We start from the raw sequence: 57,671 nt of genomic DNA, 5'->3' as shown, positions 1-57,671 counted from the left end.
GAAGTAATACGGATATTGGCATCAGTCGTATCGACTTCACCGTCCCAGTTTTGAATTGGGTTGCCAGCAACTTGAATTAAATCGTCATCTTGGATCATACGACCAACAATAAAGCGACCTGACATAATAGTGCGGTCTAGTTGGTACTGGCCTGATAACGACACTTGGTGTGCTTGATTGTCAGGTGTGGCTGAGTAGACATCGTAGTCTGTAGGTAAGCTGAGGTTTTCAGTATTATTTTTGTACTGACTGCCAAAGTAGCTTAATTCCGTTAACCAGTTTTGCCCGGTTAACGCTGCGCCAGCAGTAAACGAGTCCGTGGTGGAATCAACACGCTGACCAAAGTTAACTGGACTTGGGCTGACTAAGCTGCTGCTCTTGTAACCGGTTTTATCTTCACGGTCGAAACGCACATACCCTTGATAAAAGTCTTGATTAAAATCAGCACCAATACCGACTTTTTCACGTTGCTGAGATAACTCAAATACGTAAGTGTCGCCAGGCAACATCATGCCGTCATCGTAATAAAGATTACTTTGCGCATCACCTGATTGGTAAGTGGTAATCAGTGAATAATCGGCATCGACATTAAATAAGCCTTTTTGACCCACACTGATGTTCGCTGTGCTGTTTTCAAAACCTAATTGATGGGCCTGAATACTGGCTTGGTAGCCATTTTCATCTTGGTATTCAACATCGCCACTAAGGGCAGTGACAAAGCCATCTTGATCGGTACCTAATGCATTAGCAGCATGGACATCATCGCTATCGATGTATCCAGCTGAAATATCGATGTTGCCGCTGTAACCTGAAGTATTAGTACAACGCTTACACTCATACTTTTCTTGGTTTAGGTTTTCAGTATTGGCATTACCAACTGCAAAGTTAGCGGCCATGGTTGGCGCAGAAGCTAACAATAAAGAAGCGGTAATTACATTCAATTTAAAATTCATGATATGGCTCCTAATTAACGCTGCAGCAAGCTGCCAGCTGGGTGGTTAGAACCATGGATTTGGCTGTGGCAGTTCAAACAGCTTTTTCCGCCGCCAAAGGCATCCATTCCAGGTTGTAAAACAACGCGACTCGCGTGACCGTCATCAGCGTGACATTGTTGACATAGTTGCGGTGCACGGTTGTTGAGCATGCCTTCGTTAACGCTGCCATGTGGGTTATGACAAGTGACACAGTTTTCAGTGACCGGTGCGTGCTCCCATAACATTGGGCCGCGTTTTTCAGCGTGACAGCTGTAACAGGTGTCATTAACAGTCGGTTTATTGAGTGCACTTTCTGACATTGAGCCATGTGGCGAGTGACAATCGATACAGGTCATTTGATCCCATTTCATTGGGTGAGCTGAGCGTTTGTTCATGTCGGCTTTTTCACGGGTGTGACAGCTAGTACAAGTATCATTAACGGTAAGTTTGTCTAATGCAGGATCTTTAGCGGCATGCACTACGTGGCAATCTGCACAAGCAATCTCTTCGAGATTATGAGTGCTGCTATGCCAAGCCATTTGTTCAGGGTCGTTATGGCAACCTTGGCAAACGGTGTTTTGGGTCGGTGCATCAAGTTTGCTGTCTTTACCAAACTGGATCATTGGCTCTTTACCACCACGGTTGTGGTTGCCTTGTGGACCATGACAGGCCTCACATTGAAGACCCGCCATTGGAGAGTCCTTGCTGGTTAAGTCGCCATGTGCGCCTTTGAAAATGTCAGTAACGCCTTCAGTGCGTTGGTGACACATTAAGCAGCTGTCTGCTCCTTTAGGGGAATACTTACCTTCAGCAAACTTCTCCACTAATTTTTGAGAAACTTGTTCACCTGTCATGTCATCCCATGGCGCTGCTGCGGCATTAAATGAGCACAAATAAAGGATTACACTGATAGAAGCTAGGATGTTTCGACACCAGTTCATCATGTCACCTGACCTTATTAAATCGAATTTATAAAAATGGACTAATCAATAAGGGGTATTTTAAAGAATTGTAAATTTCAAATCTAAGAATTGCGTTTATCATAAAGCGACATTTGTGATCAGGATCTATATCAGGGGTAACAAAAAAAATTAAAATACTTTCTGCAATGACATTGGTATAAATAAAAAGTTCCCCTTATGATTAAATATAAATGCAGACCGGCAATTCATACAAAAATAGTATGTGAGTATTGCGAAAGAATTAACTTTCCGTTACCGGCTGAATATGCACATTTTAAATATTTGTCTGATGAAGAATTAATAAGTTTTAATACCATAACTAACTTATTAAATTTTATTGAAAAGAATACTAATAATCCTTTTTTCTTTGTCGACTTCGTCCAGTTTTTCAATCAACGCATCGAAGAATTCACTCGAATCGACCTGTCTAGTAATGTGAGCAATGCCAGTAAACTGATTGCGTTTACCCAGTTCTACAATCAAGTGTCAGATCTTAATTGGACCAACACAGAGACAGCCGATTCTGTTGGTTTGATTGCAAAACGTTCACAGCAATCATTAGCTTCGAAGTACGACGATCTCTTTATATATGCATCTATGATGTATGTTTTAAAATTTAGTGAATCAAATAAATCCGATATAATCATAGAGTTACCTTTCGGTCGTTCTTTCTATGGCTATAATGTCGATCTACTGGAAAACGTGAAGTTTAACTGCCAGTCCTTTTCTGTTTTCGTTAAAAAAGATGAACGAGATAAGGTGCTTGTCAACGCATTAATACCGCGAAAAATCTCTAATTTAGAACGTGTTAATGCGGCAGCTAATAGTATTTCACCTGCAGATTTAAGCTTGGTAGCATTAGCAAATATGCTTGGTATGTCGTCTAGGAGTTTACAGCGAGAAGTTAAAATTGAAGGTTTTTGCGTAAAAGACATAATTAAAAAAACCAAAGCGAATGCTATTATTTATATTTTAAATAAAAATAATGGCAATATAAAAGTGACCGCTTATGAGTGTGGTTTTAATAATCTTTCAGTATTTAGTCGTCAATTTTCTAACACTGTTGGTTGTTGTCCTACAGAATATGTCAAACGTCAAAATATTATTTAAACTTAAACTATGAAAAGGTAAGATTAAATAAATGTATCAATTGTTACACTTGCGAATGATTATTAATTGGATTTATTGTTAATTAGAAGTAAGTCACATTAGTCATTAATTAAGTTGCTTCCTCTATCACTTTAGAGGTGTTTTGCTGAGCCTTGTCACAGTATCTAGATTCATTTCTGAACCCAAACCTCGTTATTTGAAAAGCAAATTGTGTTTTGTGAAGCATTAAAACCGTGAAAAAATCGTAATCTCAATAAACGTTTTTAGCTGATTATGCTATCTTTGGGCGATATTTGTTATTCAACGCCGAATAAGACCCTTTATGCTTAGTATTGCTCAAATTATCGCTCAAGAACTGAATGTTCGTGAGCAACAAGTCTCAGCGACTATCGCGTTACTTGATGATGGTTCTACCGTTCCTTTTGTTGCTCGTTACCGTAAAGAGGCAACGGGTGGTTTAGATGATGCCCAGTTACGTACCTTAGATAGCCGTTTAGGTTATTTACGTGAACTAGCAGAAAGAAGGCAAGTTATCCTTTCAAGCATTAATACCCAAGGAAAATTAACGCCAGAATTAAAGCAGGCGATAAATACTGCTGATAGCAAAACTCGTCTTGAAGATTTATACCTTCCTTATAAGCCTAAGCGTCGCACTAAAGGTCAGATTGCTATTGAAGCAGGCTTATTGCCACTTGCTGATTTTTTATTAGCTCATCGCCAAACTAACCTTGATGCGAAAGCAGCTGAATTTATCAATCCAGAAGCCGGCTTTGCTGATAACAAAGCAGTGCTCGATGGTGCGCGCTTTATTCTAATGGAACGTTTTGCTGAAGATGCGGATTTATTACAGAAAGTACGTCAGCATTTGCGTCAGCAAGCTGTGCTTGAAAGCCGAATGGTTAAGGGTAAAGAAAAGGAAGGTGCGAAGTTTCGTGATTACTTTGAGCATACTGAAACCATCACTAAAGTCCCATCTCACCGCGCTTTAGCCATGCTTCGTGGTCGCAACGAAGGCGTGTTGAGCCTGTCGATGAATGCAGATCCCAAAGCAGAAGTGGCGCAAAGCAGCTATTGCGTGGTGATTATTGCTGAGCATTTCAATTTAAAACTGTCTGACTCTGACGTTGATCAATGGCTAAAAACAGTGGTCACTGCAACTTGGCGGGTAAAAATTGCCCTGCAAATGGAAACTGAGTTCATCAGTGCGATGCGTGAACGTGCAGAAGCTGAAGCGATTAATGTATTTGCTCGTAATCTAGGTGATTTATTAATGGCGGCGCCAGCGGGTGCTAAAGCCACAATGGGCTTAGATCCTGGGTTACGTACCGGGGTTAAAGTCGCGATTGTGGATAACACGGGTAAGTTTGTCACTCACACCACCATCTTCCCTCATGCGCCGCAAAACGTTTGGGACAAGTCGATCCGTACTTTATCTAACCTAGTCAAAATGCATAAAGTTGAGTTGATTGCGATTGGTAACGGCACAGCATCACGTGAAACTGACAAATTAGCGGCTGAAGTGATTAGCTTTATGAAAGAGACCCACCCGAGCCTGACTAAGATTATGGTCAGCGAAGCCGGCGCCTCTGTTTACTCTGCTTCTGAGCTAGCATCCGATGAGTTCCCGAATCTGGATGTATCGATTCGTGGCGCGGTATCGATTGCACGTCGTTTGCAAGATCCGTTAGCGGAATTAGTTAAAATTGAACCAAAATCCATTGGTGTCGGCCAATATCAGCATGATGTAAGTCAAAGCCAGTTATCTAGTTCACTTGAAGCCGTTGTCGAAGACTGTGTGAACGGTGTTGGTGTCGATTTAAATATGGCTTCAGCGCCATTACTGGCTCAGGTTGCCGGTTTAAATAAAACCTTGGCTAAGAATGTCGTTACTTATCGTGATGAAAACGGCCAGTTTGAGACCCGTAAGCAATTATTGAAAGTCGCGCGTTTAGGCCCTAAAGCTTATGAGCAGGCTGCCGGTTTTTTACGTATTCCTCAGGCAAAAAATCCATTAGATGGCTCTTCTGTTCACCCAGAAGCCTATAAATTAGTGGAATCGATTGCTAAAGCGAAACAGCAAACGGTTACGCAGTTAATGGGCAATACGGCATTACTATCAGAGCTTAATGCAGCAGAGTTTGTCACTGAAGAGTTTGGTTTACCGACTATTACTGATATTTTGGCCGAGCTTGATAAACCTGGGCGAGATCCTCGTGGTGAGTTTAAAACTGCCAGCTTTAAAGATGGTGTTGAAGAGTTAAAAGATCTCAAACTTGAAATGATCCTCGAAGGGGTTGTCACTAACGTGACTAACTTTGGCGCCTTTGTAGATGTGGGTGTGCATCAAGATGGTTTAGTGCATATTTCATCATTAACAGATAAGTTTGTTAGCGATCCGCATACTATCGTTAAAGCGGGTGACGTGGTTAAAGTCAAAGTGATGGAAGTTGATACTGAACGTCGCCGCATTGCATTAAGTATGCGCTTAGATGAGCCAGTACAAGCTAAAGCATCATCGAATAAGCCACAGGCTTCAGGTAAAGGGAGTGCTGGCAAAGGCAAACAAGCATCTTCTAAAGGTCAGTCAGCTAAAGGCGGCCAAGGTAAGCAAAACAAAGCCCCTGCCAATGCGGCAATGGGCGATGCATTTGCTAATGCGTTTGCAAAACTCAAAAAGTAATATTGTTCTCGCTATTATTAAATAGCTAAACAGTGACATTAAAGCCTTAATGGCATCGAGATAACTCGTTGTTTTAAGGCTTTTTTATTGCTTGTTGGTATGATGAGAAACGGCGTTGATGGTTATTCTTCTATGTAAGTCAGACAAATTTCATCAAAGTTTGTTTTTGGTGAGATGACTTCTTCATTTTTGAGCATTTCTTTATGGTCTTGCTTACTGATTAACTCATTATCGATAGTAAATACTTGGCGATGACTCAGCTGACTTTTCACTAAAAACTGGCAATGCTCTTGGTGAAATGCCTCGTCAAATAATCCATTATCTTTGATACGCTGTAGACCTACTTTTATTCGGTTGGCCAATTGAGGATATGCAGGCGATACATAAAATAGTGTGACTAATGGAATATGTAATAAGGTGTTTTTTTCGACAATTAAATCGGGATAAATTTTTCCATAGGTTTCAACTTCATCATAGGCTTCATTAATTCCACGGCCGAAACTGATAAAGCGTTCTTTATCAAGCATATGAAAAAGCCCATCGTAACTCGAACCAATAACCACATCCATTCCTGCTTTTTCCATTGCAAAGCGTGTTGACCAAAACATCCCTGATCCTGTCGGTATCAATTTGAATTGCTCGAATGTGTTGATGTCAGAAAATAGTGATTGGTTTTGCTGTTTGATGATGAAGACGCGAAATCCTTGAACACCTTTTCGTAATGGCACATCAATGGCAATAAGTTTTTCACTCCATTGTGCTTTAGGCGCTTCGGCGATGACATTGATTAACTCGCCAGTCATTAATTCAGGTAAGACTCTACCTGATGTCATTGGATAATCTGAGGTGGTTATCTCCCAGTCTCCAAAATCATCTTCTGTATGAATTAAAGAAAGCTGCATAAGCTTATAGCTATATTCGTAGCGGGTATCATGGACAGAGTCAGGTTGATTTAATATAACCACATCTTTTGCTAGTACTGGCATTACTAGTGCTGATGTTGCTAGGAGCAGGACGCTGAAAAACAAACAAATATTCACAGCAAAGGTATATCTTGATGATGTCATCTTTGCCTCTTTTGTTTGGGAATGGAATGATTAGCTAATCCAATATAATTAATTACTTATCAATACTCAATAATTATAGGGTTGTGAATCAAAACCTAGCTTGTGCAGGCCATAAGTCATCATATTTGCAGTAAATAACGGTCATGGCGGAAGATATCATTTAGTGGGGCTAATGCAATAAAAACGCTAAATCGGTATCGACTTAGCGCTTTATAGTGGATGAGGAGATCGCTCTGCGTATTTAAACAGAAGATAAAGCCCTGAGTTTAAGCGATGTGAGTCATTTCATTTAAAATAAACTGCTCAACAGCGCCTTCGGTTGCACTCATATATTCAGCTAAATGCGTGTTGCCCATGTGTGTTTGCCATAATTCACGTGACTGCCAGTTTTCATAAAACATGAAATGAGCTGGATTTTCGTTATCTTGATGCAAGTCGTAATTGATGCAGCCTGCTTCTGCGCGAGTGATCTCAATCAGTTTTAAAAGCTCTGCTTTTACTAATTCAATTTTGTCTGCTTTAGCAATGATGTTTGCCACAATAGTGAGTCTAGTCATGTTGAATAATCCTATTCTTATATTGAAATTTAAATGGCGCTATTTGCGCTGTGCTCGTTTGATGAATCTATATTAGTCCTTGTCATGAACACCTTAAACAGCGTAATGTTTGATATATTCTCAAATTAAAATTGATAATTATGCTATTAGAAGACTTGATTGTGATTTCAAAGGTAGCTGAATTTCGCAGTATTACCGCGGCTGCCGAAAACCTTGATATGCGAACGGCCACAGCCAGTGCGGCAGTTAAACGGGTAGAAAATGCCATAGGTGTTGAGTTGTTTGTACGTACTACACGGCATTTAAGGCTCTCTACTGCAGGCGAGCGTTATATTCCTCAATGTGAGAAAGCCCTGTCTATGCTGGCGCAAGCTAAGCAAAATATTAAAGATGATCTCGATATCATTGACGGCAATTTACGTATAGCACTCTCGTCTGATTTTGGGCGTAACTTGGTGATACCTTGGCTAGATGAATTTATGGATAGTCATCCACAGGTGAATCTTCGCACCAGTATCAGTGACAGTAATATTGACTTCTATCGTGATGCTGTGGATATGGCACTGCGTTATGGCTCGCCAACAGAGGCCAACGTATACGGGTTTAAAATCTGTAATGTGCCGAAACTTTTGTGTGCCAGCCCTGAGTACATCGCCAAGTTTGGTCAACCTCAACACCCTGATGATCTTACTGAACATAATGGTCTGTTATATCAACTGTACGATATTGTGCATGATGAATGGTGTTTTACTGATAGCCATAATCACCAATATAAAGTGAAAATGAACAGTAACCGTGCAGGTAATGATGGTGAACTGGCAAGGCGGTGGTGTTTGGCTGGCAAGGGCTTGGCGGTAAAGTCATTCCTTGATGTTTCAGCAGATCTTTTGTCCAGTAAGCTTGTGCGTGTAATGCCTGATTTTACACCTAGCCCAACAGAACTATGGCTGATTTGCCCAAGTCGACAGTCGATTACGCCTGCTGTAAGGCTATTGAGAGATAGCTTCAGAGAGAAAACCCTGCATATTCTTAAGCAGTTAGTTGATGAAGGCATCCTTGAACAGCGAAGTCTTGATAAAAACAGCTTTTAATCAAACTATAAGAAAAACACAGCAATAAACATCGTCATCTATGACGTGGCCAGTTATGAAGTGATAGTTATGAAACGACAGTTATGAAATGGTCAGTTATGAAGTGCCAGTTATGAAGTGCCAGTTATGAAGTGCCAGTTATGAAGTGATAGTTATGAAGTGATAGTTATGAAGTGACAGTTATGAAGTGGTCAGTTATGAATTGGTCAGTTATGAAGTGATAGTTATGAAACGACAGTTATGAAATGACAGTTAATAAAAGTACTTTGAGGATAAAACAGTGCTGGGCTAGTTAGCGGATAGATAGTGGTTTATTTACACTAACGCAAATAGCTGGTTGTGATCTGAAGGGGTGGTTTGTTGCTGATAAAACTTGCCGACACGCTCGCCGAGTTGCTGGTAAAAAGCGTCTGACTGCTCTTTATTAGCCTCATTTAACAATAAGCTTTGGATAGTGCGGTTGTTATCTTGTTTGGCGCTTTTATCTACTTCAACTGGAGCTGAACTGGCATTTTTTTGTTGAATGTCACGACGTTGGATTGTCGGGTTACTGTTAGCGGCAACACGCAGTAATTGCGGAAAAATGCCTTTTGGCCCTAACGCTTGTTGTTGAGACTGTTGTTGCGTTAACTGCTGTTCAGTCGACTGTTTTTGCTGCTGCTTTTGCTCGATCAACTCATGACGGGTTAAACGCTCATTTTGCTGATTGTAAGCGCGCTCTTGGTGCGCTTTAGACAATTCTTGCGGCGGCAATATCGGTTTAGCTTGCTGGTTATCCGCGCGCGCAAGATCGGTTGCAACATTACTTGTCGCAATCGGTACTTGGGGATAATTGGTCACTACCAGCATAAAGCTCACTTTGATAATATCGAATAACGTTTAAATTATAGTCAATTTACAAGTGGTTTTATAGGCTTAGTCTGTATGTTTTTCGATCCAAGGCAGTAATTCAGCTAAAAATGCTTGTGGGTGTGAAATGAACGGTGCGTGAGATGCTTTATTGTGAACAACGTCTTCTATACTTGTTGCTTGGGGTAAAAGTTTGATGATCTTTTTCGGAACTAAACTGTCACATCTGCCCCAAATCCTTAACCATGGTTGTTGGATAGTACTCAGCTGTGAACGTAAATCCACCGTACGCAGCATCCCTAACCCTTGATCAAGCACGACTTGGCTAGGTAAAGGTTTGGCTAATACCAGTTTCTTAATCGCGGCAATATCATTTTTAGCAGTGTCACTGCCCATGGCTTGAATCGCTAAAAAACGTTCAACGGTTTTGGCTAAGTTAATTTGCAGTTGCTCAGAAAACTGCGCTAACACCTTAGGTGCGATACCCGGCCATGACGCTTTGTTTTTAGGTGCTTGATTAACCCTATCTTGGTCACTATACGTTTGAGCAAAAACGTCTTGTTCACTAAATTCTTGAACAATAGCTTCTTGAGCCATGAAACAAGGTGATGAAGCCACAGTGATTAAGGCTTTAACTGACTCAGGGTAAGTTATGGCGATTTGAGTGGCGACTAAGCCGCCCAACGACCAACCAAGCCACACAGCATTTTTTGGTAATTGCTGTGCTAGTTGTGCTGCCCACGCATTGATATCTCCAGTATTTTCAGCACTATCACCAAATCCCGGCAAGTCGACATAATGCACTCTATAATGACTAAGCGCCGTTTGTAATGGATGAAAAACGGCAGAGTTAACTCCCCAACCATGTAGCAAAACAAGATCTTGGCCTTCGCCCACAGTGTGAACGTGTAACTGAGGTAAGTTGGACTGCACGGGGTTTCCTCAAGATTGAGTTTGGGTTAATTGCCATACAGGATAAGGATATTATATGGATTGGCAACTCCGACAAGCCTGCTATGCAGGCTTTCGCATTGTTAAGCATACAATTTTGCGTAATCTCCCTAATCGCTGCATGTTATGCAGCCAGGATATTGAGCAGTATGATCTGCAGAAACCGCATTCTGGCGTGTGCCAGCACTGTTTAGTGGCAGGACTTTATCAGCATGAAGTCTGCTTAGGTTGCGGTAAGGCCATGATGTTATTACAGCGCTATTGTGGCCAATGTCAGTCAACTGAGCCAATTATGGTTATTGCGCCATGCAGTTATCATCAAGGGCTAGGTGAATTGATTGCAGCGATAAAATATCAACAACAATGTGCCTCATTAGCGGCGTTAGTGCAGGTGCTGGCTATTCGAGTGATGGATTTGGTTGCGAGGGATATGATTCAATTACCACAAGTGCTCATTCCTGTGCCGCTGCACCCCAATCGCTTAAAGTCGCGCGGATTTAATCAAGCATGGTTAATTGCTAAGGCATTAAGCCAACAACTGGGCATTGTCATGGATGATGCCTTGCTAGTCAGAGATGTTGATACCCAAGCACAAGCCGGATTAGATGGCAAAGCAAGGCGATTAAATTGCGCGGGGGCATTTAGCTTAAACTTAAATGCTTCAAGCTTAAACACTTCAAGTTCAAACACTTCAAGTTTAAACACTTTAAGTTCAAACACTGTTGCTAAAAGAGTGCCTTATCAAAGAATCGCATTGATTGATGATGTCGTCACTACTGGCACCACAGTGAATGAAATAAGCCAATTGTTTGCAGCCGAATATGTCCATGTACAATGCTGGTGCTTAGCTAGAGCTGAAGCACCAGGGTTACTTAAATAATGTTTGGGCTATTGTGATGGCACAAAATACAGTGCATTGGCATAGACTTTTTCTGAGCCTAGCCAGATGTTTCGGAATAATAAATTATCCGCCAGGGCGACAATTTTACCTTTACCTTTGGTTTCAACTATCATCGCAGGGGTATTGGCAAATGCGCGTTGATATTCATTAGCAAGGTAGCCACTAATCAATAAGTCATTCTCATATTTCGCTGCGACAATAAATGGCGTTGAAGTGAGGTTGAAACTGATTTCGCGGTTTTTCATCACAGGCAGTGGATTAGGTAAACCAAAGGCGATAGGGTGAGTCGCATCAAGCTTTAACGCTACGATCGCGCCGCCGATAGATTGACGTGCTTTTAATTTAGATTGATCGCCATAATCCATACCCGATGTGATGAATAGATTATTCAGTTCACGACTGGTTTTGGGTTCAGAATTTGAGATATTACGCTTATTAAGCCAAACTAATGCCCGCTTTTGCGCCACAATGGTGCCGCCTTCTGTTACGTATTGACCTAACTTTCTTGAGGTCGCATCGCTGATCAAATGATAAGGCCCATCAGCCATAAAAATATGGCTGTATGCCGATAAATCTAGTGATACCAAACGTTCTGTATTCACCATGGTTGTGGCTATACCTAGAGTCTTATCAAGGTAATGCCACATTTGACCGGTTTCTGAAGCATTGGTGTCTGCGCCTGTGATGATCAAAGGGGTTACGGGTTTTACTTTGATGAAATCATCGCTGCCTAAGTCCATTCCTGTAGCAGCATGTGAACTGGCAGATGCGACAACATCGACTTGGTGTTGTTGCGCGAGCGTTGCCACGATTTCTGCTAACTCAATGGCAGTGAAATTTTGCTGTTTCAGTGGGATTTGCAAACTACCAGCAACAAATTTTATGGCTTGTTTGCTGGTTTGAGGTTTTTCAGCTGTGCGATTGCCAATATTGACATTAAGGCTGAATGGTTTTTGGGCATACTTAACTATTACGCCTTGTTGGAGCAATTGCTGCAGCAATGGAGCCGCCGCAGCTTGTTGCCAATCAATCACCAAAGCCACGCTGTCTTTAGGGTAGGTTGCTTTGGCTACCTTGCCGTTTGGTTTGTCTGATAAGTACTTGGCACTGGGTTTGGCTTTTTTGATCAAACTTAAGCTTAAGGCTGATTCAAAATTCCAGGTCGAAATATCGTAAAAGGTTTCATCTTTAAACTCGGTTCTTTTATCAAATAACGCCTCTAATAAGTCGTGTTGCGGCTGACTATCTGGAATAAACACACTGTCTTGAGGTGTGAAGTTAATATCATCATCTTCAATGACAGTGTTCAGGTATTTAACGCTAATTTTGTGCTGGGCTAATATGCTCACCAACTCATTGATATGCGTTGCGCCGCCATGGGCTTTGACTAATCTGCCAGACTGTTTACCTTCTCGATAACGCTTGATGTTGCTTGAGAAGAAGTCAGTTTGATACTTCATCAACTTTTTACGTAATGCGTGCGCACCTTTTAGGCTAGAAATAGAGGTCGCAAATTGGTTATCAATACTCTCAGCTAAAGTCACCACACCATTGGGTGAGTCTTGGGCTTGGCCGCGTGAGCTGGCTTGTTCAAATAGGATACCGACAGCGCCATTGATATCAGGGTAGGTTGAGCCTTTACCGTAAAAGAAGTCATCAAACATTTGACCGCTAAAATACACTTGTTTGACTTCATCTAAAGCTTGGCGATGAAACGCTGCCAGCTCATTTGATAATGCTTGATTGGCAGGTTTGGTTAATGGGTTAACGCGGTCAGGTACTCCAGGTTGGAAAAAGTACGACTGTTGATGCCACATTTCATGGAAGTCACCTACATAGTGGGGCTGCCATTTATGGAAAAAAGCCACGCGACCTTGAGATGCAGGGTGGCGCAAGAAAAGCCAATCGCGGTTTAAATCAGCTAAATAGTGATTAAAACGTCCACCTGGCCAGTCTTGATTATGTTCACGGTGATTATTATCAGTAACAATGACTTGGCCTTTATTATTGTTGGCCCAATTTGAAAAGCGGTCAAAACCATCAGGGTTTTGGGTTGGAGTAAGTAAAATGACGGTATCGTCGAGTAACTCTTTTACCCAAGGCGTATTAGCCGCAGCTAGGTAGTGACTTAATGCCAATGCGGCATGAGCGCCACTGGCTTCATCACCATGAATAGAGTACGCCAGCCACACGACCAATGGATTTTGATTAGTGCGGTTGGTTTGCATGGTGCCGTATTTAATATTACTGCGATATTCGATGATGTCGGCAAGGTTTTTCTGGTTTTTTTCAGAGGTGATCACCGCTGTGATTTGCTCGCGGCGTTCTTCACTATAACCTGCTGAATCTAAAGATACTCGGTCGCTTTCACTTGCCAGTAGTTGCAGGTAGTGATTAATCTGATCATGGCGTAAATGCCATTCACCCAATGGGTAACCTAAATACTCTGCAGGTTGAGTTAAATGAGTATTGATATCCTCAGTGAGTAAAGCTTGTTCAATACGGGTATTGTCAGCAGAAATATCACTAGCAGATGCCATAAAAGGCATGCAGATAAAAAATGTCATCAGCGTTCTAACTGAAAAACGAGCGAGCAAGGCATGTAAGCTAATCATATGAGAAACAAGATCATAAAAAGAAAACCGTAGGGTAACAATAAAGTGATTAGTCTTAAATCTCCATTAAAAACCGACACAAAGAGACTATTTTTTGTCACACTTGCTTGATGCAGGACTATAAAGCAGAGGCAACTAAGAGTATCATGTCGCTAAACCTACTAAATTACTCAAGTACTACCTTATTTAAGTCAGTTCTTAATTAAGTTAATGCTTACTCAAGTACTACCCAACGGAGCAGTTTTTATGATCAACATTACTGATACGGCTCAGGCTCATTTTGTAAAATTACTGGCCGATCAACCTGAAGGCACTCATATCCGTGTGTTTGTCATCAGTCCAGGTACCGCTCAAGCAGAGTGCGGTGTATCTTACTGTCCACCAGATGCTGTTGAAGCTGATGATACTGAATTACCGTTTACAGGTTTTAGTGCCATGGTTGACGAAAAGAGTGCACCATTTTTAGAAGAAGCGAGCATCGACTTTGTGACTGACCAACTTGGTTCACAATTAACGCTTAAAGCACCAAATGCTAAAATGCGTAAAGTGGCTTCTGACGCACCACTAAAAGAGCGTATTGAGTATGTGATTCAATCAGAAATCAACCCTCAGTTAGCAAGCCATGGTGGTAACATCATGTTAGTAGAAATTACTGAAGAAGGCGTTGCTGTACTTCAGTTTGGCGGTGGTTGTAATGGTTGTTCTCAAGTTGATATCACATTAAAAGATGGTATCGAGAAGCAGCTATTAGATATGTTCCCTGGTGAGTTAGCTGGCGTGAAAGACGTGACAGATCATCAACATGGTTCACATTCTTATCAGTAAACACTAAGGTGTGATGACTGATAATAAACGCAGCGTTAAGCTGCGTTTTTTTATGTCTATAGATCCGTTATTGACTCATTGATCTGAGCTTTATAGCCAACATTTATCCTGTATTGATGAATAAATGAGTACTTTAGGCTTAGTGTTTAACGTACTATTAACAAGCTTGTGTTATACCTTAAGTAAGCTAACGCCGAGGAGTATGGTGTGATTAATGATATTTACCCTTCTAAACTGCCAACTCGAAACACAGGTTTTACCTTAATTGAGCTTGTGGTTGTGATTATCGTATTGGCAATTTTAGCCGTTATTGCAGTCAGTAAGTTTATTGATGTTAAGCGTGACGCAGAGATAAGTCGAGCTCAGGCCATAGCAGCATCATTTGAACAGTCTGTGACTTTTTCTCACACTCGTTGGCAATTGATTGGTGGCAGTGAGCCGATGAATGATTTGCCTGACTTTGCTAATAATGACCTTGATATGAATACTTTTGGCTACCCATTAGGCACAGGAAAAGGTAACCCTATGGGCAACCCTGTGAACATAGGGCCAGGGCAAGGCGGTTGTGTCGATTTGTGGAATGCTTTGATAGAAAGCCCGCCATCAGTTGCTATTAGAAATACAACGGACGATGTTGAATTTGAGTCATATCGCCATGCTGCAGACGGTGGCAGCGGTGCGACCCAGTGTACTTATGTATTAAGGACATTAGGCGATACAGCGGGAAGAAATAGAGCTGAAATTAAGATTGTTTACGACTCTATCGAAGGCACCGTGAATGCCTTTATCGAGGACTCTTAAACTTAGGCTTGAGTCATTTTTTGATGGCTTGATAGGGCATTGATGACTAAATCACTTTGATACGATATTCAATAAAAACGGCTTGCTGATTTCAGCAAGCCGTTTTTAGTTTTATCTTAAAGCATTGATGCGAAATGACTTATTTAGACCGTTTCTTGAAAATGCGGCGGTAAAAAGTCACTGCGCTGAATAGTAAGATCGCAGTACCGATAAATGCGATAACAGTAATAAAGGCCACATATTTGAATGGCATATTTAACGCATCATGTAAGGGTCTGACAAATGTCGCGACTTTGCCTGAAAGTGGGCGATCACTGTGCAACAGAGCTGATTGTATTTTGCCTTGCTCATAATTCATGGTGATGCTGTCAGCTTGACGTAACCAAACATCGCTGTGGGTATCAAAACGGATGCTGTAATTCAGCTCTTGTGGTCCTTTAGGTTTTTCTGCACCTGGTTCAGGTTTACGCTTACGCGGCTTGTTCACCGAAACCATATTGGAATCTGGCCACATATCTTGTGCGGTTTGTAGCTGACTTTGCCAATCACTTTTTTGGCTAACAGGATATTGTATTTCAGCTGCTGGTTGCTTTAATGCATCCATCCACAAACCTTTATAAGTGATTAAAAAGCCTGTGATACATAATAAGAATAATGGTACTGAGATAAACAGCCCTAACTGAATATGACTTTTTACCAGGCTGCTTGATTTAGTGTTACTTGGTATTGAGTGTTTCAGCCTAAAGGTTTTACGTACTCGCCACCAAAGGTAAATACCCACTAAAGTGACTAACCCACCAATCATCGAAGCCCAAGCATTCAGGTATTTACCAAAATCACCTAACAGGAAATTTCTGTGTAACCAAAACATAGTGCTATAAAGCGGAATATCTCTCATTTTATAAGTTGAGAGCTCGTTCAAGTCTTGATCAAAAGCAATCGATTGACCACGAGTTGCGACTTCAATATATGGCGAGTATTCAGTTGGAAAGCGAACCGTCCCCATATCAGGGTATCGCTCAAATAAGGTCTCAGTGACATAGGCTTTTTGTTCAATGGATAGCGGCGCATATTGCTGCCCTTTATCATCCATTCTTTTCAGCATGTCCATACCGCCAAGATAAACACCTGTGACTAATACAATCAGCATTGAAATGCTGATGACAAAGCCAACCCAGTTATGAAACCATTTTAAAGCAGGGACTACATTCATATTGAAACTCTTAAGTGTAAGTTGGCCGTAACCAAATCATGACGATTATGTTTGCTGATATTGAACAAACTCGTGCTGACAACAAAAATTTCGTGAATGATAATTAATCTCATTTATTTACACAATTAAAGAAATGTAAAGACTGGCCTTATTCGAAATTATTGCTATTCAGATCACAAATTAGCTTATTTAGTCAGTTCTTAATGTTTTAACATTTGAATAACTATTCAGGTTATTTCTTGACCGTTAACTCACAGTGTACAGATTGAAACCTCAGTTTTAAATGGGTTTTAAAGCAACGCTCTTTTTGTTAAGTATTTGTTGCGTAGTGCTTTTATCTTTTTTGGATGGGGGGGGTTATAGAGGCTGAAATTGAATGCTTATTACAAGTGAAAAGTTTTATTAACATTAATCTTAGTTAATATGCAATAACTATTCATCGATGGTAATGAGATTTACTCTCATTAGTGCAGTCCTTCACACTTCTTTACATTAACTGACAAAAACTCTTCACAAACAGTGAAACGCAAATGATAATCCGTCTCATTAACGGTTATTGCCAATTTAAGGTCTACTTTGTATGAAAATTTCACCTATTGCGTTTGCGGTTGTTGTAGGTTTAGCCTCAGCATCATTAGCGGCTGAAGAAGCTGCAAATGAAACAGCATCAAGCCAAGATTTTGTTGCTAACATCGAACGTATTCAAATTACTGGAATGAACTTCAATAACTACAAAGTGGGCACCTCTTCAGGCGCAATGCGTGGTGACATTGATTTAATGGACACGCCGCAATCAGTTAACGTTATTCCTGATTTTGTCACTGATGAGCAGTTAGCAAGAAATCTGTCAGAAGTATTGGTAAATGATTCAAGTGTTACCGGTGGTAGTGAAAAGTGGAACCGCCAAGTGTTCAACATCCGTGGTTTTGAACTTGATTCTGGCAGCGGCTTCTTAATCAACGGTCAGCAGCAGTGGTCTCACTACGTGCAACCGATTGAAACACTACAACAGGTTGAAGTGCTTAAAGGCCCATCAAGCATGCTTTATGGTCAGTCAGGTCCTGGCGGCTTAATCAATATGGTGACTAAAAAGCCAACCTATGAAAACTTATTTGACGTTGCATTTGATACAGATGCAAATGGTTCTACACGTTTTCAGTTAGATGCGGGTGGCGCGTTAAATGATGCTGAATCAATTCGTTACCGTACAGTGTTAGTGAAGCAAGACACCAAATACTGGCGCGAATACCAAGATGGCAATGGTGAACAAGAGCAAGAGCGTGATCGCTTTTTAGGTTACTTAAACCTTGAATTCGACCTACATGAAGATGTGATGTTATCGGTTAAGTACGATTACACTGACGACAAAACAGGCATCGACAGAGGCGGTTGGTTAGATGATAACGGCGACTTAGTTGGTGACCGTGAAGATATTTGGGATATGTCATGGGCATTTACCGATAACAACGTTGAAAACTTAGGTGCAGACTTAACTTGGTATATTTCTGATGATTGGAAATTGGCTACAGGCTATAACCACCAAAGCTTTACTCGTCAGCGTTTAGATTCATCACCTACGATGATTTCTGGCATGGATCCAACCACTGATGGTTATCAAATCAAAGCCTTTGATCGTTATGATGACTGGCAGCATAAAACAGCCTACATGGACTTTACTGGCATCGTGAATGCTTTTGGCATGGAACATCAGTTACTTGTTGGCGCTAACATCTTAGATTACTACTATGGTCAGTTGAGAGACAGTGGCGATGCACAGATGGTTAAACCAGGTGAAAGTGTTCCTAGACCAGATTTAGATTACAACAATGACACCACCAAAAGTGAGTCAAGCTACAAGCATTATGGTTTTTATGTTCAAGATTTAATGACCATTAACGATGAGTGGCAAGTACTTGCTGGCGTACGTTATGACGAACAGAAAAAAGATGGCGAAGGTGAAAATAGCTACGCTGTATCGCCTAAGTTTGGTGTAATTTATTCACCAAGTGCTAATGGCAGTATTTACGCTAACTATTCAAAAAGTTTTAACCCTCAGTCAATCGTAAGTAGCGATAATGATGTTAATGACGGTATGGATCTTGAACCTGAATATGGTGAGCAATTCGAGATTGGTACTAAGTGGGAACTCTATGATGGCGGCTTATTACTAACCGGTGCGGTATTTGATACCACAGTGACTAATGTGACCGTTCAAGAGCAACTTGACACACCGATTGGCGACAAAGATTACATCACCACACAAAGCGGTAAGCAGCATCACCGTGGTTTTGAAGTGGGCGCTCAAGGTCAAGTAAGTGATAATGTATTTATTACCAGTTCAATGATGTACTTGGATGCAGAATACATCACCAGTGCCGAAGATACAGAGCAGCTAGATGGTAAAACGCCTGTTGATGCGCCTGAATGGTCTGCCAACATCTGGACCCGTTACGAAGTCACTGACGATTTAGCATTGAACATAGGTGCTATCTACGTTGGCGAGCGTTTTGCTAATACCCAAAACACCATTGTAAAAGATGACTATGTTCGCTTTGACTTTGGTGCAGCATATACTTTCGCTGTACAAAATACCGACATGAGCGTGCGTTTTAACGTTAAAAACTTATTTGATACTGACTACTTAGGTGGTGGTACTAATACAGACGTTACTGTTGGTGAAGGCAGAAACTTCAGCTTAGCATTCGAAGCAAAGTTCTAAATTAATGTTTTGGACTAAGGTTCGAACTAAGGTTTGAACTAAGGTTCTAAATTAATGTTTTGGAACTAAGAATTTGAATCTAAGCAATACCGTGTTTTAGTGAAAGGCCCTAACGTCAGCAATGATGTTAGGGCCTTTTTTATGTTTACTTTTCAGCGTTACTGCTAAAGATTTTTAGATAAAAACTCGTCAATCGCTTTAAACGTCATTAGACGATGCTGATTGTTGCTGAGATAGTGATTGCCGTTATCAATTTCAAGGTATTTTACTTTTTTGTCCAGCCCATCTAACTTGCGGTACATATCGCGGCTTTGGCTCACTTGTACCACTTTGTCATTGTCTCCGTGGATTAATAAAATAGGCACATTAATTTTGTCGGCGTGATAAATCGGCGAACGTTCATAAAGCGCATTATAGTCATCACCAATGATTTTTTTGGTCATTTCATGGTTGGTGTAAAAACGCGATAACTTAACCAAATCCTCCACGTCAGCTACGCCAGCAAAACTGATAACACATTGATATAAATCAGGTGTCATTGCCGCGCCCATCATTGCGGCATAACCGCCGTAACTGGCACCTGCAATACAAATTCGCTTTGGATCGGCAATGCCTTCATTGATTAAATAGCGAGTGCCATCTTCAACATCAGTTTGCATTTCTTTGCCCCAGCCTTGTAAACCTGCAGTGGTAAATTGATGACCATAGCCAGCAGAACCTCGAAAGTTCATTTGCAGCACGGCATAGCCACGGTTAGCAAAGAATTGCGCCCAATAATCAAATGAGTCGCCAGTATAAGATTGTGGTCCACCGTGAGGAAAGATGATGGTGGGGAGTTTTTTAGCTTCAATGCCTTTTGGTAGTGAAAGGTAGCTAGGGATGGTTAAGCCATCGCGAGCTTGGTAGCTGATAGCTTTTGGTTCAGTTAGTACTTGCGGGTTGAGTTGAGAATATTTGCTGGCAATAACCTCTAAACGGCGCGCGTCGCGGTCACCATAAAGAAATAACCCTGGTTGAGTAGGGCTGGTGGCAAATACAATATAACGACGTTCATTTTGGCTAAATTGAGTTAAGTAATTCTGAGTATCTGGTAACGCCATTTTGATACCACTGACTAGCTTTTGATAATCTTTGTCCCAAAAATGGTATTCATTATCGATACCCGTTGAAATCCCAATGGCTTGGCGAGTAATTTTAGAGTGAATTAATCGGCCATCGACATCATGATTTGCCTCTTTGTAGACTAACTTTTTTGTGAGTTTAGGGTCAGTTAAGTCCACTTTGAAAACTGCAAAGTAGCCTTCATGGTAAGCTTTTACAAATAGAATATTGGGGTTAACATCAAAGCCAATAGGGATAACGGTATCCTCAGAGTAGGCTTCATTTTTCCACAATAAGCGCAATTTTCCATTGGCTTCATTTTGTTCATAAGTTCTATATTCAGTATTATCCGGATCTCGGTAAGTGGCTATTCTTACTTTGTGTTGTTGATCGGTCATCCAATCAATTACATGCTCACGGTAATATTGTTCAGTGGTGGTTTTGCCTGTTATTAAGTTAACTTTGATAACAGTAGGTTCGTTAACTCTTTTACTGAAACCTGATACAGACAGTAAAATATGCTCAGGATCTTTTGGCAATATATCGACAATGTCATGTTGGTATTGAGGGATAGATTCAAAGCGTTTTAACGCTTTTTTAGTTAGCACACTACCCACATCACCAGTTAAGGTATTGTATTTAATTAAGATACTCTCATTAGCATCTTTACCGAAGCGTTTTGAGGGGATAAAAGCAGATATGAGTATGGTTTGATTATTGGCCCAGGCTAAATTGAATATGGTATAGCGTTCATGATCGTTTTTGATTGGAATATGAGATTGGCCGGTTTCGATATTAAACAAAGCCACAATTTTATGCGGCACTGCTGCACTATCATCTAAAATCAATGAGGCAATTTGTTTACCATCAGGTGATAATCGTACCGTGCTAACATCTGGAATACTCGCAAATGCTTCGACAGGGAGCTGCTGAGGTGTTGTTGCACTGGCGGTGGGCGTTTGGCTGATAAACAACAAAATAATCAGCGCTAAAATCCGTTTCATAATAATCCTAGTGGTTTGGGTAAAAGTGTAGCTCTCATCCGAAGAGCAATTAATTTATGGCTATTCAAGCCGAGCTATTGCTGTACGAGCAAGAGTTAAACGAGCAAGTGCTTTACGAGCAAGTGTTACACAAGCTAGTGCTATAAATGCTTTTGCAAAAAAGCTTCGATGGCGACAAAGGTTTTTATTCGATGCTCATTGTTACTTAAATAATGGTCGCCATTTTCAAGTTCAATGTATTCAACTGGTTTGTTTAAGTCTTCTAGTTCATCAAACATATCTTCACTGTGCTGGACTCTAACCACTCGGTCTTTATCACCATGAATAAGTAACACTGGCACATTGATGTCTTTGGCTTTACTCACTGGTGAACGCTCATAAAGGGCATCATAGTCATCACCAATTTGTTTTTTAACGATATCAAAGTTGCTATACCGTCTGGATGATTTTACTAAGTACTCAATGTCAGTAACGCCTGCAAAACTCACCGCACATTGATATAAATCTTTAGTCGTGGCTACTCCCATTAGGGCTGCATAGCCGCCATAACTGGCGCCAACAATACACACTTTATTGGGATCGGCGATGCCTTCATCGATTAACCAGCGAGTGCCATCTTCAACATCATTTTGCATATCAAGCCCCCAATTTTGTAAGCCAGCTTTCATGAAGTCGTAACCATATCCTGAAGAGCCTCGAAAGTTCATTCTAAGGACTGCATAGCCTCTGTTGGCTAAAAACTGAGTCCAGTAGTCAAAGCTATTGGAGTCATAGCTAATTGGACCGCCATGGGGGAAGATAATGGTTGGTAGCTGTTTAGCTTCTTTATCTAACGGTGTGGTTAAGAAAGCTTGGATTTCTAAACCATCTCTAGCTTTGTACGATAAGGTTTGGGTGTTAGCCAATAAATCAGGTGTTAGTTTTTTATATCGATAAGCAATTGGGAATAGCTTTCCTGCATCGCGGTCACCAAATAGATAAGTGCCAGCTTCTTTTGAGTTGGTTGAATACACAATGTAACGACGCTCATTATCACTAAACTGGGTTATATAATTACGGTATTCAGGCAGTGCTTTGTTTAGACCATTAACGAGGCCGATATATTCTTTATCCCAAAAGGTATATTCAGACTCATCCCCATCATCAATACCAATAACCTTTTGCTTGAGTTTTGAATAAATGAGTGAGCCTTCGACGTCGTTAAACTCTTTACTGAATACTAATTCTTTAGCAAGCTCAGGGTCGCGTAAATCAACCTTGAAGATTGCTTCAAAACCTTCATGATAAGCCTGAACATAGAGGATGTTTTTATCCTGAGCAAAGCCCATTGGCCAAACTTGATCTTCCTCGAAAGCTTCAAACTCCCATAGAATTCTTCTATCTTTATGGGCATCTTCTTGTTCATAAATGCGGTATTTGGTTTCTTTACGGTATATGCCGATTCGAATTCTATTTTGCCTATCTGTTATCCAGTCTGTAACGTTTGCTTCAGCAGGTTGTTCAAAACGTATATTGCCGTTATTTAAGTTAACTTTGATGACCGACTCAAATTGAGTTTTATTACCAATGCCATTAGTACCCAGTAACAAGTATTTGTCGTCATCGGGAAGGTAGTCGATAATATTTGATTGGATTTGTGGCATCCATTTAAACTTTTTAAGTCCAAAACGACTTAGTAAATTAGAGGTGTTTTTCTTACTCAGGGAATACTTAATAATGCGAGTTTCTGTGGTTGGGGTACCGAAACGAACAGCGGGAAACTTAGCTTTTATGAGTAGTAAATCATCATTTGCCCAGCTCATGGATAAAATGACAAATTTTTCATTGTCCGTTTGAATGGGGTAAGAAGATTCACGAGTATCAATATCTAGAATATTGACTAATGTGCCTTCCATTCCTTTAGCTTCAGAACGAACTAAAGAAGCAATTTTAGTACCATTAGGAGAGATAGTGACATGACTGACATCAGGAATACTGGCAAACGCTTCAACAGGTAGTTGCTGATTTTTTGCAAATGATGTCAGTGAAGATAACAGCAAGATTGATGCTGTTAGTATAAGTAAAATCCTTTTCATCCAAACTTTCCGTGTTGAACATAAACATGTTGCACACATGTTATCAGTAAAAAGATGGATAAAGCCAATTTTACTAATGCTAAACCTATGTAATGGTTATATTTGCTTAAAAGCCTGACTGTACTTGTAATGGAGTCCAAGTGAGGCGCTGCGGCACAGCATAAAGGCGCTCATTGCCGCCCATAAACCGTGATTACCGTAACCTTGTAATAGATACCAGCAAGGAAAAAACACCACGAAAGTGGCAATAATCATGCTGTTTCGCATTGCTCTACCTTGAGCGGCGCCAATATAGACACCATCAAACAAATAAGATCCGAATGCCAATAAAGGCATAAACACTAACCAAATAAGGTACATATTAGCTTGCTGTTGCACGATTTCGATACTGGTAAGTAAGCTAATAATGCCACTTCCACCAAAATAGAATAACAAGCAAAATCCCACTGAGAATAATGCAGACCAATAGCCAGCTAAGAGCACCGACTCATGCAGTAAGGGGAGGTTTTTCTGACCGACTGCGCGGCCGACTTCAGCCTCAGCATAATAGGCTATGCCATCTAGGGCGTAAGAGATGAGCATGAGTAAGTTTAACAACACCGCATTAGCAGCAATGATGTCATCGCCTAAGCCTGCGCCGTAAAAGGTCATAAAGGTAAAGCTCGCTTGCAGGCATAAACTGCGGATAAAAATGTCACGGTTAAGTTTAAGCAGTTGCGAGTAGCCTTTATAGCTTAGGTGGATGAATAGCTTACCGAGATTAAAATCACTTTGCTGATAAAGGGCACGTTTAACAATCACCGCTGCGACAGTGAACGCACAAATATCTGCGATGACCGAGGCTAAAGCGGCACCTTTTACGTTCCATTCAAAACCGATGACAAACACTACATCCAAAACAATATTAACGATGTTGGCAATGATAAGTTGCCACATAGCAGCTTTAGGCGCTTGCCTGCCGAGCAACCAACCCAACAAGACTAAGTTCACTAATGCGAATGGAATCGACCAAATACGGATGTTGACGTATTCGCTGCAAAAGTGCTTTACCTCTTCACTGGCTTGGCTAAGAGACATGGCGAATTCAAGCAATGGCTGCTGTAAGATGATTGCGCTAAATCCAAATATCAATGCTAGGCTACAACCTTGCACCAGCAATTTTTTCTGAGTTACGGTATCATTAGCGCCATATGCTTGGGCGACAAGACCTGTAGTCGACATTCTCAAAAAGCCCAATAGCCACACAATTAAGGTAATAATTGTGCTGCCTAATGCCACACCGCCTAAGTAATAGGCTTCACTTAAATGACCAATGACAGCGGTATCGACTAAACCTAATAGTGGGATAGTGATATTGGATAAAATCATCGGCAATGCTAACGCAAATAGCTGACGGTTTTTTTGGCTGTTAAATAGTAATGCTTTTATGGACATAGGAATCTTATGTTAAAACAAAGTCTTTTGGGATTAATCTGCTTATTCTCGTTTAATGCCAGTGCAGTGGTGATTTTGCAATATCATCATGTATCAGAAACAACGCCTGCCAGCACGAGTGTGACACCGGCGCAATTTGAAGAGCAAATGCAATATCTTGCTGATAATGAGTTTACCATCATTAGCTTGCAAGAGGCGGTGGATGCCATAAAAGAAGATAAACCCATGGCTGACAAAAGTATCGTGATTACCTTTGACGATGGATACGACAGTATTGCAGCTGCAGCCGCGCCCATTTTAGCCAAGCATAACTTTTCATATACCTTGTTTGTCTCGGTTGAACCCATTGAAAAAGGTTATGCTGGGATGATGAGCTGGGATGACATTAATCAACTTGCTCAAAATGGTGCGACGATTGCCAACCATAGCTGGGCCCACGAACACCTCAACCGTAAATTAGACGGTGAAACCCGCCAGCAATGGTTAACTCGCATCGAAAAGAATTTACTGGATACCGAAGCTGAAATTAAAAAGCATACGGGGCAAAGCGTACGCATGCTGGCTTACCCTTATGGTGAATATAATGCGGATGTTGAAGATATTCTTAAACAGCATGACTTTATTGGTTTAGGGCAACAGTCTGGCGCTGCGGGTAAGTACTCGATACTGACGGCATTACCCCGTTTTCCTGTTGCAGGGGCTTATGCGGATTTGGATAGTTTAAAAGTTAAATTTACCAGCCTGAACATGCCAGTGGTTAAGCAAAATATCACTGATCCATTATTAACTTCTGGGGATTGGCGACCTGAGTTAAAAGTCGAGTTAGATATCACTGATATTTACCCACATCAAGTGATGTGTTTTGTTCAGGGACAAGGCGCGAAAAAGCCAACGTGGTTGACTGAAACAGAGTTTAGCATTCAAGCGCCAGCGAATTTACCCGCAGGGCGTAGCCGTTATAATTGCACCGCACCGAGTAAAACTCAGAAAGGCTATTATTGGTTTTCGCAGGCTTGGGTGAGACCCAATAATGATGGAAGTTGGCCAAAAGAATAATCTTTTGGTTTGATGTTTTGTTGATTTCCAAACTTCGTTTGGTGTAGATAAAAAAACGTGGGTTTTCTACCGACACCCGACTACGTATTTTCCTACATTGAAATCAAAAGCTAATCAAGATCGTGGCGCTTCGCCCACACCCGACGAAAGGGAAACAACAGCATTTCCCTTCTCGACATCCCTTGCCGCTCCGACGAAGTGTTGTTCCTCACGCTAAATGAGCGAATTTTCTAACGCCTCAGATTCGCCATCCTTGGCTCAATCTGAGGCTATGTCGGCGTCCTGCCTCCATCACGCAAATTAGCTCAACGCATTCGGACACTTCCAACGGAGATCATTGAACCTGCAAATTCATTTGTCATAGCTAGATAAATTCTTTTTAAAGCATAAATGTTCAATTTGAATTGAGGTAAGCAAAAAAATCACGTGAGTCCAGACATGGATGTCTGGCTAGCTTTCGAGGGGAAGGGACGCCCCATCGTAAGCGTTAGAGCTTCACTAAACCCAAGTTGCAGCTTGCCGAAGCGGGCTACAGATAAGGTTTAACGCTATGAAAGTCCCCATTGAAATCTTTCGCTTTTCGGAAAATTTCGTAGGGGCAGCGGGGTGTTCCAAGAGGGTATTGCTGTTGATACCCTTTTGGTCGGGTGTGGGCGAAGCGCCACGACCTTGATCCTAATCCAAACGAAGTTTGGAAATGTACTTTGGGATTGATGACCATATGACGACCTTGATCCTAATCCAAATGAAGTTTGGAAATCAAAGTTGAATAAGCGGTATTAGGGTTTCATTAAGTATAGGTAAGTTCCAAATGCTTAAGCTTAAAAGATATCACTAGTATTTAGTTAACACTAGTGATATTGTGCCACTAGTATTAACTAAACACTAGTGGTTGTTACGTGAATGGAATTGACAAAAAAGATATCAAAGAGCATGAAGAAGCCGTTGATCTGTTGGTTAAAAAGTTTAGTAAAGAACTCAACTCAGGCACTTCTGCACTTGTGCTGCTGAGTATATTGAACAACTCAGATAAACCACTTTATGGATATCAGATTTCCAAACTTTTAGGTCACTCTAATACTGACAAGCAAGGAGTTATCTATCCTGTGCTGCGGAATATGGAGGCTAAAGGCTTATTGGAAAGTCAGGTACTCCCTTCTGAAAGCGGACCTCCTAGGAAGTACTTCACTATCTCAATATTGGGCAAAAAAGTATTAGAAGAGTGGTTGCAGATTTGGCAACGCACTCAGCTTTTTGTAAATCAAATAATTACAGGCAAATCAAATGGAAACGATGAAGTCAAATAAAGCTATCGAAAAGGATATTCAACATTATTTACGTGAGTTAAGTGCCGCATTACACAATCAAGATTTATCATTAGTACAAGATGCTAAATTTGACGCGGAAAGTCACTTTCGTGCAGCACTATTAGAATCAAGTAATAAAGCCAATCCTATGCTGGATATCATCCAAGATTATGGTACTCCGCAAGTTATTGCTCAGCATTACTGTGACATGGAGTTAACTGTTGATTTGGCATTTAATGGTAGAAAAGAGTATCAATCAAATGTTCAATCCGGTTCAATTTTCTCGATATTAAAAGATACTGCGGCCTTTAAAGCGCTTATTTACTATTTTATTAGCTTCCCATTATCTATGGTCTATATAGCTTGGGTGTTATTGGTTGGGCTAAGTAGCGCCGTTGCATCCCTTGTATTGATTGGCATACCGGTATTTATTTTTTTCATCAACTCAATGCGATATTTCTCATTATTTGAAGGGCGATTAATTGAGCCGTTATTAGGTGAGCGTATGCCACGTAGGCCTAAATTTCTGCACAACCTATCTCAGTTCAAGTCTCTAAAAGGGGTTATAGCTTTAATTAAAAATCGTGAAAATTGGACTTCGATATTGTACCTATTGCTTCAGTTACCATTATCTTTACTGTATTTCACCATTTTCGTTTTACCAGCAGTATTTTCAATTTTGCTATTGTTATCGCCAGTTATTGACCCATTGATCAATACGATAAACCCTTCTTTGAGTATTGATATTAATTGGTACTGGCTCCCTATTTCCACCCCTCTTAGTCTTATCGGTTTAATGCTGTCGTTACATGCAGCAAAAACTATCGGAAAACTGCATGCAAGATTTGCTAAGTCTATGCTGGTTTCAATTTAACGAGAAAAGTTAAATTCTAGTTCTTAAATATGAGTATTTAACAATGAAAATATTGAAGACGTTTGGAGAAAGGTACCCTATTAGTGCTTTTCTGATTCTTTGCTTTGGATTTACCTGGTCAATTTGGTTTACCGTTCCTTTCTTTGCAGGTTCTGATTGGTCGTTAGGGCGAATATATGTTGGTGCAGGTTTCGGGCCTGCATTAGCAGCCATTTTTATGAACCAGCTATGTGGTCATGGAGCTGACATTGGAAGTAAAAAGTGGTTGTTATGGTTTAGTGCTTTTTTCGCATTGTTGTTTGGATTGTATTTTTCAATACTGCTAACTGGTGATGGCATTACAGCTGAAAAACTTTCTCAGGCTAGACCTGCTGGCATTTCTGTTACAGGAATCCTAGGTGTAATAGTGTCTGCAGTAATTGGGAGCTTTGTAATCGCCTCTTTGGCTGTTAGTCGTTCAAAAGCATTAAGTTCAGTGAGCGAGTGGCGTGTATCGATTAAGTGGTGGTTAATCGCTTTGTTGCTCCCTTCAGTATGGATGATGTTAGGTGTGTTAATGGCTAGCATGACTGGAGAAAAGATACAGGCAGAGGCAGTTGAGCATAATTTAGAGTTGCAGACTTGGGTTTTATACACCGCACGTTCAATATTGCTCACATTTTTGGTGGTCGCTATTGGCGAAGAGGCAGGTTGGCGAGCGTGGATGTTACCGCGTTTACAGCAACGATTTAGTCCACTTCTCAGCTCGGTATTTATCGGTATTGCTTGGGGTTTATGGCATTTCCCATTATTCGTTATCGGGCAATATAGTGATCCGCCTGAAATGGTTTTTGCTAAAGCAGGCGCTTGTATAATGTTGGGTATTGTTTTTACATGGCTATATAACCGTACAGGGGGAAACCTATTGATGGTGGTTTTGCTTCATACCGCTATGAATAGTTCACCAAGATTTGTTCCTTTTTCTGAGCAAATGGGGGTATTTTTAATTTTATCTCTCATCTGTATGATTGTTTTCGACAGAATGTGGCGAAAAAGTAGGATACAACTTTAGCTTATTATCCTAATGGCTTAATAGAGTTTATTTAGTCGTGGATTGCGACAAACGACAATCAAAGGATTAAACCTTTAATTGCTATCTCATATATGAGCCCATCAAAAAGCCTCAATATGTTCATATTGAGGCTTTGTCATAATCCAATTTCTAATCAAAAAACACTATGCACTTTCAATAATCAATTTCAAATCAGCAACCAGCTCTTTATTCAAAATCTGTGGTATTTTTCCTGGTTGTTGTTTGGGTTTAAACACAGCGTATTTTTCCCCTTTGGGTGACACTAAAACATAACTAGCACTGTGGTCGACTTGATAGTCAGGAGCCGTCAGACTCTGACCCAACTAATTGTAAGTTGGTTAGAACAAACTAAACTTTTATGTTTATGGCAACTCAAGATCGTGGCGCTTCGCCCACATCTTTTGTAAAGAGCGACGAAAGGGAAACAACAGCATTTCCCTTCTCGACATCCCTTGCCGCTCCGACGAAGTGTTGTTCCTCACGCTAAATGAGCGAATTTTCTAACGCCTCAGATTCGCCATCCTTGGCTCAATCTGAGGCTATGTCGGCGTCCTGCCTCCATCACGCAAATTAGCTCAACGCATTCGGACACTTCCAACGGAGATCATTGTGCCTGCATATTCATTTGTCATGGCTAGATAAATTCTTTTTAAAGCATAAATGTTCAATTTGAATTGAGGAAAGCAAAAAAATTACGTGAGTCCAGACATGGATGTCTGGCTAGCTTTCGAGGGGAAGGGACGCCCCATCGTAAGCGTTAGTGATTTTTGCAGCTTGCCGAAGAAGACTACAAAAGAATGTTAACGCTAGATGATTCTCCGCTGGAAATTTTGCGGTTTAAATTTCGTCGGAGCTGCGGGGTGTTCTAAGAGGGAGTCGCAGTTCACTCCCTTTTAGTCTGGTGTGGGCGAAGCGCCACGACCTTGACCCTAATTCAAACGAAGTTTGGAAATGTACTTTGGGATTGATGATTATAATCAAGAATGCGTTTTACAAATTTAAAAGCTAGTTCATCTTTGCCCCGAATTATCATTTAGGCCGGAGTATAGTGACTTCTCTTTCTGCGTGAATATTGCAATTTATGCAATGATGACAGTTTTTTGTTTCACTCAGACGGAGAAACTAGGAATGAGTTGTTTCTACGTTATAACTCATTGTTGATACACTGGTTTACTGTTAGTCTTGAGTGATTAAAGTACTGGCGACCTGTTCTTATTAAGACCGTTCTTATTCGGAATTCAGCCTAATATACTGTTATGTGTGAGGCGACATGGATTGGCGTCAAATAGATATGTTTCGCGGGATAGACCTAAATGATTCGTTCGTGATGTCGTGGAAACTTGTGGATGATGAATTGCAAATTGAGCTCGAGACTAGCATTTAGCCCGAGTCCGAATGGTATCTTGATCCCGAACCCAATGAGTACACATGCTACCGTCGTCTTACCCTTGTGATTAGTGGATGTAAACAAATAACAGGGCTATCTGACATGGAGTCAGTGGAAGGCTGTGTTGACCCTGACGGCTCAACTGACTACGGCAACATTGACGAATTCTCTAAGATACCGGGAGGATTCCATCTGGCTGGCAATTTTGGAAGCGTAGAGGTTTTTGGTAGCCATGCTTATTGGCGTGTACACACATAACAAGCCGCTGCAGGCGGATCGCGATCGTTTGGTTGGCTATCGCTCGTGCCTCGCTGATTTTAGCCAACCAAACTGCTTCCGCTGAGCGGAGCGTTATATTTTTAAGGACTGATATGCGCATAATAACAATAATTCTTTGGGTTGCTAGTTTAAGCGCCTGTTCCGCAGCTTTAGTTCCAACTACAAATAATCCTGACGAAAAGGTAGCACAAGCTAAATGGTTATTTGAAGAAAAATATAGAGCTCTACCTGCGGAGAAACTCTTAAATGAAGCCAAGGAAATTTACATAAAAGAGAATAATAATATTGGTTTAGCTGAATTTAATAGAGTATATGGTTTGTTTCTTAGTTCTCATGCAGTTAATAAATATCAATCAAGGTACATAGAAAAAGGTTTTCTGGAACCAGGTGTTACCTATGAAAATAGATATTCAAAATCAATAGAGTATTTCAAAAGAACAGAGCAAGTGTATATTGAGAATAAAGAACACGATTCTTTAACTAACATATATCTACTTATGGGCTTTACCTACTCCAAAGCAGGTAAAGTAAATGAATCATGCTTAATGTTTGATAAGAGTATTGATGAAAATAATATTTTTTCTAAGAATAACCCCGAAGCGGTAATTAAATTAGCTGGTTTTCCATCTTATGCGGCGTTCATTTTAGATACTAAAAGTAAAGTAGGTTGTAAGGTATAAAAAACAATAAGTTATAAAATTTGGAGGCAGTGTAAACTTTTTATAGCCAACTAAATTTTACTCATTAACAGGATGTTATTCGTTTAAAAGGAATTTTTATGAACAAATTACTCGAAGAATTATTGGGTGATGGTTTTAAGGCTCAAATACATAATAATAGAATCTCTATAAGCCTTTCAAAGCTCACTATGCCCGTATTAGTCGTTCACAATATTGCCTCAAATGCTTATGAGGTTAAAATTCAATATTGGCGGTATATTTTGATGACTTTTGCAATGTCACTAAGTTTAACTTCAGCTATTTCAAGTGGCGATATTTTTTATACTTCTCTGTTTTCTTTCTTTATGGCTTACTTTTTTATCGCAATGATTGTGGTTCACATAAAATCACGAGAATTGAGAGAACGAATAGATACAATCAACTTTTGAGGAAACGCATTTATTAGTTTGAAGTTTTAGTAAGCTCAAAACCACCGCCCATCAAAAAGCCTCAATATGTTCATATTGAGGCTTTGTTATATTTCCAATACCTATATAAAAATCTTAAGCACTTTCAATGATCTGCTTTAGATCCGCAACCAGCTCTTTATTTAAAATCTGTGGAATTTTCCCTGGTTGTTGTTTGGGTTTAAACACAGCGTATTTTTCCCCTTGGGGTGAGACTAAAACATAACTAGCACTGTGGTCGACTTGATAGTCATCGCCATCTCCAACCATGGCATAGGCAAAACCTAAGTCTCTGGTAAACGGGAATAACTGTGCATGTTCAGCGGTGACTGCTTTAAAGTCTTTATTAAAAAAGTTGATGTAATCTAAGCGCTTGGTTTGCGAGTCTCTGTCTGGGTCCACCGACACAAACACCACCTGAATATCGTCTGATACTGATTGCAGTTCAGTATAAGCAGCATTGAGCTTATTCAGTGTGGTTGGGCAAACATCAGGGCATGAGGTAAATCCGACAAATACTAAACTCCATTTGCCTAGTAGTTGCTGATTAGTAAACTCATTGCCCAGTTGGTCATGCAAAGTAAATGGCGCTAATGCTCTTGGTTGGTCGAACATATAACTGCTGGCAAGTTCAAGCGGCTTAGGCTGCAAAAAATTAACCGCTACCGCCACCCCTAAACCTAACATCATCACAGCCAGTGCGATTATCTTTTTCACATTCCTTCCCCTCTACTGCTCACTGATACTGTCATTAATTGACCCAAAGGTAATGGTCGACAAGTAACACCAAAAACAGAATCATTAAGTGGTAGATAGAGAACTTAAATACATCCATCGCCAGCCCTGGTTTGTCATGATATTTAAGTTGCCATGCTTTGTAGATAAACCCGCAACTTAAAATGGTGGAACCCACTAAATAAACTGGGCCACACATACCAACAAGCACAGGTAATAAACAGGCTATTGCTAGCAATAATGTGTATAGCAAAATACAGGTTTTAGTGAACTCTACTCCGTGGGTTACAGGTAGCATTGGCACATCGACTTTGGCGTACTCTTTTTTACGATGAATCGCTAAAGCCCAAAAATGTGGTGGTGTCCAAGTGAAAATGATGATCACTAATAACAGTGCATTACCATGCAGTTCATTGGTCACAGCTGTCCAGCCTAATAGTGGTGGCATGGCACCAGCTAACCCACCAATGACAATATTCTGCGGTGTCGCGCGTTTTAAATAGGCGGTATACACCACTGCATAGCCAATTAAACTAGCAAAAGTTAGCCATGCAGTTAATGGATTCACTAAAGCGTATAAAATAATAAATCCACCTAAGCCAATAGAGGTGGCAAAGGTCATTGCTTTAATTGCAGACACTTTTCCTTTTGGTAAAGGACGGTTGTAGGTACGTGCCATTAAACCATCGATACGGCGATCAATGAGATGATTATAAGCTGCTGCTGCGCCTGCCATCATGGCTATACCAATCATGCCAAAAATAAGTGGTTGCAGCGGTACAGCGCCAGGCAGTGCTAAGCACATACCGACCAATACCGTCAGTAGCATCAGCGCGACGACTTTAGGTTTGGTCATCTCGAAATAAGCGCGCCATTGCAGTGTGTCTGTTTTGGTTGCGCTTGCGGGTAAAGATAGTGATTTAGCCATAATAGAATCCTTGCTTTATGCTTTACGCCACAGCGCATAGTTAATGAAAATAACGGTTAACAGCAGTAATGCTGCGCCGCCGTTGTGTGAGACTGCAATGCCTAAAGGCAAGTGCATCACAATATTGCTGATGCCTAAGCCTACTTGTAATACGACAAGGGCAATTAATATCCACGCACTTTGACGTATGGTTGACGATTGTGCTTTGAGTAATTTAACGCCTAGCCAGCATAAGCTGATGGCAGTGATAACACCCCAAATGCGATGAGTGACGTGAATCGTCATTCGAGCAGGGTATTCAAGTACGCCATATTCAAAGCTAGGGTGATCGCCCTGAAATGGCGAGAAGGCTTTAGCAAATTGCAGGTTTTCTAACCAGTCACCTTCACAAATAGGCAATGTGGTACAAGCTAATGCGGCGTAGTTGGATGATGTCCAGCCGCCTAAAATAATTTGTATCACTAACACGACTAAACTCACCATTGCTAATGGCCCGAGTTTTCGCGCGTAAGAATCGCCGCCGGGGATCCGCAGTGGTTTGGTTCTTAGGTAGAGCAAAAGTAGTAAGGCAAATAAACTAAAGCCGCCAATCAAGTGCCCCATTACCACAATGGGCATTAACTTCATCGTGACGGTCCACATACCTAATGCCGCTTGAAATAAGATCAGTGCGGAAATGAAGATCGGCAGTTTTTTCGGTGCATCGGCTCTTTTTAAGCAAACAATTAAAATAGTTAACACCATTAAGCCTAATGCGCCGGCAATATAACGGTGGATCATTTCTAGCCAAGCTTTTTCAGGCTCGACGGTGAGATCTGGAAAGTTGGTTTCTACTTTAGCCAAGTCGGCTGCATCACTGGGTACACCAATATGACCATAACAACCCGGCCAATCAGGACAACCTAAGCCCGCATCTGATAAGCGGGTATAAGCGCCCATTAAAATAACAGCGAAGGTAAATACCAAGGTGAATTTGAGGAGGTTTTTTATATCCATTAACCGACCCTCGACAACTTCAATAACTTACGTAGGTCGGCAATCATTGATTTGCCTTGAGCCATATTTTCTTGCTCACCGATGATGCCAGGATATTCCATCACTAGGCTGCCGAGCGGGTCGACAATAATCATTTGCTGTTCAGTCATCATTGCGATGATGGCTTGGCTAGCATTGGCTGTTTCAAATGGCACTTTGAGCTTTTCAAGGATTGCCGTGTCACTATCAGGTTGCAGCATGATAATAGGACTCACGCGATCTTGATGCTTACCCAGAGCCACATGACTTTGATGCAGTACGTATAAACGTTGCTGACATTGCTCTAGGCAGTCTTTAGGCAATAGATATAGCAGTTGCCAAGATTGCGGATGCGGATTTTCCATTGATAAGCTTTGATAGCTCACCTCTGGCGGAATGAGTTGGCCTTTATTGGTTGCAGCGCCATTGTATAAGTCCATGCTTAATACCAGCTTTGCGATGGCCACTGGTAAGATAAATACCAGTACTAGGGCAAACAATGCCTTGTTGTTTTTAGGTTTTACTGGGGAGTTCATACTTGCTCCTCTTGTTACGGCTTAATTTATTAGTTTGGTTTTATTCGTTTTCACTTGTCTTGCTAGTTGTCTTGCTAGTTGTCTTGGTATTAGTGGCATGAGTTGAGCTTTTCGGTGTCGCTTTTATTAAGTGTTTCCATCCTATCCATAGCATCAGTGACAAAAATACTGCCGCCATGGTGAACCATTGCAGTGCGTAGCCTTGGTGTTTTTGGGCTGATAATGGAATGGGTGTCCATGGCTTAGGTAATGCAATGTTAGGGATTGAATCTGGCTGCAGTACTACTGGTGCCAGTGGGTGGCCTATTTTCTCAGCTAAGGCCGCTAAATTGAGGTTTTGAAAACGCATCACTTTGCCGTCTTCTGCATGGAGCTGGTGGCTTAAAGGGTTAATTTGTTTTTGATACACTCGGCCATTAAGGTCAATGGCTGACAGTGGTACAGGGGTTATGTCAGGTAAAATTCGACGATCGATATTGGCAGCAACAAAGCCTAATTCAACCATAAGCCAAGGTAGGTCTTTTTTTACTGCTTCAGCATTATCAATTGTAATAGCACCTGTATTAGTACCTGTAACAGCATTTGTATTCACACCTGCATGAGCAACTTGAAAGACTTGGTAGGCTAAGTAACCGACTCGCCCTTCAAACACTTGGTTATCGAGTAGTAATATTTGCTGATTTACCGGAATCGCATTGACGCTTAAACGGTAACCACTGAGTCTTTCATCAGCGCCAAAAGCAAGCAGTTGATCAAAACTTAATTCACTTGCAGCTTGTCTGGCTGACAAGGTGGCTTGCCACGCCGTTTTTTGCTCAGCTCTATCAAGTTGCCAAACGCCTAACTTGACCAAAATACAAAACACACTCACAGTAACAAGCAGCAATAACCCAGTAGATAATCGCCAGACTCGCAAAGGAGAGCCCATGGATACCTTAGTTATTTTCAAGCTTGTATTAGTACTGCTGCTTGTATTCATATTATTTAATCTAGCTAGAGCCTTGTTTATTATGGTTAAAGCTGAAAATAAACAACCAATGAGTCAATTTCTAGGACGCCGAGTTATCTTTTCTGCTTTGGTGATGGTGCTGTTATTACTGGCCTTAGGATTAGGTTGGGTAACCCCTAATCCAAGGCCTTATTAGTTTGTTTAAATGACGTAGACAAAAATAAACAAACAGAGCCAAACCACATCGACAAAATGCCAATACCAACTGCCTGATTGGAAGGCAAAATGGCTTTCTGGAGTGAAGTGGCCTTTGAGAATCCTAAAGAACAAGATAATCAGAAAAACCGTTCCCAGTGTGACGTGCATGCCATGGAAACCCGTGAGCAAAAAGAAAGTATTTCCGTAGATGCCAGATGAAAGCGTGAGCCCCATTTCTTGGTATGCGTGAACATATTCTTCAACCTGCAAAAATAAGAACCCGATACCCAATAAAATGGTTAAGCCTAACCAGACTTTTAATGCACTACGTTTAGACTTTTCCAGTGACACGTGAGCAAAGTGCAAGGTGACTGAAGAAGCTAAAAGGATGAGGGTGTTATAAAGCGGTAACCCAGTCCAAGGCATGGCTTCTGTGGTGGTGCCATCAGGGGTTTTGATCAATGGCCACATGGCTTCAAATGTTGGCCATAACACTTCATGGGTCATGGCATTATTCGAGCTACCACCTAACCATGGAATAGCCACCATTCTGGCGTAGAATAAGGCGCCAAAAAATGCCCCGAAGAACATAATTTCAGAGAAAATAAACCAGCTCATTCCTTGGCGAAATGAACGGTCCATTTGCGCTGAATATAAGCCTGACATTGATTCATCAATGACATTTTTAAACCAGCCAAATAGCATAAAGATAATGACTGCAATACCAGCCACTAGGATATAACCACCTGAAGTATCTTCAGTGGCTAACTGTTGCACGTAGGAACCTGCGCCAAAAGCAATCAGGAATAACCCGATAGCGCCGGTAATGGGCCAAACGCTTTGCGCTGGCACGTAATAGTTTTCATGTTTAGTTGTCATCTTGCTGCTCCTTGCTCTATGGCCGCAGTTTGTTTGTCTGTGATGTCATAGAGGGTATAAGAGAGAGTCAAAGTTTTAATGGAATCTGGTAAGTCTGGATCCACATAAAAGATTAATGGCAGTTCAGCATCAGCCTTTGCAGCTAGGGGTTGTTGATTGAAACAGAAACACTCGGTTTTATTGAAATACGCTGCACCTTGACCAGGCGATACAGAGGGTATTGCTTGGCCGACAAGGGGTTTAGCAGAAAGGTTTTTTGCTAAAAATGCTGTGCGAGTTAGTTCGCCTGGGTGAACCTGAATACGGTTCACTTTAGGGCCAAACTCCCATGGCATGCTGCCTTGTACTTGGGCGATAAATTCAATAGTAATGGTGCGTTCTTTATCAACGACCATCGCCTCATAACTACTTGCTGTACCTTGGGGTTTTCCGTTAATTCCCAAGGTGTCACAAAGCACGTCATAAAGCGGTACCAGTGCAAAACCAAAGCCGAACATACCAATAGAGCCCAGTACGAGACCTATTAGTAATTTACGGTTTGATTTTGTTGGCTGGCTCATATCACTTTACCTCTGGAGGTGTGGTGAATGAGTGATAAGGTGCTGGACTTGCGATGGTCCATTCTAGACCTTCAGCGCCTTCCCAAGGTTTATCTGCTGCTTTCTCGCCGCCTCTAATACACTTAATCACTACGGCTAAGAAGATAAGTTGCGATAAACCAAATGCAAACCCGCCAATAGAGACGATTTGGTTAACATCAGCAAATTGAATTGCATAATCAGGAATACGGCGAGGCATACCCGCAAGTCCTAAGAAATGCATTGGGAAAAACAACACGTTGACTGAAATCGTACTACACCAGAAATGCCAGCGACCTAAGGTTTCGCTATACATGTGTCCTGTCCATTTAGGCAGCCAGTAATAAGCGGCGGCCATAATGGAGTACACAGCACCCGTCACTAACACGTAGTGGAAGTGAGCTACCACAAAGTAAGTATCATGGTATTGGAAATCCGCAGGTGTTATTGCCAGCATCAGACCCGAGAACCCACCAATAGTGAACAAGATGATAAAGGCGACAGCGAATAACATCGGCGTTTCAAAGGTAATAGAACCACGCCACATCGTTGCGACCCAGTTAAACACTTTCACCCCTGTGGGCACCGCAATCAACATGGTGCAATACATGAAAAATAGCTCGGCGAATACTGGCATACCCGTAGTAAACATGTGATGCGCCCATACCAAGAACGACAGAATCGCAATACTTGAGGTGGCGTAAACCATGGAGGAATAACCAAAGAGCTTTTTACGGCTAAAGGTTGGCACAATCGCCGAGATAATACCGAAGGAGGGTAAAATCATAATGTAAACTTCAGGGTGACCGAAGAACCAGAAAATATGCTGGAACATCACAGGATCGCCACCACCTGCAGCATCGAAGAAGCTAGTACCGAAGTATTTATCGGTTAATACCATGGTGACAGCACCTGCGAGTACGGGCATCACCGCTATCAATAAGAATGCAGTAATCAACCAAGTCCATACAAACAATGGCAACTTCATCCATGTCATACCTGGTGCGCGCATATTCACAATAGTCACGACCACGTTAATCGCACCCATAATGGAGCTGATTCCCATAATGTGTACTGAGAAGACGAATAATGCCGTGGTATCAGGACTGTAGGTCGTTGATAGTGGTGCGTAGAAGGTCCAACCAAAGTTAGGCCCGCCGCCTTCCATAAATAGCGAACTCAACAGAATGGCAAACGCGAATGGCAGAATCCAAAAACTCCAGTTATTCATCCGAGGAAGTGCCATATCTGGTGCACCAATCATCATTGGAATAAGCCAGTTAGCTAAGCCGGTAAAGGCAGGCATAACGGCACCAAATACCATGATCAGTCCGTGAACTGTGGTCATTTGGTTAAAAAAGTTTGGATCTACTAATTGCAATCCTGGCTGGAACAATTCGGCGCGGATAACCATCGCCATTGCACCGCCAGTGAGAAACATGATGAAACTAAACCATAAATATAATGAGCCAATGTCTTTATGGTTAGTGGTTAAAATCCAGCGCATGATGCCTTTCGGCGCGCCATGATGGTGATCATCATGGCCATGGTCATCGTGAGACTGACCATCATGAGCTTCGGTTGTATCTTGTGTAATAGTGCTCATTTTAATCCCTTACTTTCCATGACCATCAACGTCAGAAGCCTGTACAGCATCTCCAGAATCATTACCCCAAGCGTTTCGCTCATAGGTAATAACTGCTGCGAGTTGTTGCGGTGTGAGTAGAGAGCCAAATGCCTGCATTGCTGTACCAGCTTTGCCATTGACGACAACTTCAATATGACCGTCAACAGGCCCTGTAATCGCTGGGCTGCCGATTAATGAAGGGAAAGCACCAGGTAAACCTGTGCCAGCGGCTTGGTGACATGCGGCGCAATTACTCATATAGACTTGCTCACCCATGGTCATCAGTTCTTCCATGGTTAAATCATCAAGTACGACTTCTGCTTTTGCTTCTTCTATCACTTCGGTCACAGCTTCAGTTGCAGCTTGTTCTACTTGGTCAGCGGTCGCTGGTAAGGTCACAGGCGTTGCACTGTCACTTGCAGGGCCAGATTCAGTTGTTGAACCGCCGCCATTAATATCAGCTGCTTGTACAACATCACCTGAGTTATTACCCCAAGCATTTCGCTCGTAAGTTACAACAGCTGCAATTTCTGTAGCAGTAAGCTGTTTAGCAAATGCTTGCATTGCAGTGCCTGCTTTACCATTAACCACGATATCAACATGATGACTTACCGGGCCTTTAATCAGTGGACTACCAATCAGAGATGGGAATACACCAGGGAGACCTGCACCGTTTGGTTGGTGACATGCGGCGCAAACGCCCATATAGACTTGCTCACCTTGAGCCATTAACTCGTCATATGTGAGTGTTTGTGAAAGTGAAGCTTCAGCTGCAGCTTTGGCATCTACGGCTAGCTGCTTTTGGTCAAGCAGCCATTGCTCATAATCAGCTTCGGAAACGGCTTCAACCACGATTGGCATAAAGCCGTGATCTTTGCCGCACAACTCAGCACATTGGCCACGATAGGTGCCGATTTTATCGATTTTTGTCCATGCTTCATTAATGAAACCAGGGTTAGCATCTTTTTTAACCGCAAATGCAGGTACCCACCATGAGTGAATAACATCATCACTGGTCATCAAGAATCGAACTTTACGATTAATAGGTAATACGAGAGGTTTATCGACTTCTAATAAGTAAGTTTCAGTCTTTTCCGCAGAGCCTTGGATTTGCTCTGCAGGCGTTGAGAGTAAACTAAAAAACTCGACATCTTCGTTGAAATAGCTGTAATGCCATTTCCACTGAGAGCCAGTCACTTTAATGGTTAAATCTGCATCGCTAGGATCTTCCATAGCAATCAGAGTTTTAGTGGCAGGAATTGCCATACCAATAAGGATGATAAATGGCACGATTGTCCATGCTATTTCGACCTTGGTACTGTCATGAAAATCAGCCGGCACTGCGCCTTTTGATTTTCTGTGGTAGATCATTGAGTAAATCATGATCCCAAAGACCACAACACCGATAGCACAACAGATATATAGAATAATCATGTGGAGGTCATAAACCTTGCCACTGATTTCTGTTACGCCTTGCGTCATGTTAAGCGGCATATCAGCCGCCGCAAGCGGTACTGCAAATAGCAGCACCATTAATCCATACAACAATCGCTTCACAAGACCACTCCTCTGCCAATTGCGATTTGCAATAACAACAAGGAAAAGTCACACAGTAATACTCTGCTCTATGCAAACTTCTCTATTCCCGAAAAAGTTTGATCACTTCAAAGTACACGGTGGCTGCGAGTATCAATACTCGATTATTCTATTGGTTTATGGTGGCCACACTTGTACCTAATACTGAACTTTTCAATTCTTAAATTGACGCTTTTTATTCAAGGCTTTCTATACCGCATGGTACCAGCACAATCTTTACAGCGTTTTGTAGCTTTTTATCATTTTATAAACTCAAGAGTGACAGCAAATTGTTACTCTCTTGTTAACTACATTACTTGGAGATTAAATATTGATCAAGATCACTTTATCATCTAATTTGCTGAAAAAAGGCGCAAAAAAAAGCCCTTCACATAAATGAAGGGCTTTTTAAAGAGAGATTTGTTTAGTGAAAAGCAGATAAATTTAAGCTTGTTGGTGTTACAGAAGTATTGGCACCCATATGTTCATCATGTAAGTGAGTATTTACATCTTCAATGATGACACCTTGTGCTAATGCGCTTTTAGCAACCAATTGAATGCGTCGATTATCACGCGCATCTAGTGGTGTAGTCCAAGTAATAACGGCACTGGAAGTACCACTTGTTAGTGCTTTTTCCATCGCCCAAAGCGTTTCTACTTCATCTTTAGTGTGAACAAGTAAAACACGATCCATGCGAACGTTAGCGTTAGCCAATATTTGTTTATAGCCAATATGCGGAGGATTAATCAGTACAATCCAACGACCTTGCTGGCTTAAAATGGCCAAATGGCTGCACAACTGGGTTAACTCAGTTAAGCCTTGGTTGGCACTTTGCTTAGTTTCAATGCCTTGTTTAACTGGCGCAGTTGTTGATGTCATATCGACCCATAAGCCTGGATGACGTGGTGCATTACCTAATAATGTGTTCATAACCAACCTCCATTTCGGATAACGCCAACTGCAAGCCCTTCAATTGTCAGGCTCTGGCATGTTAAATCTACTTTAATCGGCGAATATTGTTCATTTTCTGCGTGCAGATAAACAACGTTGCCTTTCTTTTCAAAACGTTTAACTGTGACGTCATCATCTACGCGAGCGACGACCACTTGACCATTTTTAGCTTGCTGCATTTTGTGAACAGCTAATAGGTCACCTTCAATAATGCCAATGTCTTTCATACTGTCGCCACGAACTCGTAGTAAGAAATTAGCATTTGGTTTGAACATTTCAGGATCAACTTGGAAGTATTGTTCAACATGTTCCAGCGCAAGAATAGGTTCACCTGCTGCAACTTGTCCGATAAGAGGGAGGCCTTCTTCAACTTCCTCTTCTTCCTGAATCATGCGGATTCCGCGTGAAGTACCAGGAATAATTTCGATACAGCCTTTCTTCGCCAGCGCCTTTAAATGTTCTTCGGCAGCGTTAGCACTTTTAAAGCCTAATCTAGTGGCAATTTCTGCACGAGTCGGTGGCATACCTGTCTCAGCAATATTACATTTAATTAGTTCTAGAATTTCAGCTTGTCGTGGCGTTAAAGGTCTCATATTGATTCCTGTTTTTTTATACAGTGACTGTCATTATATACAGTATCTTTGGTCGCGCAAGTATTAACCAATGAAATTTATGCTATCTGCTGGTTTATTGTTGTTTTTATTATCTGACATTGTATTTTAGTTGTTGTAAATCATTATCTTAGTTGTTTTTGGTTATGTATGTTTTTTATTGGCACTAATTTTAATATTAGTACTTAACAGAGAGATTTTAGGTCGATACAGTATATTTATACAGTACTGTTGATGCATTTCGTCCAGCATAAATCAGCGTTGGAATTGCTTAATTATTTTCAGCTAATGGTCTTCATATTGCTGCTCAATTGTTAAATACAGATAAGCAGGTTAGTGAATCCCATCTAGATTCTGGTATCCTATGCGCAATAAATCGTTGTAGATAATGCGAATACTCATGCTAAAACCAGATTCTATCATTGCTAAATCGTTGCGTTGGATTCAGAAATTAATGGTACACAGTGTTGTTGTGCCTGAAGATCCGTTCGCTGACTTAAATCTAGATCCAGAAAAGCCAGTGGTCTATGTCATGAAGACAGAGTCGCTGAGTGACATTGCTGCTTTGCATGAAATGTCGGCTAAGTTTGGCTTACCAAGTCCTTATGAAAGACTGGATGTTGATGGTTTAAATACCCCAAGAATTGTCTGTGTTGAAGGACGAAAGCCGCTGTTTGGCAAGCGCCACAGTGGTGAGAAATTTGTCGCCAATTTCACCAAACTACTCGAATTACATCAAAAGAATAAAGAGTTAGATATTCAGTTGGTGCCTGTTAGTCTTTATTGGGGACGTATTCCTGGTAAGGAAGATGACACCATGACCGCTGCCGTGTTTGAGCGCGAAAACCCGACTTGGCTGCGTAAGTGGTTAATGATCCTGTTTTTAGGTCGCCATAACTTTATTCAATTCTCTAATGCAATGTCATTACGTTACATGGCTGATGAGCATGGTACGGATGTCAGTATTGCCCATAAACTCATCCGCGTGGCACGAGTCCATTTCAGACGTCAACGTAAAGTGATGACAGGACCGCAACTGCCAAACCGCCAAGCGATGTTCAACTCGTTACTTAAGTCAGAATCTATTACTAAAGCGATTCAAGAAGAAGCGGCGAATAAAAAGATATCTGAAGAAAAAGCGCGCGAAAAAGCCATTGAATACCTCGATGAAATTGCCGCTGATTATTCTGATAACTTGATCCGCATTGCTGAGCGCTTTTTAACTTGGTTATGGAATAAGTTATACAGTGGTATCAGTATTAAAAGCGCCGAAAAAGTCAGAAAGCTACACCATGACGGCCATGAAATTGTCTATGTGCCATGTCATCGTAGCCATATGGATTACTTATTACTGTCTTACATCCTTTATTATCAAGGCATGGTACCACCGCACATTGCTGCCGGAATTAACTTAAACTTTTGGCCTGCGGGGCCAATGTTCCGTCGTGGTGGTGCGTTCTTTATTCGTCGTAGTTTCAACGGCAATAAATTATATACCGCCGTATTCAGAGAATATTTAGATCAATTATTTGCCAAAGGTTATTCAGTTGAGTACTTCACTGAAGGTGGTCGCTCACGTACAGGTCGTTTACTAGCGCCAAAAACGGGCATGCTAGCGATGACTGTGAACAGTGTTTTGCGTGGTATCGAGCGTCCAGTGACATTGGTGCCTGTGTATTTGGGTTACGATCACGTGATGGAAGTGTCGACTTACCATAAAGAGTTAAGCGGTAAGAAGAAGCAAAAAGAATCGGTGTGGCAGGTATTTGGTGCATTACGTAAGTTAGGTAATTTTGGTCAAGGTTATGTCAATTTTGGCGAACCCATTAACGTACAACAATTCTTGAACCAACAAGCGCCAGACTGGCGTGAAGAAATTGCTCAAGATCCTGAGCAAAAACCGACTTGGTTAACGCCTGCGGTTAACACACTTGCCAATAAAGTGATGACCAATATCAACAGTGCTGCGGCGGCGAGTTCAGTGACGTTAACCAGTATGGTGTTGTTGGCTGCAGAGCAAAATGCGTTAGAGCGCAGTGAGCTTGAAAGCCAGTTAGGCTTATACCTGAAGTTATTGAAAGATGTGCCGTACACCGGCTATACCTCGGTTGCAGAAGGGACGCCAAGTGAGTTGATTGAGCAATGTTTATCGCTGAAAAAGTTTACTTCAACTAGTGATCAATTAGGTGAGATTATTGCGATTGAAGAGCATGCGGTGATTGCGATGAGTTATTATCGCAATAACATTATTCACTTGATGGCAGTGCCTTCATTAATTGCCAGTTGCTTAGTGCAATATGAAGAACATAATCGTGAAAATATTCATAAAATCGTCAATGACTTTTACCCATTACTTAAAGCTGAATTGTTTATGGGTATCGAGGATTTAACCGTATATGTCGATCATGTTTTAGACTTGTTTGTTGAGCAGCAATTGATTTCAGGTACTGACGAGTTTGAAGTCAATCAAGGTAATATTACCCAGTTAATGCTATTGTCCGAAACTGTCAGTGAGACATTACAACGTTACGCGATTATCTTTAATTTATTGGCTTACAAGCCAGATATTGAACGTTCAGATCTCGAAAGCGCGAGCCATATGCTAGCTCAGCGTTTAGGTGCTTTACACGGAATTACTGCGCCAGAGTTTTATGATAAAAAACTCTACAATAATTTGAGTGTAAAATTAAAAGAATTAGGGCACTTGTCGGGTAGTGACAATCAATTTGCTGTCATCCGAATTCGTGACCATGCCAATGGCATGTTGCGATTATCTGTTCGTAAAACCATAGTCGATAGTGTGACTGTGGAACATGGGTAACGACTAACTTTATGAGTTCAACACAAACGCAGCCGAAAAATAAATCTTTGTTAGGCGGCGCAATGATCATTGCTGGTACCACTGTTGGTGCCGGTATGTTTTCTCTTCCTGTTGTGAGTGCTGGTATGTGGTTTGGCTATTCAATAGTCATGCTCATCGGCATTTGGTTCTGTATGTTAGTTTCAGGCTTATTGCTGTTAGAAACCAACTTACACTTTAAACCAGGTGACAGCTTTGACACTCTAACCAAAGTCACTTTAGGTCAGTTTTGGCGTATCGTGAACGGCCTATCAATAGCCTTCGTGTTATATATCCTTACCTATGCTTACATCAGTGGCGGTGGTTCGATTGTGAACCATACTTTGTCGGGTATGGGGATTAACTTGCCGCAAAGCCTCGCAGGATTAGTGTTTGCGGCCGTGCTAGCAGCTGTGGTGGTGATAAGTACTAAAGCCGTTGACCGTATCACGACTGTGATGATTGGCGGTATGATCATTACCTTCTTTTTAGCGGTGGGCAATCTACTCATTGATGTCGATAGCGTAAAATTATTAGTACCGGATGGCGAAGCAAGCTATGCGCCTTATATTTTAGCGGCGCTGCCTTTTGGTTTGGCAAGTTTTGGTTATCACGGTAACGTGCCTAGCCTAGTGAAGTACTACGGCAAACAGCCAAAGGTGATTATCAAAGCGATATTCATCGGTACTTTTATTGCGTTAGTGATTTATAGCTGTTGGTTAGCAGCCACGATGGGCAATATTTCTCGTAGCAGTTTCAGTGACATTATTGCCCAAGGCGGCAATATGGGCGTATTAGTTGGTGCATTATCTGAAGTCATGTCTAGCTCATGGCTTAATACCATGCTGACTTTATTTGCTAACCTTGCCGTAGCATCGTCTTTCTTAGGTGTCACACTCGGATTGTTTGATTACTTAGCCGATTTATTTGGTTTTGATGAGTCAAGCAATGGCCGGTTAAAAACCGCCGTGGTGACGTTTATTCCGCCAACTGTTTTAGGATTATTATTCCCGAATGGTTTCTTAATGGCGATAGGTTTTGCGGCTTTAGCTGCCACTATTTGGACCGCGATTGTACCTGCGATGATGGCATATCAATCTCGTAAAATGTTTGCTGACGAAACGAGTTATCGCGTGCCAGGCGGCACACCATTACTTGCTGTGGTGATGCTGTTTGGTATCGTCACTGGTGCTTGCCACTTGTTAGCAATGGCTGATTTACTGCCTGTGTATCAATAATGAAATGTTGATTGCTACAGTTTGATATTAAGCCCTCTTATGAGGGCTTTTTTGATGCAGCTTTTCAATATATTGAGTCGGTGTTTGACGATGAAGACGCTGAAAACTTTTACTGAAACTGCGTACATTCGCATAGCCTAGCAAGGCCGAAACCTCACTCACGCTTCTTCCTTCTAGCATATAGTTGATCGCCAAATTACCGAGAATATAGCGCATTAACTCCGTAAAACTGAATCCGTTTTGCTGCAGACGCCTTTGCAGTTGTTGACGTGAAAAACCGCACAAATCTGCCAATGAGTCCACTGTAGGTAAACCATAAAAACGAATGTAATTGACTAACTCATACAGCACCTTAGGTGTGTCATGGGTTTGTGGCATATTTAAATAAGAGTCAAGCTGATTGAGTGAGATGCTGTTGCTGTTATTTTTTTTAATTTGCTGCAGCGTTGACTGAGAAGATAAAAAATCTTGTTCAGAGCTTATTAAAGAGTCTATGTCCAACCACATTTCTGTAAGCGGGGCATTCCATGTCACTTTACAGCCAAAAGCTTGTTCAACCCCAAGTTGGCCAATTGAAGGGCCGCTAAGCATGACTTTTTTGGGCTGAAAATCTGCTCCGAGAAAATACCGACAAGTGTTTAGTAAGGTCAGTGCGACTCTCAACGAGTCATGAGATTTTGCTTTTGAGCTAACGTAATCATTGCGATAACACCACTTAATGATTTTGTTTGACTGAGCTCCGTAATAACTAGCCCCTGAATGAAAACAAGCCATAGCATAGTTAACACGCCTAAAGGTGATGGCTAAATCAGGTGTGGCGAGAAACCAATTATTAGGCAGGTTAAATCTGCCGATATCTAAATATTCTTGAATGTTAAGCATGTAGTCACTGTCACCTGTTAACAACTCAATTTTTGTTAACCACATGGCCAACTCCGAGAAAGGGAGCAATGTCATGGGCTCTAACATCAAGCTATCAGGAATCGAAAGATCCTTATGGGTGATGTTATAGCGTTCTTCAACCCCTTGCAGTACAGGAAGCACACAGCAAACACGGATAAAAGATACATTAAAAGCCATGGCAATTTCTCTGTAGTTAAGGTTCAGGCAAATGACATTAAGGTGTCATATTGAATCAAAAAATAACATTTATTGATACAAATGGATACTTGATGTTGTGATTTGAAGTGGTAGAGGCAAACTAGCCACATTCAAGATTACAGAGGTGAGATCAATATGAGTTTATTCAGTATGCCATTCGTCGATACAGGTGTTGATGCTGCACTTCATGGCGTTGCATTAGTGGTTTTAGTCGGCGTAGTTGCCGCAGCAGGTTATGGCTTTTGGAAGGTACATGAATTGCCAATCGATAAGGCACATAAAGAAAACCATCAACAAATAGGGCTCATCACTGCGCTCACCTGGATAGGTTTTTTGTGGCATTGGGTTTGGGTATTAGCTGTGATGGTTGCGTTTATTGATACCGGTAAAGCACTGAGAAAAATTAGAGATGTATGGCGAGAAAAGGATACTGACGAACCAGTATCAGCCACTCCCCAAAAAGAAGAGGTTAACTCATGATTGAAGGTTTAGCCGTATGGGCATTGTTTATTTATATTCTGCGTATGGTGGGTATGCCGTGGAATAAAGGCACTAAAGCGTTTGCATATTTAGGCGGCACGGGTTGGTTAATGTTCGTGTGGGTCGGTTTATTAAATTATGCACCTATGGATATTACAGGCGGCTCTGTTGTGCAATCACCGCATATTCAGTTACGTCCTGCGTCAACGCAAATTAAAGGTAATGTAAAAGGCATTTATGTTGAACCCAATGAAAGGGTCGTGGCTGGGCAGTTGATATATGAGCTTGATGATGAGCCTTACCAAATTGCTTTAAATAAAGCCTCTGTGGGTAAGCAAACCGCGACAGTCGCATTGTCACTAGCGAAAGAAGATATCCTTATTGCAGAGAAAGAACTGCAATCGGCAAATTCTGATGAAGCCATCAGTAAAAACCAATTGCATGCAGCTAAGAAAGATTTAACTTGGAAAGAGACAACGCTGGCGCGTTACGTTGAGCAAAATAGCATAGTGCCTGACACGATTACAGAAAGTCAGTTAGATGAGCAGCAAACAGCTGTTGATTTAGCCCAAGCCAAAGTCGATGCCTATGTCACTCAAATTGCTAAATCGAAAACTGAAGTTCAAAAAGCTAAGCTCGATATTCAAAAAGCTCACTTAACGGTTGATAGCCGTCAGTCAGACTTAGAGAGTGAAATCGAAAATGTGGCTCAAGCACAATGGAACCTTGATAATACAAAGGTTTATGCACCTGCTAATGGTTATGTGACTAACTTCATAATGCGAGAAGGTCAATATGTTGGTGTTGCGCCGAGAATTCAGATGTATACCGATGAAAAGTATGTACTGATGCGAGTCAATCACCAAGCGATACGTAACGTTGAGGTTGGCCAAATGGCGGAGTTTGCATCAGCGGTGTACCCAAGTAAAATTTTCAACGCTGAAGTTGAAGGGATTATTGAGGCAACAGGAGAGGCGCAAGGCAGCTTATTAGCACGTGATGACAATGTCAGACAGACCACAGGGCAAAACATCAATAATAAGCATCACTTTGTCCGCTTAAAGCTACAAGAGTCTGCAGAGTATGATATCCCAGTCGGTTCAGTTGGATTAGCTTGGGTATCAGGGACTAAGCCTGCTGAGTTTATGAGCTTTTTAGATGTGATACGCGGCATTATTATTCGAATGAAGTCTCAGATTTACTATATCTGGTCTATATAAAGGTAAGTTCTTAACATAAAGATAAGTACTTAACGATTGAATTAGTGAGTCTCAAACGTTCCAAAAGCGTCCTTAGATAAGGGCGCTTTTTTATGCCAGTAAAGAGTTGTATTTATCAAGATTCTCCTCGACAGCGGCTGAAAAAACGTCTTAACTGTTAAGTCATGTTCACGTTATTCATTGCTAACTATTACAAGGACAAGTATGTATGAAAGTGTCTAAATACGCTCAAGGTCAGCCTTGTTGGGTAGAGCTTGCAAGTCATGACTGGTTTTCTGCCAAAAGCTTTTACCAAAACCTTTTTCAATGGCACGCCGATGATATGCCTATGCCAGAAGGTCACTACACTATGCTGCAGATAGAGGGTGATGATATTGGTGCTATGTATCAAATGCCAAAAGAAATGGCATCACAGCCGACACATTGGGAGCTGTATTTTGCAGTCGATAATGTCGACGAAACAGTGAAATCGATTAAACATGCTGGTGGCGAAATTATTGCAGGCCCTCATGAAGTGGGAGATTCAGGCCGAATGGCGGTCTGTCATGATCCAGAAGGGGCGCGTTTTTCTATTTGGCAAGCCATTGAACATGTAGGAATTAAACGTTCTTTTGAACCTAATACACTTTGCTGGGTTGAGTACATGTGCCGCAATGCAGGCTTATCTAAAAACTTTTACTGCCAAGTTTTGGGCTTTGACACTGAAACGGTGGATATGTCGGAAGTGGGTGTTGCTGAGTATACCCAATGGATGGTGGCTCAGCAGGCTATTGGTGGCATGATGGAAATGACCGAAGAGTTTGGCGATATGCCACCTCACTGGATGTTGTATTTTAGCGTTGAAGATTGCGATGCAATGGCAGCTAAAGCGGATGAGTTGGGCGGTAAAATTTGCGTGCCGCCGACAGATATACCTGATGTGGGTCGGTTTGCGGTGATTGATGATCCTCAAGGAGGCACATTTTCAATCATTAAACTGAGTCTACCTGATTGCTAAATTATACTTTCGCCAAGGTCATGGGTTTGTTAGCTTAGTGAATCAGACAAAATTTTTAGTTTTATCAACCCAGTTCAAGGAAGAAACATGTCGCAGACCAAAGAGCAAAAATTAGCAGATATTCAAAAGAAAATGACCATGGTAGCAGTGATTGATTTCCCTGGATCCTTGCTAATGGCTGCGGGCTTATATGGCATTTTTGCAGGCTTTAACATTGCAACGATGCCGATGTTAGATAATGCGAATGTACAGTATGTTATGGTGGCGATTGGCGGTGTGACCATGATGTGGGGAATGGTAAAAATGATGCAATTAGCCAAACTTAAACAACAGATCATGAGTGAAGATCTATAAAATCAATATTGTGTTTATAAAATTTAAAAGGCGCTGAGAGCGCCTTTTTTGATGGTGTTATTTAATCAGATGCTCTTGGCAGTTTCCTGCCATATATCAGTAAATAAATGGCTGGAATAACAAACAATGACAGCAATGGGGCGGTGACCATGCCACCGACCATAGGCGCGGCAATTTTCTGCATTACTTCATTACCTGTACCACTGCCCCACATAATTGGCAGTAATCCAAAGAAAATGGTGGCAACGGTCATGGCTTTAGGGCGAATACGCATCACGGCGCCGTGGATTAACGCCTCGCTTAAATCACTGCGCTGTTTGTATTGCCCTTTGGCTTGTCTGTCTTTAATGCTGTTATTCAAATATACCTGCATCACCACACCAAATTCAGCCGCGACCCCTGCAAGTGCAATCATCCCGACAGAAACTGCTACCGAGAAATTGAAATCCAACAAGTACAATAACCATGCACTGCCAACAAGCGAAAATGGCAGGCTCAACATGATCACTGAAGCCTGGGTAAATGAGCCAAAAGTCATCATTAGCAGCATGAAAATCACCGCAAGCATTAACGGAATAACCAACTCCATTTTTGCTTCCACGCGTTGCATATACTCATATTGGCCAGCAAAAGTGTAGCTATATCGAGGTGGAAGCTGAACTTGTTCATTAAGCGCTTGTTTGGCTGTAGCAATATATTCACCAATGGATATGTTGTCCAAATCGACAAATACCCAACTGATTAATCTACCATTTTCACTGGCAAGCATGGGCGCACCATCGCTAATAGAAATGGTTGCTAAGTTGCCTAATGGTAAGTATTTACCTGTTTTGGTCATGACAGGTAAGTCTTGCAGCTTTTCGATACTGTCACGCAGTTCGCGGGGGTAGCGAATATTGATTGGGTAACGTTCTTGCCCATGAATAGATTGACCCACTTGCATACCGCCAATGGCCATTTGCACCACATCTTGAATGTCTTTGAGGGTCATTCCGTAACGAGCAGCATTTTTAAGATCTGGCTCAATATCAATATAGCGGCCATCACTTGTTCGCTGAGCAAATGCCGATTGCGTACCAGGTAGTTGACTGACAACGGCTTCTATTTCAGTGCCAATACGCTGAAGTTCATCAATATCTGCGCCGGAAATCTTAATTCCGACAGGGGTTCGTACTCCTGTTGAGAGCATATCAATGCGAGTTTTTATCGGTTGAACCCAAGCATTGGTCATTCCTGGTACTTTAACCGTCTTTTGAAGCTCAGCAATGATCCCCTCAAGTGTCATGCCTTCGCGCCACGTTTCACGTGGGTTAAGCATGATGGTGGTTTCTAGCATGGTTAATGGCGCAGGATCGGTGGCAGTCATCGCTCGGCCAACCTTACCAAATACCCGCTTTACCTCGGGTACGGTTTTAATGAGTCGGTCAGTTTGCTGCAAAATTTCAGCTGCTTTACCTGCACTTACACTCGGTAAAGTCGTTGGCATATAAAGCAAATCACCTTCTTCAAGTTCAGGCATAAATTCGCTGCCCATTTTTGTCATTGGATACACCGCACTGCCAAGGGCAATGATGGCTAATAAGATGGTGAACTTTGGAAATTTAAGCACTAAACGCAGCATTGGCTCGTAAATGGCAATCAATAGTCTGCTGAGAGGGTTTTTCTTCTCATCAGGGATTTTACCGCGAACGAAATAGCCCATTAACACTGGGATCAAGGTAATAGCTAATATCGCACTGGCAGCCATGGCAAAGGTTTTAGTAAATGCCAAAGGGTGGAATAATCGGCCTTCTTGAGCTTCTAGGGCAAATACAGGCACAAAGCTTAAGGTGATAATCAACAGACTGAAAAATAGTGCTGGGCCGACTTCAACCGAAGCTTTACGGACTAACTCCCAATGGGTGTCACCCGTAGGAGTTTGACCATTATGTTTTTCTCGATATTGTTCTAAATGCTTATGCACATTTTCGACCATCACAATGGCGGCATCCACCACCGCTCCTATAGCAATGGCTATCCCACCTAAACTCATGATGTTGGCATTTACCCCGATAATATTCATCACGATAAAACTGATTAATATTGAAATAGGCAACGAGATAATCGCTACTAAGGTTGAGCGGGCATGAAGCAAGAAAATCAGGCAGATAATGCCTACGACCATCATTTCTTCGAGGACTTTATGTTTAAGATTGTCCACTGAGTTAAGAATAAGCTCAGAACGATCGTAAGTGATCACTAACTCCACCCCATCAGGCAGGCCGTTTTCGATTTCTTTAAGCTTATCTTTGACATTGTTGATGGTGGCGAGGGCATTTTCACCGTAACGCATTACCACAATGCCGCCAACCACTTCACCTTTACCATCTAGTTCGGCGATTCCGCGACGGGCGGCAGGCCCTGTGCGCAGTTGCGCCACATCTTTCATCAATACTGGTGTGCCAGATTCAGACACTATGCCTAATGGTATTTCCCTAAAGTCAGCCAGTGTTTGCCGATAACCTGTTGAAGTGATCATGTACTCGGCTTCTGCCATTTCAATGACTGAGCCACCTGTTGAACTGTTAGAATTGTCTAAGGCATTTTTTACAGTCATTAAATCAATTTGATACAAAGCCAACTTATGCGGATCAACAATGATTTGGTATGACTGCTCCATGCCGCCAATAGTCGCGACTTCTGACACGCCGCTAACACTTTGCAACTCAAGCTTTAAAAACCAATCTTGCAGTGAACGCAATTGCGCTAAATCATGTTGGCCTTTGCGATCAACTAACGCGTACTGAAATACCCAACCAACGCCTGAGGCGTCAGGTCCCAGAGTGGGAGTGACATTGTCGGGTAGCTGCCCTTGGGTTTGGGATAAATATTCTAAGACTCGGGAGCGAGCCCAATAAATGTCTGTGCCGTCTTCAAAAATAATGTAGACGTAAGAGTCGCCAAACATAGAAAAACCGCGAACAGTTTTAGCACCAGGTACGGCGAGCATGGCGGTTGATAACGGATAGGTTATTTGGTCTTCAACTAATTGTGGTGCTTGGCCTGGGTATGAGGTTTTTACAATCACTTGCACATCAGATAAATCTGGTAGTGCATCCAGTGGTGTCATACGCATTGCCTGATAACCAATTAAGGCAATCACCGCAGTAAGCACTAACACCATAGCTCTTTGCCTAATCGAGGCGCTGATTATTTTTTCTAACATGTTAGCCTCCGATTAATGATGCGCATGAGGACCAGCTGCGGGTTCAGTGTTACTGCCACTTAATCGTTGCAAGCTACCTTGAATACTGGCTTCAGAATCTAATAAGAATTGGCCGGATACGATGACCTTTTCACCCGCTTGCAGACCTTCGATAATCTCTGCTTTACCTTGAGCAATCATGCCGACTTTGACGGCTACTGAAGCAAAGCTATTATCATCACGTTGGACTACAACACGGTTCTCTCGGCCTGTTTGAATTAAGGCTTCAGTAGGAATGGATAATACGCCGCGCTTTGGGCCGCCAAATAGTTTCACATCAACTAAGCTGCCTGGTTTTAAGCTTTTACCTGGATTTTCGAGTTTGATGCGCACTCGCATCGCACGAGAAACGGGATCAAGTTCTGGGTAGATATAATCGATTGTGGACTCAAGATCGAACAAACCTTGGGCTGAAGACGTTACTTCAACTGGACGACCTTGCTCTAACCAGCTTTGCTCATTTTCAAACACATCAGCAATAACCCAAACACTTCGTAAGTCGACGATTTCAAATAAGGTTGTTCCGGGTTCAACATACATACCATGACGAACACTCAGTTGACTGATAAAGCCATCTTGGTCGGCATAATATGGGACGCGATAAATGGTCTCGCCAGTGTTTTCCAGTTGTTGGATAGTTGTGGAACTCACCCCAAGTAGTTCAAGGCGTAATCGAGCTTTTTTAAGCAGCCCAGCACCGCGTTCAGGGTCTTGCATGAGATAATCTTTGGCTTGCATATAATCATCTTGAGCGTTGATTAACTCAGGGGAATACAGTTCATATAGCAGCTGGCCTTTTTTAACCCTCTGACCAACATTATGGATCATGAGAGTTTCTAACCAACCACTGACACGGGTATGCGCATGGCCAATGGTGTTTTCATTGTATTCCACGGTGCCAATGGTTTTAACGAGTTTCCATAATGTGCCTTCGCTGACTTGCTCACTGCGCATCCCAAGCGCTTGTTGCATACCTCCGGATACGCCAACCACGACTTCTTCGCCTACGCTACCCATAGTGACTTTTTCTAGATTCATTCCGCAAATCGGGCAGGTGCCTTGTTCATCAGAAATCACGTGAGGGTGCATTGGGCAAACGTATTTGATATTACCTTCATCATTCGCTTGTGGAGTGGTGAGTAATGCCGGTTTAGGCTGACTAAGTACCTGCTCAGCTTTAGATTGACTTGCTGACTTATCAGGCAGAGTCACAGCATGAGTATGGCTATGAGCCGCATGTTCAACGGAAGTGGACTCTTCCTCTTCTTCCTTGACTAAGAACATATTACATTGCGGGCAGCGACCTTTTTCATGGCTGGTTTCTTCAGGGTGCATTGGGCAATAGTAATTGGGGTTATTTGTCACTAATTCATCGATTGCAGATTGCTCATTTTTGACCAGAAACATATTACAGAGTGAGCAGCGACCTTTTTCATGGCTGGTTTCTTCTGGATGCATTGGGCATGAATACATAGGATGCGGATCAATTGAGTGATCAGCATGTTGATGATTATCTCGGGTATCAGTAGCTGCGTTAGCGGTGCTAATAGCAAGTACAGCCCCCAACGTCATTGCAATAAAAAGACTGATAATGTGTTTCATAAAAACCTCAAGTAACGAATGACGAACAACAATCCACATTTGGCAGTGAATTAGGTCATCGTAAAAGTAAAACCGGTAAAGTGATCGTTTGTAAAAATGCGCCATATGAAATCACGTTTTGGTGATGTAAACAGTAATGTATGGCGGGTTTAATGCAGTTTAGGCAATAGGAGGTTTAAATGCTGGCAAGGTTTGATGGTAAAAAAAATGCGGTAATTTAGTCGCTTCTGCTTTTATATTCAGTGATTTAGCAATGATGATATCGATACTCTGCAGGTGACCGGTCATCGAAATCTTCATACAATGACTGCAATCAAGACTGCAACCTGCCACTGAATCACAACATGAAGATGGTTCGGTCTGTGCTATATCAGTTATAGAGTCGCAACAATGTTTGCTTTGCTTGTTACTGTCTATTATTGAGGGGATGTTGGTCGATACCTGCTGGTGGCAGTCCATCGTAGCGCTTTCCACATCCTCGGTAGCTGCATCACTCGTTGGTTCTTTATCAACTATATGAGTCATAGGCATTGCCACCATCGCATAGCCATTAGTGACTAAGCCTTGTCCGAGTAATGCGAACAAAGCGAAGAAAATAATGATGTGGTGGGACAGTTTAACGCTCATTTATAGCCTGTAGATCCTAATTATTAAAAGTCGTAATAACAGTAAAAGAATTTTACTCATTAACTTGGCGAATATAGCTTGTTAACATTCAGCGAGCAATAAAACGGGTCACAAAACAGATAATTAAATAATATAGATTGTTTAAGTTAATGATAGTTCATTAGTTTTATTGATGGTGTCAGTTTTATGAACTTTCTAGATATTGTTAAAGAAACTTTGCCAATAAGCCCAGCTTGTATTAGGTTTAAGTAAGCTAGATTGGGTCACTAATTTTGTGGTTATTTCGATCTAGGTCTCATTTTGAACATAATGTAGCAACTTATTAATTAAAACATGCCTTTAAATCATTTTTTTAAGGCTAAAACAACCTAGAATACAAATATTATTTTTAGAATTTAAAAATTATATTTTAGAGTTTAAGAATTATAAATTATAAATTTTCTATTGGAGATGACCGATGAACTGGCGTGCACTTTTCAAACCAAGCGCAAAATATTCAATTATCGCACTGATTGTAGTCGGTGTGATTATGGGTGTAGTAGGCTACTTCGCTACACAGCAAACCTTACATGCGACAAGTAGTGATGCATTCTGTATGAGCTGTCACAGTAACCACTCACTAAAAGATGAAGTACTTGCTTCAGCTCATGGTGGTGGAAGCGCAGGTGTAACTGTGCAATGTCAAGATTGTCACCTTCCACATGGCCCAGTTGATTACTTGGTTAAGAAAATCATCGTATCGAAAGATCTATATGGTTTTGTGACTATCAAAGATTTCAACACGCAAGCATGGTTAGATGAAAACCGTAAAGAGCAAGCAGATATTGCACTTGAATATTTCCGTGCAACTGACTCAGCTAACTGCCAACATTGTCATACTCGTATCTACGAAGATCAGCCTGAAACAATGAAGAAAATGGCTAAAAGAATGCACGAACGCAACGCCAAGCAAGAAGGCGATAAGAGAAAGACTTGTGTAGATTGTCATAAAGGTGTTGCTCACCCTTACCCTAAAAAGTAAGTAGACTTACATAAGAGATGGCGAATAGGGAGTGATGCCCCTTGCAGCTATCAATTAAAAAAACCTCGCTATGGCGAGGTTTTTTTATGGCTGAAATTTGCTGTTGTGAATTAAAAAGCAAGAAGGCGACTATTATCCCAAGCAGAAAGACTTGTGTAGATTGTCATAAAGGTGTTGCTCACCCTTACCCTAAAAAGTAAGTAGACCTACATAAGAGATGGCGAATAGGGAGTGATGACCCTTGCAGCTATCAATTAAAAAAACCTCGCTATGGCGAGGTTTTTTTATGGCTGAAATTTGCTGTTGTGAATTAAAAAGCAAGAAGGCGACTATTAT

The 57,671-nt window shown here is 41.5% G+C and carries 49 protein-coding genes (1 of these 49 running past the window's edge); 23 read left to right on the top strand and 26 right to left on the bottom strand.

All coding sequences use genetic code 11. The features are described 5' to 3' along the window. Together Q4600_RS11455 and Q4600_RS11450 are read right to left on the bottom strand one after the other, a co-directional pair. Nucleotides 1–953: the start of an MtrB/PioB family decaheme-associated outer membrane protein gene (locus tag Q4600_RS11455; protein ID WP_303516441.1), read on the bottom strand. It extends 1,036 nt beyond the left edge of the window; the window shows 953 of its 1,989 coding nt (coding positions 1–953); it begins with the start codon at nt 951–953; the stop codon falls past the left edge of the window. A 14-nt stretch (nt 954–967) separates the two neighbouring features. After that, nucleotides 968–1,915, bottom strand: a complete 948-nt coding sequence (locus tag Q4600_RS11450) for a DmsE family decaheme c-type cytochrome (protein WP_102529581.1) — start codon at nt 1,913–1,915, stop codon at nt 968–970. Between the two features lie 198 nt (nt 1,916–2,113). Between Q4600_RS11450 and Q4600_RS11445 the strand changes: the two genes are divergently transcribed. Both Q4600_RS11445 and Q4600_RS11440 read left to right on the top strand, forming a co-directional pair. Beyond that, nucleotides 2,114–3,046 (top strand): AraC family transcriptional regulator, encoded by a 933-nt coding sequence (locus tag Q4600_RS11445; protein WP_248956588.1) that lies wholly within the window; start codon nt 2,114–2,116, stop codon nt 3,044–3,046. Between the two features lie 322 nt (nt 3,047–3,368). Then, nucleotides 3,369–5,726, top strand: coding sequence for a Tex family protein (locus Q4600_RS11440; protein ID WP_303516443.1), 2,358 nt, complete (start codon nt 3,369–3,371; stop codon nt 5,724–5,726). 122 nt (nt 5,727–5,848) lie between these two features. On the opposite strand, the gene Q4600_RS11435 is transcribed toward Q4600_RS11440, so the two are convergent. Next, nucleotides 5,849–6,793, bottom strand: a complete 945-nt coding sequence (locus Q4600_RS11435) for a hypothetical protein (protein ID WP_303516444.1) — start codon at nt 6,791–6,793, stop codon at nt 5,849–5,851. Nucleotides 6,794–7,059: 266 nt separating this feature from the next. Then, nucleotides 7,060–7,350: a putative quinol monooxygenase gene (locus Q4600_RS11430; protein ID WP_102526175.1), complete on the bottom strand. Its 291-nt coding sequence runs from the start codon at nt 7,348–7,350 to the stop codon at nt 7,060–7,062. A 140-nt stretch (nt 7,351–7,490) separates the two neighbouring features. Between Q4600_RS11430 and Q4600_RS11425 the strand changes: the two genes are divergently transcribed. Then, nucleotides 7,491–8,441, top strand: coding sequence for a LysR family transcriptional regulator (locus Q4600_RS11425; protein WP_303516446.1), 951 nt, complete (start codon nt 7,491–7,493; stop codon nt 8,439–8,441). Nucleotides 8,442–8,756: 315 nt separating this feature from the next. On the opposite strand, the gene Q4600_RS11420 is transcribed toward Q4600_RS11425, so the two are convergent. Both Q4600_RS11420 and Q4600_RS11415 read right to left on the bottom strand, forming a co-directional pair. Beyond that, on the bottom strand, nt 8,757–9,290 hold the full coding sequence (locus tag Q4600_RS11420) for a hypothetical protein (RefSeq protein WP_303516448.1): 534 nt from the start codon (nt 9,288–9,290) through the stop codon (nt 8,757–8,759). 66 nt (nt 9,291–9,356) lie between these two features. Continuing rightward, nucleotides 9,357–10,223: an alpha/beta fold hydrolase gene (locus Q4600_RS11415; RefSeq protein WP_303516450.1), complete on the bottom strand. Its 867-nt coding sequence runs from the start codon at nt 10,221–10,223 to the stop codon at nt 9,357–9,359. A 55-nt stretch (nt 10,224–10,278) separates the two neighbouring features. On the opposite strand from Q4600_RS11415, the gene Q4600_RS11410 reads away from it, so the two are divergent. After that, nucleotides 10,279–11,121: a ComF family protein gene (locus Q4600_RS11410; protein ID WP_303516452.1), complete on the top strand. Its 843-nt coding sequence runs from the start codon at nt 10,279–10,281 to the stop codon at nt 11,119–11,121. Between the two features lie 8 nt (nt 11,122–11,129). On the opposite strand, the gene Q4600_RS11405 is transcribed toward Q4600_RS11410, so the two are convergent. Next, nucleotides 11,130–13,709: a M14 family metallopeptidase gene (locus Q4600_RS11405; RefSeq protein ID WP_303516454.1), complete on the bottom strand. Its 2,580-nt coding sequence runs from the start codon at nt 13,707–13,709 to the stop codon at nt 11,130–11,132. Nucleotides 13,710–14,003: 294 nt separating this feature from the next. On the opposite strand from Q4600_RS11405, the gene nfuA reads away from it, so the two are divergent. After that, nucleotides 14,004–14,582, top strand: coding sequence for a Fe-S biogenesis protein NfuA (gene nfuA, locus Q4600_RS11400; RefSeq protein ID WP_102526169.1), 579 nt, complete (start codon nt 14,004–14,006; stop codon nt 14,580–14,582). Between the two features lie 207 nt (nt 14,583–14,789). After that, nucleotides 14,790–15,383 carry a type II secretion system protein gene (locus Q4600_RS11395; protein WP_303516456.1) on the top strand — a complete coding sequence of 198 codons (594 nt, stop codon included), beginning with the start codon at nt 14,790–14,792 and terminating at the stop codon, nt 15,381–15,383. A gap of 139 nt (nt 15,384–15,522) precedes the next feature. Here Q4600_RS11395 and Q4600_RS11390 read toward each other — a convergent pair whose 3' ends face one another. Beyond that, nucleotides 15,523–16,596, bottom strand: coding sequence for a PepSY domain-containing protein (locus Q4600_RS11390; RefSeq protein WP_248956596.1), 1,074 nt, complete (start codon nt 16,594–16,596; stop codon nt 15,523–15,525). Between the two features lie 580 nt (nt 16,597–17,176). Between Q4600_RS11390 and Q4600_RS11385 the strand changes: the two genes are divergently transcribed. Further along, entirely contained in the window at nt 17,177–19,315 is a 2,139-nt protein-coding gene (locus tag Q4600_RS11385; protein WP_303516457.1) for a TonB-dependent siderophore receptor, read from the top strand. A 164-nt stretch (nt 19,316–19,479) separates the two neighbouring features. Here the strand turns inward: Q4600_RS11385 and Q4600_RS11380 are convergent, their stop codons facing one another. The 3 genes from Q4600_RS11380 to Q4600_RS11370 all read right to left on the bottom strand — a co-directional run bounded on the left by Q4600_RS11380 (nt 19,480) and on the right by Q4600_RS11370 (nt 24,929). After that, on the bottom strand, nt 19,480–21,420 hold the full coding sequence (locus tag Q4600_RS11380; RefSeq protein ID WP_303516459.1) for a S9 family peptidase: 1,941 nt from the start codon (nt 21,418–21,420) through the stop codon (nt 19,480–19,482). Nucleotides 21,421–21,560: 140 nt separating this feature from the next. After that, a complete protein-coding gene (locus Q4600_RS11375; RefSeq protein WP_303516461.1) occupies nt 21,561–23,495 on the bottom strand; it encodes a S9 family peptidase in 1,935 nt (644 codons plus the stop codon). A gap of 96 nt (nt 23,496–23,591) precedes the next feature. Next, a complete protein-coding gene (locus Q4600_RS11370) occupies nt 23,592–24,929 on the bottom strand; it encodes an MATE family efflux transporter (protein ID WP_303516462.1) in 1,338 nt (445 codons plus the stop codon). Between the two features lie 9 nt (nt 24,930–24,938). On the opposite strand from Q4600_RS11370, the gene Q4600_RS11365 reads away from it, so the two are divergent. The 7 genes from Q4600_RS11365 to Q4600_RS11330 all read left to right on the top strand — a co-directional run bounded on the left by Q4600_RS11365 (nt 24,939) and on the right by Q4600_RS11330 (nt 32,012). Continuing rightward, nucleotides 24,939–25,985: a polysaccharide deacetylase family protein gene (locus tag Q4600_RS11365; protein ID WP_229370808.1), complete on the top strand. Its 1,047-nt coding sequence runs from the start codon at nt 24,939–24,941 to the stop codon at nt 25,983–25,985. An 899-nt stretch (nt 25,986–26,884) separates the two neighbouring features. Then, nucleotides 26,885–27,292, top strand: a complete 408-nt coding sequence (locus tag Q4600_RS11360; RefSeq protein ID WP_303516466.1) for a PadR family transcriptional regulator — start codon at nt 26,885–26,887, stop codon at nt 27,290–27,292. Then, nucleotides 27,279–28,166: a sensor domain-containing protein gene (locus tag Q4600_RS11355; RefSeq protein WP_303516467.1), complete on the top strand. Its 888-nt coding sequence runs from the start codon at nt 27,279–27,281 to the stop codon at nt 28,164–28,166. The genes Q4600_RS11360 and Q4600_RS11355 overlap by 14 nt, the downstream gene beginning before the upstream one ends. Before the next feature lie 43 nt (nt 28,167–28,209). Further along, nucleotides 28,210–29,217 (top strand): CPBP family intramembrane glutamic endopeptidase, encoded by a 1,008-nt coding sequence (locus tag Q4600_RS11350; RefSeq protein ID WP_303516468.1) that lies wholly within the window; start codon nt 28,210–28,212, stop codon nt 29,215–29,217. 1,510 nt (nt 29,218–30,727) lie between these two features. Continuing rightward, the gene (locus Q4600_RS11340) at nt 30,728–30,883 is read left to right on the top strand and encodes a hypothetical protein (RefSeq protein WP_303516470.1); all 156 of its coding nucleotides are present in this window, start codon (nt 30,728–30,730) and stop codon (nt 30,881–30,883) included. 32 nt (nt 30,884–30,915) lie between these two features. Next, on the top strand, nt 30,916–31,584 hold the full coding sequence (locus Q4600_RS11335) for a hypothetical protein (protein ID WP_303516472.1): 669 nt from the start codon (nt 30,916–30,918) through the stop codon (nt 31,582–31,584). A 98-nt stretch (nt 31,585–31,682) separates the two neighbouring features. Continuing rightward, nucleotides 31,683–32,012: a hypothetical protein gene (locus Q4600_RS11330; RefSeq protein WP_303516474.1), complete on the top strand. Its 330-nt coding sequence runs from the start codon at nt 31,683–31,685 to the stop codon at nt 32,010–32,012. A 114-nt stretch (nt 32,013–32,126) separates the two neighbouring features. On the opposite strand, the gene Q4600_RS11325 is transcribed toward Q4600_RS11330, so the two are convergent. From Q4600_RS11325 to Q4600_RS11305, 5 genes are all read right to left on the bottom strand, one after another. After that, nucleotides 32,127–32,720 (bottom strand): SCO family protein, encoded by a 594-nt coding sequence (locus Q4600_RS11325; protein ID WP_303516514.1) that lies wholly within the window; start codon nt 32,718–32,720, stop codon nt 32,127–32,129. A gap of 61 nt (nt 32,721–32,781) precedes the next feature. Continuing rightward, on the bottom strand, nt 32,782–33,693 hold the full coding sequence (cyoE, locus tag Q4600_RS11320) for a heme o synthase (RefSeq protein ID WP_229370812.1): 912 nt from the start codon (nt 33,691–33,693) through the stop codon (nt 32,782–32,784). A gap of 15 nt (nt 33,694–33,708) precedes the next feature. Continuing rightward, a complete protein-coding gene (locus tag Q4600_RS11315; protein ID WP_248956603.1) occupies nt 33,709–34,689 on the bottom strand; it encodes a heme A synthase in 981 nt (326 codons plus the stop codon). Continuing rightward, on the bottom strand, nt 34,689–35,243 hold the full coding sequence (locus tag Q4600_RS11310) for a hypothetical protein (protein ID WP_248956604.1): 555 nt from the start codon (nt 35,241–35,243) through the stop codon (nt 34,689–34,691). The genes Q4600_RS11315 and Q4600_RS11310 overlap by 1 nt, the downstream gene beginning before the upstream one ends. Nucleotides 35,244–35,283: 40 nt before the next feature. Continuing rightward, on the bottom strand, nt 35,284–36,171 hold the full coding sequence (locus Q4600_RS11305) for an SURF1 family protein (RefSeq protein WP_303516481.1): 888 nt from the start codon (nt 36,169–36,171) through the stop codon (nt 35,284–35,286). On the opposite strand from Q4600_RS11305, the gene Q4600_RS11300 reads away from it, so the two are divergent. After that, nucleotides 36,170–36,388 (top strand): DUF2909 family protein, encoded by a 219-nt coding sequence (locus Q4600_RS11300; protein WP_102526718.1) that lies wholly within the window; start codon nt 36,170–36,172, stop codon nt 36,386–36,388. The genes Q4600_RS11305 and Q4600_RS11300 overlap by 2 nt on opposite strands. A gap of 5 nt (nt 36,389–36,393) precedes the next feature. On the opposite strand, the gene Q4600_RS11295 is transcribed toward Q4600_RS11300, so the two are convergent. From Q4600_RS11295 to lexA, 6 genes are all read right to left on the bottom strand, one after another. Then, nucleotides 36,394–37,269, bottom strand: a complete 876-nt coding sequence (locus Q4600_RS11295) for a cytochrome c oxidase subunit 3 (protein WP_229370818.1) — start codon at nt 37,267–37,269, stop codon at nt 36,394–36,396. Continuing rightward, complete coding sequence (locus Q4600_RS11290) at nt 37,266–37,829, bottom strand: cytochrome c oxidase assembly protein (protein WP_303516484.1); 564 nt, start codon at nt 37,827–37,829, stop codon at nt 37,266–37,268. The genes Q4600_RS11295 and Q4600_RS11290 overlap by 4 nt, the downstream gene beginning before the upstream one ends. A 1-nt stretch (nt 37,830) precedes the next feature. Next, nucleotides 37,831–39,453, bottom strand: coding sequence for a cytochrome c oxidase subunit I (gene ctaD / locus Q4600_RS11285; RefSeq protein ID WP_194944986.1), 1,623 nt, complete (start codon nt 39,451–39,453; stop codon nt 37,831–37,833). A gap of 9 nt (nt 39,454–39,462) precedes the next feature. Continuing rightward, entirely contained in the window at nt 39,463–41,031 is a 1,569-nt protein-coding gene (coxB, locus tag Q4600_RS11280) for a cytochrome c oxidase subunit II (RefSeq protein WP_303516491.1), read from the bottom strand. 442 nt (nt 41,032–41,473) lie between these two features. After that, nucleotides 41,474–41,980, bottom strand: coding sequence for a cell division inhibitor SulA (locus tag Q4600_RS11275; RefSeq protein WP_229370821.1), 507 nt, complete (start codon nt 41,978–41,980; stop codon nt 41,474–41,476). Beyond that, nucleotides 41,977–42,594, bottom strand: a complete 618-nt coding sequence (gene lexA / locus Q4600_RS11270; protein WP_102526723.1) for a transcriptional repressor LexA — start codon at nt 42,592–42,594, stop codon at nt 41,977–41,979. The genes Q4600_RS11275 and lexA overlap by 4 nt, the downstream gene beginning before the upstream one ends. Before the next feature lie 418 nt (nt 42,595–43,012). Between lexA and plsB the strand changes: the two genes are divergently transcribed. Continuing rightward, the gene (gene plsB, locus Q4600_RS11265; protein WP_303516494.1) at nt 43,013–45,433 is read left to right on the top strand and encodes a glycerol-3-phosphate 1-O-acyltransferase PlsB; all 2,421 of its coding nucleotides are present in this window, start codon (nt 43,013–43,015) and stop codon (nt 45,431–45,433) included. Nucleotides 45,434–45,444: 11 nt separating this feature from the next. After that, nucleotides 45,445–46,689 (top strand): tryptophan permease, encoded by a 1,245-nt coding sequence (gene mtr, locus Q4600_RS11260; RefSeq protein ID WP_303516496.1) that lies wholly within the window; start codon nt 45,445–45,447, stop codon nt 46,687–46,689. Between the two features lie 27 nt (nt 46,690–46,716). On the opposite strand, the gene Q4600_RS11255 is transcribed toward mtr, so the two are convergent. Next, nucleotides 46,717–47,769 (bottom strand): AraC family transcriptional regulator, encoded by a 1,053-nt coding sequence (locus Q4600_RS11255; protein ID WP_303516498.1) that lies wholly within the window; start codon nt 47,767–47,769, stop codon nt 46,717–46,719. Nucleotides 47,770–47,925: 156 nt separating this feature from the next. Between Q4600_RS11255 and Q4600_RS11250 the strand changes: the two genes are divergently transcribed. From Q4600_RS11250 to Q4600_RS11235, 4 genes are all read left to right on the top strand, one after another. Beyond that, the gene (locus Q4600_RS11250) at nt 47,926–48,270 is read left to right on the top strand and encodes an MFS transporter (protein WP_102526727.1); all 345 of its coding nucleotides are present in this window, start codon (nt 47,926–47,928) and stop codon (nt 48,268–48,270) included. Further along, nucleotides 48,267–49,490 carry an HlyD family secretion protein gene (locus Q4600_RS11245; RefSeq protein WP_102526728.1) on the top strand — a complete coding sequence of 408 codons (1,224 nt, stop codon included), beginning with the start codon at nt 48,267–48,269 and terminating at the stop codon, nt 49,488–49,490. The genes Q4600_RS11250 and Q4600_RS11245 overlap by 4 nt, the downstream gene beginning before the upstream one ends. A gap of 208 nt (nt 49,491–49,698) precedes the next feature. Continuing rightward, nucleotides 49,699–50,487, top strand: coding sequence for a VOC family protein (locus Q4600_RS11240; RefSeq protein ID WP_303516502.1), 789 nt, complete (start codon nt 49,699–49,701; stop codon nt 50,485–50,487). Between the two features lie 87 nt (nt 50,488–50,574). Next, a complete protein-coding gene (locus tag Q4600_RS11235; RefSeq protein WP_102526730.1) occupies nt 50,575–50,841 on the top strand; it encodes a hypothetical protein in 267 nt (88 codons plus the stop codon). Between the two features lie 61 nt (nt 50,842–50,902). Here Q4600_RS11235 and Q4600_RS11230 read toward each other — a convergent pair whose 3' ends face one another. From Q4600_RS11230 to Q4600_RS11220, 3 genes are all read right to left on the bottom strand, one after another. Further along, the gene (locus Q4600_RS11230) at nt 50,903–54,046 is read right to left on the bottom strand and encodes an efflux RND transporter permease subunit (protein WP_303516504.1); all 3,144 of its coding nucleotides are present in this window, start codon (nt 54,044–54,046) and stop codon (nt 50,903–50,905) included. 12 nt (nt 54,047–54,058) lie between these two features. Continuing rightward, nucleotides 54,059–55,687, bottom strand: a complete 1,629-nt coding sequence (locus Q4600_RS11225; RefSeq protein WP_303516505.1) for an efflux RND transporter periplasmic adaptor subunit — start codon at nt 55,685–55,687, stop codon at nt 54,059–54,061. Nucleotides 55,688–55,846: 159 nt separating this feature from the next. Further along, on the bottom strand, nt 55,847–56,314 hold the full coding sequence (locus tag Q4600_RS11220; protein ID WP_303516507.1) for a hypothetical protein: 468 nt from the start codon (nt 56,312–56,314) through the stop codon (nt 55,847–55,849). A gap of 457 nt (nt 56,315–56,771) precedes the next feature. Between Q4600_RS11220 and Q4600_RS11215 the strand changes: the two genes are divergently transcribed. Both Q4600_RS11215 and Q4600_RS21195 read left to right on the top strand, forming a co-directional pair. Next, entirely contained in the window at nt 56,772–57,335 is a 564-nt protein-coding gene (locus Q4600_RS11215) for a NapC/NirT family cytochrome c (protein WP_102526733.1), read from the top strand. 86 nt (nt 57,336–57,421) lie between these two features. Further along, the gene (locus Q4600_RS21195) at nt 57,422–57,535 is read left to right on the top strand and encodes a NapC/NirT family cytochrome c (protein WP_157936188.1); all 114 of its coding nucleotides are present in this window, start codon (nt 57,422–57,424) and stop codon (nt 57,533–57,535) included. Nucleotides 57,536–57,671 lie beyond the last annotated feature (136 nt).

This window comes from Shewanella sp. 2_MG-2023, assembly GCF_030548905.1.
In the GTDB taxonomy this organism is placed as follows: Bacteria; Pseudomonadota; Gammaproteobacteria; order Enterobacterales; family Shewanellaceae; genus Shewanella; species Shewanella electrodiphila.
Note: the sequence above shows the minus strand (reverse complement) of the source record. Positions and strands in the feature narration are given on the sequence as shown.

Excerpts from the sequence above, each read along its gene's own strand:
- Q4600_RS11420 (WP_303516448.1), bottom strand. The coding sequence starts at position 9,290 with ATGCTGGTAGTGACCAATTATCCCCAAGTACCGATTGCGACAAGTAAT.
- Q4600_RS11220 (WP_303516507.1), bottom strand. The coding sequence starts at position 56,314 with ATGAGCGTTAAACTGTCCCACCACATCATTATTTTCTTCGCTTTGTTC.
- Q4600_RS11300 (WP_102526718.1), top strand. The coding sequence starts at position 36,170 with ATGGATACCTTAGTTATTTTCAAGCTTGTATTAGTACTGCTGCTTGTA.
- Q4600_RS11390 (WP_248956596.1), bottom strand. The coding sequence starts at position 16,596 with ATGAATGTAGTCCCTGCTTTAAAATGGTTTCATAACTGGGTTGGCTTT.
- Q4600_RS11230 (WP_303516504.1), bottom strand. The coding sequence starts at position 54,046 with ATGTTAGAAAAAATAATCAGCGCCTCGATTAGGCAAAGAGCTATGGTG.
- Q4600_RS11290 (WP_303516484.1), bottom strand. The coding sequence starts at position 37,829 with ATGAGCCAGCCAACAAAATCAAACCGTAAATTACTAATAGGTCTCGTA.
- Q4600_RS21195 (WP_157936188.1), top strand. The coding sequence starts at position 57,422 with ATGGCTGAAATTTGCTGTTGTGAATTAAAAAGCAAGAAGGCGACTATT.
- Q4600_RS11275 (WP_229370821.1), bottom strand. The coding sequence starts at position 41,980 with ATGAACACATTATTAGGTAATGCACCACGTCATCCAGGCTTATGGGTC.
- Q4600_RS11330 (WP_303516474.1), top strand. The coding sequence starts at position 31,683 with ATGAACAAATTACTCGAAGAATTATTGGGTGATGGTTTTAAGGCTCAA.
- Q4600_RS11305 (WP_303516481.1), bottom strand. The coding sequence starts at position 36,171 with ATGGGCTCTCCTTTGCGAGTCTGGCGATTATCTACTGGGTTATTGCTG.
- Q4600_RS11235 (WP_102526730.1), top strand. The coding sequence starts at position 50,575 with ATGTCGCAGACCAAAGAGCAAAAATTAGCAGATATTCAAAAGAAAATG.
- cyoE (WP_229370812.1), bottom strand. The coding sequence starts at position 33,693 with ATGGCTAAATCACTATCTTTACCCGCAAGCGCAACCAAAACAGACACA.
- Q4600_RS11225 (WP_303516505.1), bottom strand. The coding sequence starts at position 55,687 with ATGAAACACATTATCAGTCTTTTTATTGCAATGACGTTGGGGGCTGTA.
- Q4600_RS11425 (WP_303516446.1), top strand. The coding sequence starts at position 7,491 with ATGCTATTAGAAGACTTGATTGTGATTTCAAAGGTAGCTGAATTTCGC.
- mtr (WP_303516496.1), top strand. The coding sequence starts at position 45,445 with ATGAGTTCAACACAAACGCAGCCGAAAAATAAATCTTTGTTAGGCGGC.
- Q4600_RS11245 (WP_102526728.1), top strand. The coding sequence starts at position 48,267 with ATGATTGAAGGTTTAGCCGTATGGGCATTGTTTATTTATATTCTGCGT.
- Q4600_RS11450 (WP_102529581.1), bottom strand. The coding sequence starts at position 1,915 with ATGAACTGGTGTCGAAACATCCTAGCTTCTATCAGTGTAATCCTTTAT.
- Q4600_RS11240 (WP_303516502.1), top strand. The coding sequence starts at position 49,699 with ATGAAAGTGTCTAAATACGCTCAAGGTCAGCCTTGTTGGGTAGAGCTT.
- Q4600_RS11355 (WP_303516467.1), top strand. The coding sequence starts at position 27,279 with ATGAAGTCAAATAAAGCTATCGAAAAGGATATTCAACATTATTTACGT.
- Q4600_RS11435 (WP_303516444.1), bottom strand. The coding sequence starts at position 6,793 with ATGACATCATCAAGATATACCTTTGCTGTGAATATTTGTTTGTTTTTC.
- Q4600_RS11430 (WP_102526175.1), bottom strand. The coding sequence starts at position 7,350 with ATGACTAGACTCACTATTGTGGCAAACATCATTGCTAAAGCAGACAAA.
- Q4600_RS11440 (WP_303516443.1), top strand. The coding sequence starts at position 3,369 with ATGCTTAGTATTGCTCAAATTATCGCTCAAGAACTGAATGTTCGTGAG.
- Q4600_RS11445 (WP_248956588.1), top strand. The coding sequence starts at position 2,114 with ATGATTAAATATAAATGCAGACCGGCAATTCATACAAAAATAGTATGT.
- Q4600_RS11350 (WP_303516468.1), top strand. The coding sequence starts at position 28,210 with ATGAAAATATTGAAGACGTTTGGAGAAAGGTACCCTATTAGTGCTTTT.
- Q4600_RS11370 (WP_303516462.1), bottom strand. The coding sequence starts at position 24,929 with ATGTCCATAAAAGCATTACTATTTAACAGCCAAAAAAACCGTCAGCTA.
- Q4600_RS11410 (WP_303516452.1), top strand. The coding sequence starts at position 10,279 with ATGGATTGGCAACTCCGACAAGCCTGCTATGCAGGCTTTCGCATTGTT.
- nfuA (WP_102526169.1), top strand. The coding sequence starts at position 14,004 with ATGATCAACATTACTGATACGGCTCAGGCTCATTTTGTAAAATTACTG.
- Q4600_RS11250 (WP_102526727.1), top strand. The coding sequence starts at position 47,926 with ATGAGTTTATTCAGTATGCCATTCGTCGATACAGGTGTTGATGCTGCA.
- Q4600_RS11375 (WP_303516461.1), bottom strand. The coding sequence starts at position 23,495 with ATGAAAAGGATTTTACTTATACTAACAGCATCAATCTTGCTGTTATCT.
- Q4600_RS11365 (WP_229370808.1), top strand. The coding sequence starts at position 24,939 with ATGTTAAAACAAAGTCTTTTGGGATTAATCTGCTTATTCTCGTTTAAT.
- Q4600_RS11255 (WP_303516498.1), bottom strand. The coding sequence starts at position 47,769 with ATGGCTTTTAATGTATCTTTTATCCGTGTTTGCTGTGTGCTTCCTGTA.
- lexA (WP_102526723.1), bottom strand. The coding sequence starts at position 42,594 with ATGAGACCTTTAACGCCACGACAAGCTGAAATTCTAGAACTAATTAAA.
- Q4600_RS11385 (WP_303516457.1), top strand. The coding sequence starts at position 17,177 with ATGAAAATTTCACCTATTGCGTTTGCGGTTGTTGTAGGTTTAGCCTCA.
- Q4600_RS11380 (WP_303516459.1), bottom strand. The coding sequence starts at position 21,420 with ATGAAACGGATTTTAGCGCTGATTATTTTGTTGTTTATCAGCCAAACG.
- Q4600_RS11325 (WP_303516514.1), bottom strand. The coding sequence starts at position 32,720 with ATGATGTTAGGTTTAGGGGTGGCGGTAGCGGTTAATTTTTTGCAGCCT.
- ctaD (WP_194944986.1), bottom strand. The coding sequence starts at position 39,453 with ATGAGCACTATTACACAAGATACAACCGAAGCTCATGATGGTCAGTCT.
- Q4600_RS11295 (WP_229370818.1), bottom strand. The coding sequence starts at position 37,269 with ATGACAACTAAACATGAAAACTATTACGTGCCAGCGCAAAGCGTTTGG.
- Q4600_RS11315 (WP_248956603.1), bottom strand. The coding sequence starts at position 34,689 with ATGGATATAAAAAACCTCCTCAAATTCACCTTGGTATTTACCTTCGCT.
- Q4600_RS11310 (WP_248956604.1), bottom strand. The coding sequence starts at position 35,243 with ATGAACTCCCCAGTAAAACCTAAAAACAACAAGGCATTGTTTGCCCTA.
- plsB (WP_303516494.1), top strand. The coding sequence starts at position 43,013 with ATGCTAAAACCAGATTCTATCATTGCTAAATCGTTGCGTTGGATTCAG.
- Q4600_RS11405 (WP_303516454.1), bottom strand. The coding sequence starts at position 13,709 with ATGACATTTTTTATCTGCATGCCTTTTATGGCATCTGCTAGTGATATT.
- Q4600_RS11340 (WP_303516470.1), top strand. The coding sequence starts at position 30,728 with ATGGAGTCAGTGGAAGGCTGTGTTGACCCTGACGGCTCAACTGACTAC.
- Q4600_RS11215 (WP_102526733.1), top strand. The coding sequence starts at position 56,772 with ATGAACTGGCGTGCACTTTTCAAACCAAGCGCAAAATATTCAATTATC.